The following is a 54,874-nucleotide window of genomic DNA, read 5'->3' as shown; positions in this document are numbered from 1 at the left end:
ACGCTCGCGAGGAACACCGAGAAGGTCGCCCTCACCGAGAGCCGGGCGCGGCGCTGCGCCCGGGGCCGCCAGTCGGCCCGGCGCCGGGTCCGCGCCCGGTGCGCCCCCGAGTCGCGGGCGGCGCGGAACGCGGCCACGGCACGCCGCTCGGCCACGGCGTCGACGCCGTCCGGGAAACCGTCCCGGACGGCCCCCGCGCGGAGCGCGGCGGCGAACCGCGCCCCGAACGCGGCGTCGTCGAAGCCGGGCGCGTCCGCGCCGGCCGGCCCCGGTCCAAGGACGGTGCCGCCCGGGTGCCCGCGCCGGCGGCCGGAGGGCCCGTCGCCGCTGTGCCGTTCACCCATGTCTGTTCCCGTTCCTGGTCCGGCCCGCTCGGTCCACCGGGTCCGCCGGGGGTCCGGCCCCGCCGGTTCCCGTGTATCCATACGGCCGGTGGCGGTCGCCGTTCATTCCGACTCCCCCGGCGTCCGGGGGACCTCGTCCGGCACACCCGCCGCCGCGTCCTGGGCACCGAGCTGGCGGGCGAGACGCTTCAGCCCGCGGTACGCCGCGGTGCGGACCGCGCCGGGGCGCTTGCCGAGGACGCGGGCGACGGCGGGGCCGTCCAGGCCGACGACGACCCGCAGCAGTACGGCCTCGGCCTGGTCGCGCGGGAGCGCGCGGACCAGTTCCATGGCGCGCTCGGTGGAGAGGGACTCCAGCGCCTGCTCGTACGTGCTGTGCGGTCCGGGCAGCTCCAGCACGTCCTGTTCGAGCGCCGCGGCCTGGGGCCGTACCCGCTGTCTGCGCAGGTGGTCCAGGGCCCGGTGGCGGCCGATGGTCGCGGTCCAGCCGCGGAACCCGGCGCCGTCCCCGCGGAACCGTCCGAGGTCGCGGGCTATCTCCAGCCAGGCGTCGGAGGCCACGTCCTCGGCGTCGTCGCCGACGATGCCGCGCAGATAGCCGAGCAGGCCGGGATGCACGATCCGGTAGGCCACCGCGAACGCGCTCTCGTCACCGTCCTGGGCCCGCGCGACGGCCGCGCCCAGCTCCCCGTCGCGTGCCTGCGGTCGACGGGTCTCCCCTGCCTGGCCCAAGACTGTCCTCGTTCGTGCCGAGTTCGCGGTCACCGCACGGCGCACGCCCACCGGGCTGCGCACTCCGGCCGTGTCCACGCCTTCCAAGGTCATCAGCGTCGGGCCTCACAGAAGTGTCACAGCCCGCCGGGGGGGCGGGACGGCGGGTGCGGGCAAGGGGGCACGTGAGGTGGGCGCACGGCCGGTGCCGCCTCCCGCACTGCCGCCCCGGTCGCGGAGCGGGCGAGCGAGGGGGAGGCGTCGGCGGGGGCGGCGGCCGGGTGCGGACCGGTCCGCACCCGGGGGACCCGACGGCGGCCCTCCGCCGGGCCCCGGCGGGGGAGCCGGTCCGCGCCGGGTGCCCGGCCGGGTGGCCAGGGTGGTCAGCCGGCAGCGGTCGCGTCGCGGCACAGCAGACGCAGCGAGCCCTGGCCGCCGAAGCACCGCCGGGCCTCCTCGACGGGGTCCCACAGCCGGCCGTCGGGCGTGCGGATCCAGTGGTCGCCGCCGGTCGCCCACCACTCGGCACCGGTCTGGCGGACGATGACCTCCCCGGCGTAGGCGCCGAAGCCGCGCAGCACGCTCTCGACCGCCGCGAACGGCGGTCCCTCGCGGCGTATGTCCTCGATCATCCGGTCCACCCGCCACAGGCTCTGCGCCGAGTAGTCGAGCCGTACCCGCGCGCCCTCGCGCATGGTCGCCACCGTGTCGGCCGCCCACCGTGCGGGCTTGGCCGCGGCGTGCGGCCTGGTCCCCTGCTGCTCTGTCACGTACTGGGTTGTCACATAGGAAAGAGCGGGCGCGGCCGGGCATCCGTCACGCGGATCCGGCGCGTTTCCCCAAAGGTCGCAGGACCGCCCCACCTCGCCGCACGACGATTACAGAATCCGCCCGGGCAGGAGGGTTTGAATTCCGGTCAGCCGCGTCCGCGGGCCCGGCGGGACACCACCGCGCGCAGCACCCTGCGGCCCTCGACCGTGACGTCCAGGGCGCGGCGCAGGCCGTGCGTGCCGTGCTCGGCGAGCAGTTCCAGGACGACGACCTGGCGCCGCATCTCGGCGGCGACGAGCGGGGACGCGCTCTCGGCACCGCCCTCGCGCCCGTCCTCGGGGCCCTCGGCGGCCGCCGTTGCGTCCAGGGCCGGGTCCAGGAGCCGGTGGATGCGCAGGGAGGCGACGGAGCAGGCGTCGGCCCAGGTCCGTATCGCCTCGGCGGTGCGCTCGGCGGGGGCCGCGTCCAGCATGCGGCGGGCGAGCAGCGCGGCCTCGTCCGCGTCCGGCTCGGCCGGGTCGATCGCGCCGCGCGCCTTGTCCAGGCTCCCGGCCCATGCGGAGCCGTCGGCGAGGCTGGCCCACAGCGGGCGGAGCATCTCGTCGTCACCGCCCAGGAGGGGCACACACCGATCCAAACAGGCCAAACCGCTGGCGGCCAGTCCCCGGTCGTCGGCCTGCGCGATCAGTTCCACCAGGCTCATGGAAGCCTCCCTCGCCAGGGCACCGCCTTTACGGAGCCCGCACTTCCCCTAACTGCGTGCAACGGCCCGGGAGTGTCACAGCCGGATGTTTTCAGCCAAATACCGGGGTCGGCACGGCGCCCGCGAGGGCCCGCTGGTGCTGCATCCGGGTGATCTTGAGGACGACCAGAATGGCGAGCACGGCGGCCGCGATGTCGATCGCGTCGGAGAACAGCATCTGGCGGGCGGCGTCCCGCAGTTCGGCCGGACCGTGGGCCCGCCCGTACTCCGTGGTGGCGGCCCGGTCGGCGAACAGGGAGATGATCCACATCGTCCACCAGCCGTTGACCAGCGCATGCCCGGGGCGCTCGGCCCAGGGGACGCTGGAGTCCCAGATGTCGAGGGTGATCCGGCGCGGGAACCACAGGTTCACGACCGGGCAGAACCAGCCGCCGATCGTCCAGCCGCGTGCCTTGCTGTGTCCGCCCGGGTTGAACGCCTCGGCGTTGACCCGTACCCGCCACAGCCAGCACAGGTACACGACGATCGTCGCCAGCAGGGCGATCCCCTGGGCGGCGCCGGCGGCGCTGTAGAGCGAGTCGGCGTGCTGGGCCCGGTGGACCACGTCGGCGCCGGTGGCCCCGTCGGCCAGGTCCCCGGCGACGTTCATCTCCAGCGCATCGGCCACGACGGCGAACAGGTCGGCGGCGATGACCAGGCCGAGCAGCGTGGCGGCCGCCCGGCCGAGCCCGACCGGAGAGCGCAGCACGGCGCCGGGCGCCGCGGCGAACGGCGGGGCGGGCACAGCGCACTGGGCACACAGGGTGCCCCCGGGCACGACGGCGAACTGCCGGCAGCGGGCACAGATCATGAAAGGAGTTCCCCCCGGAACGACGTGGAGGCGCGTGGTCCCCCCGAGCAGGGGCCGCGCCGACGAGCGCCGGAAGACCGGCGACGAACACCGGAAGATACGGTTCGCGGCGCTCGCACGTCCACTCGGATTCGGGTACGGCCCGGCCCGGCCGGACCGCCGACGCATCGAAGTCTCAGCCCAGCCGCCCGGTCGACGCCTCGAAACCCCGGCCCAGCCGTTGCGCCAACGCCGCGAAGCCCCGGCCCGGCCGGCCGGCGCCTCGAAGCCTCAGCCCAGCCGGCCGGCCAGCGCCTTGAAGTCGGCCCAGGACATCGCCGGGGTCCCCGGGTCCCACAGTTTCTGCACGGTGGCGCGCAGCGGCATCCGGATCCCGGCGGCGACCTGGTCCTGCGTCTGGGCGCTCGCGATGTCGCTCCAGACCGCGAACGAGCCGCCGAGTATCTGCCCGTCGTAGCCCGCCGGTACGGCGCTCGTGCCGCGCAGCACGCGCGGGTTCCACTGCTCGTAGATCCGCTGCCCGGTCGGGTAGACGAAGGTCTGGGGCTGCCCGAGGACGTAGTACAGGAACTCGTCGTTGTAGTTGAGGACCTTGCGGCCCGCGCTCAGGTAGTCCACCGGCTGCCGGGCGCCGATCTCCTTGCCGGTCCAGTAGGCGACCTGGAGGTCCTTGGCGGGCTGCACGGAGGTGTTCCGGAAGAAGCCGTCGTTCCAGGCGCGCAGGGTCCGGCCGTGGGCGCGCACGGTGGCGGCCCGGTCGTTCAGCCATCCGGTGGCGAGGTCGGCGACGGTGGCGCCGGGGCCGTACTTCTGCCGGGCGGCGTCGGCCAGCTGCGGGTAGGAGGCCTGCGGGTCCGCCACGGTCAGCGCCTGGTACTCGTCGCCGCCCAGGTGCCACTGGCTGCCGGTGAAGAGGCCGGCGTACTCGCCGAGCAGGTCGTCGACGATCTTGGCGGAGGCGTCCTTGGAGATGTCGACGGCGCCCTTGGTCGCCGCCCCGCTCGCGTTGCTCAGCTGCAGGTCCGGGTGGGCGGCGATGACCGCGCCCAGATGTCCGGGCGAGTCGATCTCGGGCACCACGGTGATGTGCCGGGCGGCCGCCAGGTCGACGATCTGCTTGACCTGCGCCTTGGTCAGGTGGTCCTTGGAGACGATCTCGGGGTGGGTGCCGGACTCGATCCGAAAGCCCTGGTCGTCGGAGAAGTGCAGCCCCAGCTCGTTGAACTTCAGGTCGCCGAGCTCGCGTATCCGGTCCTCTATCCAGGGCGCGGTGTACGGCTTGCGCGCGATGTCCAGCATGAAGCCGCGCACCGGCTTGGCGGGCTGGTCGCGCACGACGCCCTCCGGCGCCGTACCGCCGCCGTGGACCTCCTGCTTGAGGGTGCGGGTGCCGTAGAAGACCCCCGCGTCGGCCGGCCCGCTGATGTCGACCCGCCCCCCGCGGACGGTCATGGTGTACGACTCCGGGTTCCCGCCGCCGTTGCCCAGGGCCAGCCGCAGGTCCCCGGCCCGTACGTCGTCCTTCTCCCCCGCGTACGCGAGCCCCAGCTCGCCGGCTATCAGCCGGCCCTCGTCGGCCAGCTCCGGATCGCTCACCACCACCCGCTCGCCGTGCTGCGGCCGCCAGCCGGGGCCGCGCGCCGGGGTGTGGGAGTGCACCGCGGGTATGGTCTGCGGCGCCCTGGAGAGCGGATAGGAGCGGCTGGGCGGGGGACTGGTCGGCGTGGCCTCGCCGCTGGACGCCGCGGCGGAGTCCCGCTGCGACGGCTCCTGCCCCGTGCTCCCCGCGGGCTGCCCGCCGCCCCCGTCCGCCGAGGCCCAGAAGCCGACGCCCACGCCGAGCACGACGGTCCCCGCGAACGCGGCGGCCACCACCGCCTGCTTGCGCCTCACCTGCTGCGCCGAAGCCCGGCGCTTGTGCTGGCTCACCCGGACAACGTACGTCCGATCCCCGGTTCATTCGTCACCGAGACGTTCCGAAACTCTCCCGTCCGGGTGAAATTCAGGCATCCCGCGGACACACAGTGACCACTCTCGATAACGTGATGACACACCTTTCACAGCATCCGCTGCCACACCACCTGTGACGCGAGGACCCACGCTGCCTGCGCACCGTCTCCCGACCCTCCCCCAGCCGCTGGACGCCTTCAACGCCGCCTCCCCGGACGAGGCGCGCGCCCTGCTCCAGTGCTGTCTGCGTTGCCGTCGCTGGTCCCGCCGGGTGGCCGACCACCGCCCCTACCCCGATCTGGACTCCCTCCTGGCAGCGGCGGACGAGGCGGTCTACGACCTGTCGCCGGAAGACCTCTCCGAAGCCCTCGCGGGCGAGTCGCTCCCGGAACTCCCGGAGGACACGTACGCCGTCGCCCATACGGCCCTGAGCGCGGCCCACGCGGCCTACGAGGCCCGATTCGGACACGGTTTCGTCATCTATCTGGGTGATTGTCCTCGCGAGGAGTCCCTCGACCGCATCCTCGAAGGCATCCGATCACGATTGACAAACGATCCCGAGGAAGAACGGGTCATCGCGGCGGAGGAACTGCGGCGTCTGGCGCGCAACAGACTGGCGACCCGCCTGATGGGCGCGGCCCTTCCTCTACCTGCGGCTCCGCCGCGGGGGGCGAGCAGCCACAACAGCGCCGCGCCCGGCAGATGACAGGGCGCCCCGTCCCCCGGTGGCCCCAAGGCGATAGCCCATCCGATGCCAGTTTGATCACACAGGTAGGCCCCCCGTAAGCGGCAGCGCACCGCATGGATACGATGCTGAGGGCCGGTGGACCGTACCCGGCCGGGCCCGACCGACCGTGAAGCCGGCGCGGCCCTAGTCCCCGCTCCCGGAGGGTTCTTCCGTGCCGGCTGGAACGCTGTACCGCGGCCGGGAAGGAATGTGGTCCTGGGTGGCTCACCGAGTCACCGGCGTCCTCATCTTCTTCTTCCTGTTCGTTCACGTGCTGGACACTGCACTCGTGCGTGTCTCCCCCGAGGACTACGACAAGGTCGTAGCCACGTACAAGACCCCGATCGTCGCGCTGTTGGAGTACGGCCTCGTCGCCGCCATCCTCTTCCACGCGCTCAACGGTCTGCGCGTCATCGCCGTCGACTTCTGGTCGAAGGGCCCGCGCTACCAGAAGCAGATGCTCTGGACCGTCGTCGGCGTCTGGGTCGTCCTGATGATCGGCGCGATCTACCCCGTCCTCGGCCATGCCGCTCGTGTTCTGTTCGGGAGCTGAGGCCCATGTCCACGACTGAAACCACCGCCCCCGGCGTCGGCCCCGTCGAGGGTGCCCCCGTCTACAGCGCGGAGAACCCGGCCCCGCTCATCGAGGCGCCGCGCAAGCGGACCAAGAAGACCCCGCGCTCGACCCGCGGCAACTTCGAGATGGCCGCCTGGCTGTTCATGCGCCTGTCCGGCGTCGTGCTGGTCGTCCTCGTCCTGGGCCACCTGCTGATCCAGCTGGTGCTGGACGGAGGCGTCTCCAAGGTCGGCTTCGCCTTCGTGGCCGGCCGCTGGGCGTCCCCGTTCTGGCAGGTCTGGGACCTGCTGATGCTGTGGCTCGCCATGCTGCACGGCGCCAACGGCCTGCGCACGGTCATCAACGACTACGCCGAGCGCGCGAACACCCGGCTGTGGCTCAAGGGCCTGCTCTACACGGCCACGGTGTTCACCATCCTGCTCGGCTCGCTGGTGATCTTCACCTTCGACCCGAACATCCGCTAGGCACGGGGCTGCGAGAATCATGAAGATCCACAAGTACGACACCGTCATCGTCGGCGCAGGCGGCGCCGGCATGCGCGCGGCCATCGAGTCGACCAAGCGCAGCCGCACCGCGGTCCTGACCAAGCTCTACCCCACCCGCTCCCACACGGGCGCCGCGCAGGGCGGCATGGCCGCCGCGCTGGCCAACGTGGAGGAGGACAACTGGGAGTGGCACACCTTCGACACGGTCAAGGGTGGTGACTACCTGGTCGACCAGGACGCCGCCGAGATCCTGGCGAAGGAGGCCATCGACGCCGTCCTCGACCTGGAGAAGATGGGCCTGCCGTTCAACCGGACGCCCAACGGGACGATCGACCAGCGCCGGTTCGGCGGTCACTCCCGCAACCACGGCGAGGCCCCGGTCCGCCGGTCCTGCTACGCCGCGGACCGCACCGGCCACATGATCCTCCAGACGCTGTACCAGAACTGCGTCAAGGAGGGCGTGGAGTTCTTCAACGAGTTCTACGTCCTGGACCAGCTGATCACCGAGGTCGACGGCGTCAAGAAGTCGGCCGGCGTGGTGGCGTACGAGCTGGCCACCGGTGAGATCCACATCTTCCAGGCGAAGGCCGTCATCTACGCCTCCGGCGGCACCGGCAAGTTCTTCCGGGTGACGTCGAACGCGCACACGCTGACCGGTGACGGCCAGGCGGCGGTCTACCGCCGTGGCCTGCCGCTGGAGGACATGGAGTTCTTCCAGTTCCACCCGACCGGCATCTGGCGCATGGGCATCCTGCTGACGGAGGGCGCCCGCGGTGAGGGCGGCATCCTCCGCAACAAGGACGGCGAGCGCTTCATGGAGAAGTACGCGCCGGTCATGAAGGACCTCGCGTCCCGTGACGTCGTCTCCCGCTCCATCTACACGGAGATCCGCGAGGGACGCGGCTGCGGTCCCGAGGGCGACCACGTCTACCTGGACCTCACCCACCTGCCGCCGGAGCAGCTGGACGCCAAGCTCCCGGACATCACCGAGTTCGCGCGCACCTACCTCGGCATCGAGCCCTACACGGACCCGATCCCGATCCAGCCCACCGCGCACTACGCGATGGGCGGCATCCCGACGAACGTCGAGGGTGAGGTCCTGGCGGACAACACCACCGTCGTCCCGGGCCTGTACGCGGCCGGGGAGGTCGCCTGCGTGTCCGTGCACGGCGCCAACCGCCTCGGCACCAACTCGCTGCTGGACATCAACGTCTTCGGCCGCCGCGCGGGCATCGCCGCCGCCGAGTACTCCCACACGGCCGACTTCGTCGAGCTGCCGGAGAACCCCGAAGCGTTCGTCGTCGAGCAGATCGAGCAGCTGCGCAACTCCACCGGCAGCGAGCGGGTGGCCACCATCCGCCGTGAGCTGCAGGAGACCATGGACGCGAACGTCATGGTGTTCCGCACCGAGCAGACGATCAAGACCGCGGTCGAGAAGATCGCCGAGCTGCGCGAGCGCTACAAGAACGTGGCGATCCAGGACAAGGGCAAGCGCTTCAACACGGACCTCCTGGAGGCCATCGAGCTGGGCAACCTGCTGGAGCTGGCCGAGGTCATGGCGGTGTCGGCCCTGGCCCGCAAGGAGTCCCGCGGCGGTCACTACCGCGAGGACTACCCGAGCCGCGACGACGTCAACTTCATGCGCCACACCATGGCGTACCGCGAGGTCGGCGCCGACGGCTCGGAAACCGTCCGTCTCGACTACAAGCCGGTCGTCCAGACCCGCTACCAGCCGATGGAGCGTAAGTACTGATGGCAACTCCTGTTCTGGACAAGGTGGAGGCGGAGTCCGCGGCCTCTCCCTACATCACCGTCACCTTCCGGGTCCGCCGCTTCAACCCGGAGGTCTCGGCCGAGGCGACGTGGGAAGACTTCCAGCTGGAAATCGACCCGAAGGAGCGTGTCCTCGACGGTCTCCACAAGATCAAGTGGGACATCGACGGCACCCTGACCTTCCGTCGCTCCTGCGCGCACGGCATCTGCGGTTCGGACGCGATGCGGATCAACGGCAAGAACCGCCTTGCCTGCAAGACCCTCATCAAGGACATCAACCCCGAGAAGCCGATCACGGTCGAGCCCATCAAGGGCCTGACGGTCCTCAAGGACCTGGTCGTGGACATGGAGCCGTTCTTCCAGGCGTACCGGGACGTCATGCCGTTCCTGGTCACCAAGGAGACGAACGAGCCGACGCGCGAGCGTCTGCAGTCCGCCGAGGACCGCGAGCGCTTCGACGACACGACGAAGTGCATCCTCTGCGCGGCCTGCACCTCCTCGTGCCCGGTCTTCTGGAACGACGGCCAGTACTTCGGCCCGGCCGCCATCGTCAACGCGCACCGCTTCATCTTCGACTCGCGTGACGAGGCGGGCGAGCAGCGCCTGGAGATCCTCAACGACCGCGACGGCGTCTGGCGCTGCCGCACGACCTTCAACTGCACGGACGCCTGCCCGCGCGGCATCGAGGTCACGAAGGCGATCCAGGAGGTGAAGCGAGCGCTCATCACGCGCCGCTTCTGACGTCGTCCTGCGTACGCCGTCGAGGGCCCCGTTCCCCCTGGGAACGGGGCCCTCGGGCTTTGCGGGGCAGTGCTTCGGTGGGGCTCCTCGCACAGGGGACGATTCGGCCCTAATGTGACGACATGTCAGACGAAGAGTCGTACGAACTGCTCGGGTTCGACAACGCACTGCTCGCCGTCGGCGACCTCGGCGCGGCCGTCGACTTCTACGAGCGGGCCGGGTTCAGCGTGGGCTTCCGCTTCGACGAGGCCGGGATCGCGCTGCTGAAGGTCGGCGGCGAGACGCCCGGGATCCTGCTGTGCGCCGAGGAGGCACTGGGCCACCGGTCGCCGCCCTGGCACACACCGCGGCTGTGGCTGGAGGTGCCGGACGCGCGGGCCGCGGCACGGGAGCTGGCCGCCGCCGGCATCACGCCGCTGGACGAGCCGTTCTCGGGGGCCACCGGCTGGACGGTGGAGATCGCCGACCCCTGGGGGAACGTCCTCGGCCTCACGGACTACACCAAGCGGCCGGAACTCGGCCGCAGGAACTGACGGGCGGCTCCACCCTTGAGTTGAACACGTTCAAAAACAGGTCTACAGTCATTCCTGTCAGCGTTTTGAACGCGTTCAAGAAGGGGTGGGGCATGGACCGCACCGTCATCGCCTACGTCATCTACCTGGTCGTCAGCATCGCGCTGACCGTCTGGGTGGCGCGCACGCTCAGCCGCAACGGCCGGGTCTTCCTCGCCGACGTGCTGCACGGCAACGAGAAGCTCGCCGACGCCGTCAACCACCTCCTGGTGGTCGGCTTCTACCTGGTCAACCTGGGCTTCGTCGCGCTGTACCTGAGCGGCAGCGGGGACATCGACGACACCCGCGGCATCTTCGAGGCCCTGTCGACCAAGCTGGGCGTGGTGCTACTGGTGCTCGGCGTGATGCACCTGGGCAACGTCTACGTGCTCAACAAGATCCGCCGCCGCGGGATGATGGAGCGCGAGCAGCAGCCGCCGGTGCCGCCGCAGGCCTGGATCCCGCCGACGGTCGGGGCGTGAGCGCCGTGACCACCGCGGCAGCGGACCGGGGCGCCGCCGGCGTCCCGGTCCGCGGGCTCACCGTCCTGTACGACGCCGGGTGCGGCCTCTGCACCCATCTGCGCAACTGGCTCGTTCGGCAGCCGCAGCTGGTGCCGCTGGAGCTGGTACCGGCCGGGTCGGCCGAGGCCCGCAGGCGCTACCCGGGACTCGATCACGCCGCCACCCTGGACGAGGTCACCGTGATCGGCGACTCGGGCCAGGTCTACCAGGCCTCGCGCGCCTGGATCGTCGTCCTGTGGGCCCTGCGCGAACACCGCCCGCTGGCCCACCGGCTGAGCACTCCGGCGGGGGCCAGGCTGGCCCGGGGCGCGGTGCTGGCGGCCGCGAAGTGGCGGGGCGCGCAGGGGCACAGCCGGCAGTGGGGCGGTCAGACGTACCCGATGGCCGACGGATGGTCGTACCACCCGAGCACGGGCTGGAGCCACAACCCGCCGTCCTGCTCCGACGGTGCCTGCGCCACTGGTTAGGCTCCTCCCGTGCCCGCGAACCACGACGCCCCCGAGGCGGCCGACCCCAAGACCAAGTCCGAGCAGACCCGTGCCCTGATCCTGGAGACCGCGATGCGGCTGTTCCAGGAGCGCGGCTACGACAAGACGACGATGCGGGCCATCGCCAAGGAGGCCGGAGTCTCCGTCGGAAACGCCTACTACTACTTCGAGGGCAAGGAACACCTGATCCAGGGCTTCTACGACCGGATCGCCGCCGAGCACCAGGTCGCGGTGCGGGAGGTCCTGGACCGGGAGACCGATCTGGAGGCGCGCCTCGCGGGCGTCCTGACCGCCTGGCTGGACATCGCCCGGCCGTACCACGAGTTCGCGGTCCAGTTCTTCAAGAACGCCGCCGACCCCGACAGCCCGCTCAGCCCCTTCTCGCCGGAGAGCGAGCACGCCCGCGAGCAGGCCATCAGCGTCCACCGTGAGCTGCTGGCCGGCTCCAGGTCCAAGGTGGCCCCCGAACTGCGGGACATCCTGCCGGAGTTGATGTGGCTCTCGCAGATGGGCCTGGTCCTGTACTGGATCTTCGACCGCACCGAGGGGTACGAGCGCAGCTACCGGCTGGCCCGCCGGGGTGCACGGCTGACCGCCCGCGGAGTCGCCCTGGCCCGCTTCCGGGTGCTGCGCCCGCTCGTCCTGGAAGTCCATGAACTGTTCACGGACTTCCTGCCGGGAATGACGCGGGCCCTGCCGGACCCGCGCACCCGCTGATCAGATCCAGTTCAGGCGCCACAGGCGGAACACGCCCGTGCCGTCCGTGAGGTACTGGCCGCCGCCGACGTCCTCGATGCTGACCACGTACTCCTTGGCCTGCCACAGCGGGATCAGCGGTACGTCGGAGGCCACGTCCGCCTGGATCTCACGGAAGTCGGCCGCGGCCCGGCTGCGGTCGGGGTACTGCTGGCTGTCCAGGATGAGGCTGTCCACGGCCTTGTTGCTGTAGCCGGTGCTCATCGTGGAGCCGGAGCCGACGAGCGCGGCACCGAAGGTGTCCGCGTCGGGGTAGTCGGCCACCCAGCCGACCGCCCACGCGTCCATCTTTCCGGCGGCCCAGCGCTTTTGGAAGGCGGTCCACTCGTACCCCTGGACGTCCACCTTGAACAGACCGCTCGCCTCCAGCTGCTTCTTCAGCAGGGCGGCCTCCTGCGCACCCTGGCCACGGCCCTTGCCGTAGCCGAAGGTGAAGCGCACCGGCAGGGTCACCCCGGCCTCGGTGAGCAGCTCGCGTGCCTTCTTCGCGCTCTGCGTCGCGTAGGTGTCGAAGAAGGACGTGGTGTGGCCGGTGATGCCGGTCGGGATCAGCGAGTACAGCGGGTCGACCGTGCCGTGGTACACCGTGGCGGACAGTTCCTCGCGGTTGACCAGCCAGGCCATGGCGCGGCGCACGCGCACGTCGTGCAGCGGCGAGCCGGCGCGGGTGTTGAGGTAGAGGTTGCGGGTCTCGGAGCTGTCGGACTCGGCGACGCGCTGGTTCGGGTCGCTCGGGTTCAGCTCCGAGAGCACGGTCGGCGGCAGCGTCCGGGTGGCGACGTCGACCTGCTTGGCCTTCCAGGCGCCGGCGAGCTTCTCGGAGTCGTCGTAGTAGCGCAGTTCGACGGGGCGTCCAGTGCCGCTCAGGTAGCCCTTGTAGCGCGCGTACGGCGCGAGGTCGGCCCGCTCGTCCTTCGTGTACGAGCTCAGGGTGTACGGGCCGGTGCCGTCGACCCCGGAGTCCCCCCGCAGGGCGTCGGCCGGGTACTTGTCCTTGTCGACGATCGAACCGGCTCCGGTGGCGACCTTCAGCGGGAAGGTGGCGTCCGAGGACGACAGGTGGAAGGTGACGGTCGTCGCGCTGTCCGCCGTCACCGAGGCGAGGGTGGAGAACAGCGACGCCGGGCCGAGATCGGAGTTGATCTTCTTGACCCGGTCGAAGGAGTACTTCACGTCCTCGGCACTCATCCTGCGCCCGCTCGGGAAGGTGATGTCGTCGCGCAGCGTGCACTGGTACGTCTTCAGCCCGCCGCCCTGGAAGCTGCAGCTCTTCGCCGCGTCCGGGACCGGCTCGACGCCGTCCGGCTCGAAGGTGAGCAGCGACTGGAAGACGTTGCTGAACAGGGCCCAGGAACCGGCGTCGTAGGCGCCGGCCGGGTCCAGTGACGTGATGGCGTCCGTCGTCCCGACCCTGATGGTCCTGTTCTTGTTTCCCTGTGACGGCAGCAGCTGCCAGCCGCCGATCCCCACGACGGCGAGCACGAGCAGCGTCACGAGAATCCGCATGCGAACAGATCGCATGGTGGTGCCCTCCCCAGACCCGTCAAGGCCCTACCCCTGGCCAGCACAATGTCGCCACTCCCCTAAGCGGCGCGGCTCACCTAATCACACGGATTTCACTGGCGGAAGGGCTTTCTGACCAGTTGTGGAAGAACTTACCGAGGCGTTGTTTCCTCCCGGATTTCACAGCGCCTTCACAGGAGTGGGAGCGGTCCCGGTCACGCCTGCAGGGAGGCCGGCTCGATCACCGTCACGTCCGACGGCGCCCCCACACGGGTGGGCGGCCCCCAGGCTCCCGCGCCCCGGCTGACGTACAGCTGCGTGTCCCCGTAGCGGTCGAGTCCGGCCACGGTGGGGTTGGCGGCGGCCGCCACGAGGTTGCCGGGCCAGAGCCGGCCGCCGTGGGTGTGGCCGGAGAGCTGGAGGTCGACGCCGTGCCGGACGGCCTCGTGGATCTGCACCGGCTGGTGGGCGAGCAGCACGCACACGCGGGCCGGGTCCCGGCCGCCGAGCGCCCTGCCGAAGTCCGGCCCCTGCCCCTCGCTCTCGCCCTGGAGGTCGTTGACCCCGGCGAGGTCGAAGTACGGCAGCTCGGTGCGGGCGTACTCCAGCGGGTGCAGGCCGAGCGTGCGGACCTCGGCGACCCAGGCCTCGGCGCCGGAGAAGTACTCGTGGTTGCCGGTCGGGAACCGACCGCCGGCGGCTCCAATCCGCCATCGTGGAAGCCGGGCGTCGCCGCCAAAGCGAGCGGTCAATGGTGGATTCGGCCGACGTGGCACGGCTCCCTCAAGGGCGCCACCGTGGCTCCGATGTTCCCACACTGGCCTGATTGACTTAGACCGCGGTTTAAGTCCTACCGTGGCTGATATGACCGAATCGGCAGGGGGCGAGCACGCGGGCACGATGTCGATCTCCGATGTCGCCGAACGCACCGGTCTATCGACGCACACGCTGCGCTACTACGAGCGCGAAGGGCTCATGTTCGCTCCCGTCGACCGGGCGTCGTCGACGCATCGCCGGTACACCGAGGCCGACCTCAACCGGGTCACGTTTCTCACCAAGCTCCGCATGACCTCGATGCCCATCGCCAAGATCCGCGAATACGTCGAACTCGCCCGCTACGGCGACGACAGCACCGCGGAACGGCTGGAACTGCTACTCATCCACCGAATGAACGTCGAGCGCCAGCTCGAGGAGGTGACGGCGAGCCTCACCGCCATCAATCACAAGATCGGCATTTACCAGGAAAGGCTATCCGCATGAAGAAGATCACCCTGGGATCCGAGGCGCTCGAAGTCTCGCGTCTGGGCCTCGGCTGCATGGGCATGTCCGGGGGCTACACCGGCGCCGGCACCGACGAGTCCGGGTCGATCGCCACGATCCACCGCGCCATGGAGCTGGGCGTCACCCATTTCGACACGGCCGAGATCTACGGTCCCTACACGAACGAGGAACTGCTCGCCAAGGCGTTCGCCGGCCACCGCGACGAGGTGGTCATCGCCACCAAGTTCGGTCAGATCAACCACCTCGTACCCGAGGAGAACGGGCTGCCAGTCCTCGGGCTGAACGGCACCCCCGAGAATGTGCGGCGGGCGGTCGAGGGCTCGCTGCGACGCCTGAACACCGACTACATCGACCTCTACTACCAGCACCGGATAGACCCGGAGACGCCGGTCGAGGAAACGGTCGGAGCGCTTTCCGAGCTGATCGAGGAAGGCAAGATTCGCCACTACGGGCTGTCGGAGGCGGCGCCCGCCACCATCCGACGTGCGCACGCCGTGCACCCGGTGGCCGCCATCCAGACCGAGTACTCGCTGTGGACGCGCGACCCCGAGGCCGAAGTGCTCCCCACAGTGCGCGAGCTCGGCATCGGCTTCGTGCCCTACTCGCCGCTCGGCCGCGGCTTCCTCACCGGCACGATCCGCTCGCTCGACCAGCTCGACGCCGAAGACTGGCGTCGGTCCAACCCGCGCTTCGAGGGGGACAACCTGGAGGCGAACATCCGAATCGTGGAGCAGGTGGACGACGTCGCCGGGCAGCTCGGCGCGACGCCCGCTCAGGTTGCGCTCGCGTGGCTGCTCGCGCAAGGCGACGAGATCGCGCCCATTCCCGGTACGCGCCGGGTCGCCAACCTGGAGCAGAACGTGGTGGCGGACGAACTGGTGCTCTCGGCCGAGCAGCTGAAGCAGCTGTCCCAGGTGGCGGCGCCGGTCGGCGACCGGTACGCCGACATGAGCCGCATCAACCGGTAGTCCACGCCCGTTCGGAGGGAGCCCGGCTCGCGTGAGCCGGGATCCCTCACAGGGCTTGTCTTGAAGACACCGCGGCGAACGGCCTGGCGCTCGGGCTGCACCGGCAACGCATTGGTCGAAGCGGTCGTTCTGCGTGCAAGGCAGATTGATGTGCATGGATCCGCTCGGTGACGTCTCACTTGGTGTCTCAGCGGGCGAGCTTCGGGGTCGTGCCCGAATGCTCAGGCCTCCGAGAAGACCTGGGGGCGCCGGAGCGTTCGGCGGCCAGGGCGCTGATCATCAGGGTCGGCCCACGACGAACACCGCCGTACCGGCCCGGCGGGCGCGGCCGGGGCCGCGGGTGGTGTCGCGGACCAGCCGCCGCCACACGTACCGGTGCAGAGCCGCCGCGACGGCCAGGACGACCAGGGCGACGGGAACGAGGACGACGACCACCCCGACCCGGCCCCCGCTATGACGTCCGGCGCAATGCGCGAAGACCGCGCAACCCGATGACCCCGATGACCGTCCCCAATACGGAGGAGACGACCGCCAGCAGCAGGTGCACCCAGAAGTACGCGGTCGGGTGACCGTCGTCGAAGGCGAGCCCGCTGCTGTCCTTGACCAGGTTCTTGACGAAAGTGACCCAGATGACCCAGCTCCACACCCCGAAGGCGAGCAGGAACCAGGAGACCGGGCGGCTGAGTTTCACAAGGACAGACCTTTCGACGCAGAGCCGGGCCGGCACACCCGGCCGAGGCGGCCGGGGGGCCGGCCCGCTGCGGAGCAGCGAGGGGACGCCGTGCCCTGTGGGGCACGGCATGACGCCAGTATCGCGGTCGGCTGTCCCGTTCCGTGTCCGGGGTGGGGTGCGGGGCGGGACTTCATGGTCCGCGGCCGGTACGTTCTCGACCGTGCCCGCGCCCAAGAAGACCGGCCGGCGATCCCTGCTGGTCGCCTCCGCCACGCTGCTGTCCCTCTCCGTCACCGCTCCCGCGGCCCTGGCGGCCCCGAGCCCCTCGACCAGTCCGACGGCCAAGCCCCCGGCGCACATGTCGGAGGTGGGCGGCGTCCGGCTCGGACAGCCCGGGACACAGGTGAACCTCGCCGCCGGTGTGCCCGTGCTCCCCAAGGACCTCACCGCGCGGTCCTGGATCGTCTCCGACGCCGAGTCGGGCGACATCCTCGCCGCGCACAACGCGCACTGGCAACTGCCCCCGGCGAGCACCCTGAAGATGCTGTTCGCGGACACCGTGCTGCCCAGGTTCCCGAGGACGACGAAGCACAAGGTGGTGCCGAGCGACATGGCGGGCATCGGGGCGGGCTCCAGCATGGTCGGGATAAAGGAGGACGAGACCTACACCGTCCACGACCTGTGGCTCGGCGTCTTCCTGCGCTCCGGCAACGACGCCGTCCACGTGCTGTCCTCGATGAACGGCGGCGTCGAACAGACCGTGCAGGACATGCAGGCGCACGCCCAGGAGCTCCAGGCCCTGGACACGCACGTGGTCAGCCCCGACGGCTACGACGCCAAGGGCCAGGTGTCCTCCGCGTACGACCTGACGCTGTTCGCCCGTTCCGGCCTGCAGAAGAAGGACTTCCGGGAGTACTGCTCGACCGTGCGGGCGACGTTCCCGGGCGCCACCGTGAAGAAGGGCAAGGGCAAGGGCGTCTCGACCACCCGCGAGTCCTTCCAGATCCAGAACACCAACCGGCTGCTGAGCGGCGACACGGACGTACCCGTCTACCGGGGCATCGCCGGGGTCAAGAACGGCAACACCACCAATGCGGGCGCCACCTTCACCGGGGTCGCCGAACGGGGCGGCAGGGTGCTGCTGGTCACGGTGATGAACCCGGAGAAGCACGAGCACAACGAGGTCTACAAGGAGGCCTCGAAGCTGCTGGACTGGGGCTTCGGGGCATCCGGAAAGGTCAAGCCGGTGGGCGAGCTGGTCCCGCCGAAGAACGCCGCGCAGTCCACCGCCCAGCCGGAGGCCACCGCCTCCGCCGGGGCCACGCACGGCACGGGCGGTTCCGGCTCCAAGCCGGTGGCGAGCTCCACCGCCCAGGGCGGCTCCAGCGGCATGGGGACCGCCCTGGCCGTCGCGGGCGGGCTGCTGGTGCTCCTCGTGGGCGGGGCGTTCCTGGTCAACCGCCGGTGGCCGCTGCCGGACCTGATGCGTCGTCGGCCCCGTCCCTGAGACTGCCCTCGCCGTTCTGCGTCGCCGTCCAGGCGGCGCAGAACAGGACCAGTTTCGCGGTGAAGTTGATCCACAGCAGCAGGGCCACCGGGACGCCGAACGCGCCGTACATGCTCTTGCGGGCGACGCCCTGGATGTAGCCGCTCAGCAGCAGCTTGAGCAGTTCGAAGCCGGCCGCGCCGAGCAGCGCGGCCACCAGCAGGCGGTGGCGCGGCGGTTCGACGCCGGGCAGCAGGGTCAGCACGTAGAGCAGGACCAGGAAGTCGGCGAGTACGGCGACGGCGAACGCGGCGATCCGCAGCAGGATGCCGCCCCAGCCCGAGCGGTCGATGCCGAGCTGGTCGGTCATCCAGCCCACCAGCGCGGAGGCGGCGGTGGAGATGACCAGCGTGGCCAGGACGGCCCCGCCGAAACCGACCAGGATGCCCGCGTCCTTGGCCTTGGCGAGGACCGGGTTCTGTTCGCTGTCGGGCAGCTGCCACACCGCGCGCAGACAGTCGCGCATCTGGGCCACCCAGCCCACGCCGGTGAACAGCAGCAGGGCGCCGGCGATGAGCCCGACGGTGCCGGCGTTCTCGACCAGGGAGTGGATGTTCACCTGGTCGGCGAGGCCGGGGATCTGGTCGGCGATCTTGTTCTGGAGGTTCGTCTGCTGCGACGAGCTGAGCGTGGCGGCGGCGATCGCGCCGGCCAGCGTCAGCAGCGGGAACAGCGCCACGAAGCTGATGAAGGTCATCGCGGCGGCCAGCCGTGTCCACTTCACCCGGTCCAGGCGCTCGTACGACCGCCACGCGTGCGTGGTCATCAGCCAGGTGACGATCGGCCCGATCCCGGGAAGCCTCTTCAGCCAGTCCATGATGCGACTGTGCCCGCTCCTAGTGGGCGTCAACACCGCGTTTCTTCGCCAAGACGGTCATACCCGGGCGATACGGTCGGCTGTCATGAAGGATGCCACCGGTCTGCCCCAGTCCCTGCTCGTCCTCGGCGGCACGTCCGAGATCGCGCTGGCCACCGCCCGCCGTCTGATCGCCCGCCGCACCCGCACCGTCTGGCTGGCGGGCCGCCCCGGCCCCGCGCTGGACCGGGCGGCCCGGAGCCTCGGCGCCCTCGGCGCGGACGTCCGCACCGCCGCCTTCGACGCCCTCGACCCCGGCTCCCACGAGGCGGCCCTCGGCAAGGTCTTCGCCGAGGGCGACATCGACATGGTGCTGCTCGCCTTCGGCGTCCTCGGCGACCAGGCCTACGACGAGCGCGACCCGCTGCGCGCCGTCCAGGTCGCCCAGACCAACTACACCGGAGCCGTCTCGGCCGGGCTGATCGCCGCCCGCGCCCTGCAGACCCAGGGCCACGGCTCCCTCGTGGTCCTCTCCTCGACGGCCGGTGAGCGCGCCCGCCGCGCCGACTTCATCTACGGCTCCAGCAAGGCCGGCCTGGACACCTTCGCCCAGGGCCTGGGCGACGCGCTGTACGGAACGGGCGTGCACGTCATGGTCGTACGCCCCGGCTTCGTCCGCACGAGGATGACCGCCGGCCTGCCCGAGACACCGCTCGCCACGACCCCCGAGGCGGTCGCCACCGCCGTGGAACTGGGCCTGCGGCGCCGCTCGGAGACCGTGTGGGTACCGGGAGCACTGCGCCTGGTGATGACAGCGCTGCGGCACGCACCACGGGCGCTGTACCGACGGCTGCCCTTGTAACCCGGCGGCCCTGCAACTCCCCAGGGGCGCGGGGAACTGCGCAAACAGCCACAACAGCGCCGCGGACGAACGACGGCAGATCGCCGCACTGCGTCACTGCGGCACACCCCGCGGAGCTACCGGCTGGCGATCGTCCCGCGCTCGATGCCGGGGTGGCCGCCCTGCGGCGGCACCACGGAGCCCCCGAAGGTGTACTCCCGCAGCTTGCGCCACACCTCGTCGACGCCCTGCTCGTACAGCGCGAACCCGGTGCACGGCCATTCGGCCACGAAATCGGCCAGCTCCGCGAAGGCGCGGTCCATCGCCGCGTCGTCGATGCCGTGCGCGACCGTGACATGCGGGTGGTACGGGAACTGGAGGTCGCGCGCCAGGGGGCCGGAGGAGTCCCGGACCTGCTGCTGCAGCCGGCTGCAGTCCTCCGCCCCCTGCACGACGCGCACGTAGACCACCGGTGACAGGGGCCGGAAGGTGCCGGTCCCGCACAGCCTCATCGGGAACGGCCGCCCGGCCGTGGCGACCTGGAGGAGATACGCCTCGACCGCCGGCAGGTCGGCCGCCGCCACCTCGGTCGGCGGCAGCAGGGTGACATGCGTGGGGATGCCGTGAGCCGCGGCGTCGCCGAAGCCCGCGCGCCGCTCCTGGAGCAGGCTGCCGTGAGGCTCCGGGACCGCGATCGACACGCCGATCGTTACGGTCCCCACGTCGTCTCCTGTCGTCGCGAGTTGTCTTCCGGCGGCATTCGTCCCGGCCGTCGGTTATTGACTGTACGGCCCCGGATGTCCCGTGGGCAGGCGCAGCAGAGGTGATGTGCAGCGCTCCGCCCGGTCGGACGTGTGTACGGTCGTGCGCCGCAGCGCCGGTCCGTGCTTCTCAGTGCTTCTCAGTGCTTCGCCGGCAGGAAGCCCACCCGGTCGTACGCCTGCGCCAGCGTCTCCGCGGCGACGGCACGCGCCTTCTCCGCGCCCTTGGCCAGGACCGAGTCGAGCGTCTCGGGGTCGTCCAGGTACTGCTGGGTGCGCTCCCGGAACGGCGTCACGAACTCGACCATGACCTCGGCGAGGTCCGTCTTGAGCGCGCCGTACATCTTGCCCTCGTAGTCCTGCTCCAGCTCGGCGACCGACCTGCCGGTGAGCGTGGAGTAGATGGTGAGCAGGTTCGACACGCCCGGCTTGCTCGCCACGTCGTAGCGGATCACGGTGTCGGTGTCGGTGACGGCGCTCTTGACCTTCTTGGCCGTCGTCTTCGGCTCGTCGAGCAGGTTGATCAGGCCCTTCGGCGTGGACGCCGACTTGCTCATCTTGATCGACGGGTCCTGAAGGTCGTAGATCTTCGCCGTCTCCTTGAGGATGTACGGCGACGGGATCGTGAACGTCTCGCCGAACCGGCCGTTGAAACGCTCGGCGAGGTCGCGGGTCAGCTCGATGTGCTGGCGCTGGTCCTCACCGACGGGCACCTCGTTGGCCTGGTAGAGGAGGATGTCGGCGACCTGGAGGATCGGGTACGTGAACAGGCCCACCGACGCCCGCTCCGCACCCTGCTTGGCCGACTTGTCCTTGAACTGGGTCATCCGGCTCGCCTCGCCGAAGCCGGTGAGGCAGTTCATGATCCAGGCGAGCTGGGCGTGCTCGGGGACATGGCTCTGGACGAAGAGCGTGCAGCGGTCCGGGTCGAGCCCCGCGGCGAGGAGCTGGGCGGCGGCCAGGCGGGTGTTGGAGCGCAGGTCCTTCGGCTCCTGCGGGACCGTGATCGCGTGCAGGTCGACGACCATGTAGAAGGCGTCGTGGGACTCCTGCAGGGCCACCCACTGGCGGACGGCGCCGAGGTAGTTGCCGAGGTGGAACGAGCCGGCGGTGGGCTGGATGCCGGAGAGCACACGAGGTTGGTCAGCGGAAGCCATGTTTTTTATTGTCTCAGAGAGCTCGGGGGGTTCGGTGCAGGGGGAACTGCGGACCATGGGGGCCGGCCGCGCAGTTCCCCGCGCCCCTCAGGGGGCGCTTCAGCCGAGGTCGATCTCCGGGTAGAGGGGGAACGCCGCCACCAGGTCGGTCGCCCGCTGGGCGATCTCCTGGGACACCTTCTCGTCCAGGACGTGGGCCGCCTTGGACGGGGCACCGGACTTGGTCGTGCCCGCTTGCGTCGTCGTCAGGACGCGGTCGATCAGGCCCGCGACCTCGTCCATCTCGGCCGTGCCCAGACCGCGCGTGGTCAGGGCCGGGGTGCCGATGCGGATGCCGGAGGTGTACCAGGCGCCGTTCGGGTCGGCCGGGATCGCGTTGCGGTTGGTGACGATGCCGGAGTCGAGGAGGGCCGCCTCGGCCTGGCGGCCGGTGAGGCCGTAGGAGGTGGCCACGTCGATCAGGTTCAGGTGGTTGTCCGTACCGCCGGTGACCAGCGTCGCGCCCCGGCGCATCAGGCCCTCGGCCAGCGCGCGGGAGTTGTCGACGATGCGCTGGGCGTAGTCCTGGAAGGACGGGCGCCGGGCCTCGGCGAGGGCGACCGCCTTGGCGGCCATGACGTGCGGGAGCGGGCCGCCGAGGACCATCGGGCAGCCGCGGTCGACCTGGTCCTTGAGGGAGTCGTCGCACAGGACCATGCCGCCGCGCGGGCCGCGCAGGGACTTGTGGGTCGTGGTGGTGACGATCTGGGCGTGCGGTACCGGGTCGAAGTCGCCGGTCAGGACCTTGCCGGCGACCAGGCCCGCGAAGTGGGCCATGTCGACCATGAGGGTCGCCCCGACCTCGTCGGCGATCTCCCTCATGATCCGGAAGTTCACCAGGCGGGGGTACGCGGAGTAGCCCGCGACGATGATCAGCGGCTTGAACTCGCGGGCCTGGGCCCGCAGGGCCTCGTAGTCGATCAGGCCGGTGGCGGGGTCGGTGCCGTAGGAACGCTGGTCGAACATCTTGCCGGAGATGTTCGGGCGGAAGCCGTGGGTGAGGTGGCCGCCGGCGTCCAGGGACATGCCGAGCATGCGCTGGTTGCCGAAGGCCTGGCGCAGCTCGGCCCAGTCGGCCTCGGTCAGGTCGTTGACCTGGCGGGCGCCGGCCTTCTCCAGGAAGGGGACCTCGACCCGGGCGGCGAGGACGGCCCAGAAGGCGACGAGGTTGGCGTCGATGCCGGAGTGCGGCTGGACGTAGGCGTGCCGGGCACCGAAGAGCGCCTTGGCGTGCTCGGCGGCCAGCGACTCCACCGTGTCGACGTTGCGGCAGCCGGCGTAGAAGCGGCGGCCGATGGTGCCCTCGGCGTACTTGTCGCTGAACCAGTTGCCCATGGCCAGCAGCGTGGCCGGGGAGGCGTAGTTCTCGGACGCGATCAGCTTGAGCATCTCGCGCTGGTCGGCCACCTCCTGGCCGATGGCGTCGGCGACGCCCGGTTCGACGGCGCGGATCACGTCGAGGGCCGCGCGGAAGGCGGTGGACTCGGTCGACAGGGGCTGCTCGGGCATGGGGACCTCCGGACGGCGTGCGTACAGCGTTCACGTTCGGCCCAGGCGCACGGCACAGTTTCCTGCTCGGGCCGCTCCCCGATGGTCCGTCCCATCCCAGCGCGCCAGTCACGGCCCGCTGATCAGCCTACCGGGCGCGCCACGGCGGCGAGATCCCGCGTCCACCATGCGAGCGGAGATAGGAAGGGGGCCACCGTCCTATCCGGGAGAGGCCGTGACCACTGCTGAAGACCTCATCGCCGCCGCCGACGCGCACAGTGCGCACACCTACCATCCGCTGCCCGTCGTCGTGGCCACGGCGGAGGGGGCGTGGATGACGGATGTGGAGGGGCGCCGGTACCTGGATCTGCTCGCCGGTTACTCCGCGCTCAACTTCGGCCACGGCAACCGGCGGCTGGTCGAGGCGGCCCGGCGGCAGCTGGAGCGGGTGACCCTCACGTCCCGCGCCTTCCATCACGACCGGTTCGCCGCGTTCTGCACGGAGCTGGCCGAGCTGTGCGGCATGGAGATGGTGCTGCCGATGAACACCGGGGTCGAAGCCGTGGAGAGCGCGGTCAAGACGGCCCGCAAGTGGGGGTACCGGGTGAAGGGGGTGCCCGGGGAGATGGCGAAGATCGTGGTCGCGGGCGGCAACTTCCACGGGCGTACGACGACCGTGATCAGCTTCTCGACGGATCCGGAGGCCCGCGCGGACTTCGGGCCGTACACGCCGGGGTTCGAGATCGTTCCGTACGGGGACCTGACCGCGATGCGGTCGGCGCTCACCGAGAACACCGTCGCCGTGCTGCTGGAGCCGATCCAGGGCGAGTCGGGGGTGATCGTGCCGCCGGAGGGCTATCTGCCCGGGGTGCGGAAGCTGACCCGCGAACGGAACGTGCTCTTCATCGCGGACGAGATCCAGTCGGGTCTGGGCCGGACCGGGCGGACCTTCGCGTGCGAGCACGAGGGGGTCGTCCCGGACGTGTACGTGCTCGGGAAGGCGCTGGGCGGCGGGATCGTGCCCGTGTCGGCGGTGGTGTCGAGCGCGGAGGTGCTCGGTGTGTTCCGGCCGGGCGAGCACGGGTCGACGTTCGGCGGGAATCCGCTGGCCTGCGCGGTGGCGCTGGAGGTGATCGCGATGCTGCGCTCGGGCGAGTTCCAGGCGCGGTCGGCCGAGCTGGGGCTGCGGCTCCACCGCGAGCTGGGGTCCCTGCCGGGTACGGGCCGGGTGACGGCGGTGCGGGGGCGCGGGCTGTGGGCGGGCGTGGACATCGCCCCGAAGGTGGGCACCGGGCGGGAGATCTCGGAGCGGCTGATGGACCGGGGTGTCCTGGTGAAGGACACCCACGGTTTCACCGTCCGGATCGCCCCGCCGCTGGTCATCTCCGAGGAGGACCTGGACTGGGGGCTGGCCCAGCTGCGGGCGGTCCTGGGGGCCTAGAGGATCACGTGGGGCAGGAAGCGGGCGTACTCGTCGGTGATCAGGCCCGAGGACTCGCGGATGCCGAGGCCGGCCGGCTCGTCCCGGACGACCCAGGCGCCGAGGACGACGTGGTTGCCGTCGAAGGCGGGCAGCGGGGCGAGCTGCTGGTAGCAGCAGGGTTCGTCCCGTACGACCGCGGGTGCGCCGGGTTCGTGGACGCTCACCCCGGCGCCCTCGCGGCCGAGCAGGGGCTTGGCGACGTAGCCGCCCGCCCCGGCCAGCTCGCGCGGGCCGTCCAGGTAGGCGGGCAGGAGGTTCGGGTGGCCGGGGTACAGCTCCCAGAGGATCGCCAGCAGGGCCTTGTTGCTCAGGAGCATCTTCCAGGCGGGTTCGATCCACAGGGTGCTGCCGGTGCCGCCGCCGTTGTCCAGGGTGTCGAGGACGTGCCCGGCGAAGAGGTCGGTGGTGAGCCACTCCCAGGGGTAGAGCTTGAAGATGCCGCGGATGAACCGGAGCCGGTTGTCGACGAACCGGCCGGAGAGGGTGTCCCAGCCGATCTCCTCCATGGAGATCCAGTCCGTGTCGAGGCCGGCCTGCTCGGCGGTCTCCTTCAGGTAGGCGACCGTCATCAGGTCCTCGCCGAGTTCGTCGGCCGAGGAGTGGGCGAAGTGCAGGGGGCTGCCCGGCGGGAGCAGCTCCGCCTGTACCCGCCAGGCGTCGACGAGGCGTTCGTGCAGGGAGTTCCACTGGTCGGCGCCGGGGAAGCGCTCCTCCATCCAGAACCACTGCGGGGAGGCGGCCTCGACCAGCGAGGTGGGGGTGTCGGCGTTGTACTCCAGGAGCTTGGCCGGGCCGGTGCCGTCGTAGCGGAGGTCGAACCGGCCGTAGACGGAGGGCAGTTCCGCGCGGCGGTGCCAGGCCTCGGTGACGGCCTCGGCGATGCGCGGGTCGGTGATGCCGAGGTCGGCGAGGCGGTTCTTCGCCACGATGTGCCCGGCCGCGGCCAGGCACATCCGGTGCAGCTCCTCGACGGTCTCCTCCAGCCTCTCGATCTCGTCGAGGCCGAAGACGTAGTACGCGCTCTCGTCCCAGTAGGGGCGCAGCTCGCCGTCGGGGTGGCGGGTCAGTGGGTAGACGAGCCCCTGCGCCTCGACGGTCTGCTGCCAGCCGGGGCGCGGGGTGGTCGTGCGGCGCTCCATGATCGGCTCCCTGGGTTCAGCCGCCGGAGCTGCCGTGGCCGCCGCCGAAGCCGCCGCGGTGGACCCCGCTGTGGTAGCTGCCGCCGTTCGAGGAGTGGCCCGAACCGGAGCTCTTGTGCGGCTTGGTGAAGGAGCCGCTGTCGACCCAGGAGCCCTTCTTCTTGCCGCCGTAGTACCAGGCGCCGTTCACGGAGACCTTCGAGAGCTTCGTCGTCTTGCAGTTCTTGTCGGAGACGATCTTGTAGCCCTTGCCGAACCGGTAGCTGCCGCGGTCGACGCAGCGCTTGTCCGGGGCGGAGGAGCAGGCGGTCAGGGCGGTGGCCAGCAGGCCCATACCGCCGAGGAGGACGGCTCCGGAGCGAAGGCGTCGGCGTGCGGTGTCCATGGTGGTGTCTCCCCCGTTGACTGTGGCCTGCGTCGGCCGTGGCCTGTCCTGGCCGCGGCCCGCGTCGGCCGTGGCCTGTTTTCGGCGGCCAGCCTAGAGACCGGTAAAAGCGGACACCAGGGTGGGTTGCCCGTTCACCCCTCACCTAGAGTCACTTCGTGCTCTTTGGAATGGTGTGTGCTCTGGCCGCGGCGGTCTGCTTCGGCACGGCGACGGTGTTGCAGGCGATCGCTGCCCGGGAGGCCGGTACGGGCGGGGGCGGCGAGGCGGCACTGCTGCTGCGCGCGCTCAGGCAGTGGCGGTACCTGGCGGGACTCGCTTTGGACGGACTCGGCTTCCTGTTCCAGATCGCCGCCCTGCGCTCGATCCCGATCTACGCGGTCGGCGCGGCGCTCGCGGCGAGTCTGGCGGTGACGGCGGTGGTCGCGGCGCGCCTGCTGCGGGTACGGCTGAGCGGCACGGAGTGGGGTGCGGTGGGCGTGGTGTGCGCCGGGCTCGCGATGCTGGCGCTGGCCGCCGGGCCGGAGGGGGACCAGGAGGGTTCGGACGCGCTGAAGTGGGCGATGCTCGCGACGGCGCTGTGCATGCTGGTGCTCGCCCTGCTGGGCGGACGGCTGTCGGGGCGGATGCGGGCGCTGGTGCTGGGGCTCGGGGCCGGTTTCGGGTTCGGGGTGGTGGAGGTCTCGGTCCGCCTGATCGACTCGCTGCGGCCGGCCGACGTGTTCACCAACCCGGCGGCCTACGCCCTGGTGATCGGCGGAGGCGCCGCCTTCATGCTGCTGACCACCGCCCTGCAGCGGGGCTCGGTGACGACGGCGACGGCCGGCCTGGTGATCGGCGAGACGATCGGCCCGGCGGCGATCGGCGTGATCTGGCTCGGCGACCGGACACGGGAGGGGCTGGCCTGGCTGGCGGTGCTCGGGTTCGCGGTCGCGGTGGCGGGGGCACTGGCGCTGGCACGGTTCGGGGAGGCGCCGGTGGCGGAAGAAGCCTGAAGCCGGCCGCCCCGCCGACGGGCGACCACGACGGCGCAGGGCTCGTCCCGGCGCCGTCCGGCCGCCCTGCGCGAAAGCAGTTGCGCCTGACGTCTTCCCCTGGGCAGGGTGCGGTGGCTGATCTATGCCTGTCCCGCAAGGAGTTGCCGTGCCCCCTTCCGATGTCCCGGCCGCCACGGAGATCCGCGTGGCGGACAAGGAGGCCGGGCCCTACGGCATCGCGGCCGGCCCTGACGGAGCCCTGTGGCTCACTCTCGTGCACGCCGGTCGCCTTGCGCGGCTCACCCTCGACGGCGAGGTCGAGGAACTCCCCCTGGACTCCCCCGACTCTGCCCCCATGGTCATCACCCCCGGGCCGGACGGGGCATTGTGGTTCACCCGGTCCCGGGACCACCGGATCGGCCGCGTCACCACGGACGGCGAAGCCGGCTCCTTCCTCCTGCCGACACCCGGCAGCGGGCCGTACGGCATCACCGCGGGCCCGGACGGCGCGATGTGGTTCACGCAGATGAACACCGACCGGATCGGCCGCATCACCGTCGAGGGAGAGATCACCGAATTCGCTCTCCCCGTCACGGGCGGCTTTCCCTCGGCGATCACCACGGGCCCTGACGGAGCCCTGTGGTTCACCCTCAACCAGGCGCATGCGATCGGCCGCATCACCGTCGACGGCGAGACCGTCATCCATCCGCTGCCCACGCCGAACGCCGGGCCCGTGGGCATCACCAGTGACGGCACGGCCCTGTGGTTCGTCGAGATCGCCGCGGGGCAGATCGGCACGATCTCGGTGGACGGCGTGATCAGGGAGTTCCCGCTCCCCGACCGCACGGCCAAGCCCCACGCCATTGTCGCGGCCCGCACCGGGGACTGCTGGTTCACCGAATGGGGAGCCGGCCGGATCGGCCGGATCGTCGCGAGCGGCGAGTTCACCGCGTACGACCTGCCGTCACCGTCGTCCGAACCGCACGGCATCACCCTGGGGCCCGACGGTGCCCTCTGGGCGGCCCTGGAGACGGGAGGGGTCGCGCGGGTGGCCCCGTAGTCACGGACCGCCCGGCGGCCACCCTCCGGCCTCCCGGCTCCGTCGGCCCTTACCGGTTGCGCACCATCACGCCGACGCATTCGTCGAGCGCCGCGTGCAACGGCGGTACGAAGGCGGCGAGTTCGGCGTCCGACGCCTCCCCCGCCTCCAGCACGGCACCGACGACCGCCACCAGGACGGCGCAGGCCTCCAGGGCGTGCGCGTCGGCCAGCGCCTCAAGGAGACCGCCGGGGCGCACGAGAGCGAGTGCCTCCTTGCCGGTTACTGGATCGACGCCGAGGCTGCGCAGGGGTGACGCGCTCATACGGCGACCTCCCAGGGGGCGTAGTAGCGCCGCTCCTGTTCGTCACGCTCGCGTTCCCAGACGACGACGTAGGGCCGGACCAGCGGCAGACCGTCGGCAGCGATGACGTCCGCCGGGTACGGCGGCCTCGTCCGACGCGCGGGGGCGAGCCGGAACGCGGGGGCGGACGGGCAGGCGATGCGGGGCGGCGGCTCGGCGGAGCGGTGCGCTCCGCGGGAAGGCAGGAAGAGGCTCAGGATCGCGGCCAGTAGGCTGCGCACAGGTCGACTCCTGTTCAGTCGGCTCAGCCCCGGCACGGAAGCTCTCACCCTTCCCGCCGGGGCGTTTTTGTTCCTTCCGAACCTTACCCAGGTATCGGCAGTAGTGGGTAGTGGTAGGTAGTAGTTAGCAGTAGTAGTAGGTAATGCGCGGTAGGGAGTGGCGCTCTACGGTCGAATCGTGGACAAGATCAGCCCCGACTCACCGCAGTACGTCTATGAGCAGCTCGCCGCCATCCTTGAGCGGAAGATCCGTTCCGGCGAGTACCCGCCCGGCACCCGACTGCCGGGAGAACTGACGATGACGCACGACTACAAAGTCGGTCCGGGTACCGTCCGCCGCGCTCTGGACATCCTTCGGGACAGCGGATTGGTAGTGACCGTACGTGCGCGCGGGTCGTTCGTGGCCGACCCCCTTCCGCCCTCCCCTGAATCGCCCGCATCCTCCGGCTAGCGCCGCGTCAGGCAGCGTTCGCGACCGGCCGGAACCTGGTGCGCTTCAGGCGACGTTCGCCCCCGACAGCCGTCGGGACAGGCTGGAGCGCCTCCGAAAACGAGTGGCCCGAAAACGGGGGCGCGGCTAACGTCGCGGCCGTGGATATCAGGGAACTGGACCGCCGCGCCCTTGCCACCCTGGGAGCGGTGATCGCACAGATCGGCCCGGACCAGCTTCGTCTTCCAACGCCGTGTGCCGACTGGACACTGCACGGACTGCTCCGCCACCAGGTGAGCGAGAACCTCGGCTTCGCAGCCGCCGCATCCGGCGTCACCGGTGACCTCCGGGCCTGGGACCAGGGCGACCTGGGCGAGGATCCTCACCGGGCGTACCTCGACTCGGCCGACGCCATGACGAGGGCGTTCGCCGAGGACGTCCTGGACCGTTCGCTCCAGATCAGGGAGTTCGGGTTCTTTCCCGGCCGGATCGCGCTCGGTATGCACGTGCTCGACTGCGTGGTCCACGGCTGGGACGTCGCTCAGAGCATCGGCGTCGCCTACGATCCGGACGCCGACCTCGTCCGCCACTCGCTCAAGGTCGCGGCGGTGATCCCGACCGGAGCTCCGTCCGACGACCGGCCGAGGACTTCGTTCGCCCCGGCGGTCGAGATCTCCGCCGGCTCTCCCGCCCTGGAGCGGCTGCTCGGACTCGTCGGCCGTCGTCCAGCGGCAAGCTGAGCAACGGCTCACCACCGGTCGTGCACCGACTTCTACTCCGCAGAAACACCGTCCGGTGCCGCCCGGGCGGTCCGCGTCCGGCCGTGCCGTACAGCCGTCGTCAGGCGGACGCCGGGACCGGCGAGTCCGTGCGGGCGCCGGCCGGTGCCGTCACCCCGTAGGCCTCCCGCACACCCGCCGCGAGCACCACGCCCGTGAACAGGATCGCCGGGACACTCCACTGCCAGGATGCGAACCCGATCACCGGCAGGACGAACGCCGCATGGACGGCGGAGACGACGAGCGCCGCCCCCGCCCGGCTTCCGCCGGTCACCGGCCGGCGCATGGCCGCCCAGTGGCGCCCCCACAGCCCGGCGGCCACTGCCGCGACGACGGCCATCACAACGGCGCCCAGCCGGGCCAGATCGGCGTCGGTCACACTGTCGGGGTCCGGTGTGGCCGAGCCGGTCGCGTGCACGCTCAGCGCGACCGCGGTCCATACGAGAGCCGCCGCACCCAGCAGGGAAGCCAGGACCGCTGCGCGCCGTCGGGCCCAACTTGTCCCGGAATGCGTCAAGTTCGAGGTCATGCCTCATCCTAGAGGCTGCCCTGTGGGGTGGTCGGTGCGTCGGCCGGCGCGGTCGGGGCGACGTCAGCGGATGACGCGGCCGGCTCGGGCGTCTCCCGGACGGCCCTCGGCGTCCTACGGCAGCACCCTGCACAACGCCTCCAGCGCGCCCGCCCACCCGCTGTCCGGCGGCGTCCCGTACCCCACGACCAGCGCGTCCAGGGGCTCGGCGACAGCCTCTTCGTGGCGGTGGAAGGCGAGGCCGTGCAGGGCCAGGCCCTGCCAGGTGGCGGCCTGGATCACCGACTGCTCGGTGCCGGGCGGCAGCCGCAGCACGGCGTGCAGGCCGGCCGCGATGCCGGTGACCCGGACGTCGGGTGCGCGGTCGGCGACGGCCGCGGCGAGGGCGTCCCGGCGGCGCCGGTAGCGCAGCCGGGCCGAGCGGACGTGGCGGTCGTAGGCGCCGGAGGCGAGGAACTCGGCCAGCGTCAGCTGGTCCAGCACCCCGCAGGTGTCGATCTGTCCCTTGGCCGCGGCCGCCTCCTCCACCAGGGACGGCGGCAGCGCCATCCAGCCGAGCCTGAGGCCCGGGGCGAGGGACTTGCTCGCGGTGCCGAGGTACACGACCCGGTCGGGGTCGAGGCCCTGCAGGGCGCCGACGGGCTGGCGGTCGTAGCGGAACTCGCCGTCGTAGTCGTCCTCCAGGACCAGCCCGCCGGTGCGCCGCGCCCAGTCCACGACGGCGGCCCGCCGGTCGGGGTGCAGCGGCGTGCCCATCGGGAACTGGTGGGCGGGGGTGAGCAGGACCGCCCCCTCCTCGCCCAGGGGGCCCGGGTCCGTGCCCAGGTCGTCGTAGGGCAGCGCCGGGACGGCGAGGCCCGCGTCCCGCAGCAGGCCCCGGTGCACGTCGAGGCCGTACGACTCCACCGCGACCGACCGCACCCCGCGCGCCCGCAGCAGCGGGCCGAGGATGCGCAGGGCGTGCGAGAAGCCCGCGGTGATCACGATCGCGTCGGGGCCGGTGCGCACGCCCCGGGCGCGGGCGAGGTAGCCGGCGAGGGCGGTGCGCAGTTCGGGGCGGCCGCGCGGATCGCCGTAGCCGAGGGCGTGGAAGGGGGCGGTGGCCAGGGCGCGGCGGGCGGCCTTGAGCCACTCGGTGCGCGGGAAGGAGGCGAGGTCGGGGGTGCCGGGGACGAGGCTGTGGACGGGCTCGCCCGGCTCGCGGCGCCGGGCCGGCGAGGGGGTGCCACTCCCCCGCGGCCCGAGCCGGGGCACCCCCGTGGCGACCCGGGTGCCGGAGCCCTGGCGGGCGGTGAGCCAGCCCTCGGCCACCAGGTCGGCGTAGGCCTCGGCGACGGTGTTGCGGGCGATGCCGAGGTCGGCCGCGAGGGACCGGGAGGAGGGCAGCCGGGTGCCGCCGGCCAGACGGCCGCTGCGCACGGCCTCCCGCAGCGCGTCGGTCAGGCCCCGGCGCAGCCCGCCGGAGCCGGCCGGTTCCAGGTGCAGGTCGACGCCCAAAGTGGCCCATGGATTCGCCATGGAAATGGACCATACTCCTGGGCTGCCTCGCTCCTAGGGTCGAAGACATGAACAGTGCACAGAACACCTCGCCGGAACCCGTGGAGTACGCCGCCGAGCACGCCCCGCGGCTTCAGTGGGCCAAGCACGCGCCGGAGGTCTACCGGGCGATGGTCCGCCTGGACTCGGCCGCCAGGAATGGCCTGGACCCCGAGCTGTACGAGCTGGTGAAGATCCGTGCCTCCCAGCTCAACCACTGCGCGTTCTGCCTCGACATGCACACCAAGGACGCGCTCGCGGCCGGCGAGAGCGTGGAGCGGATCGTCCAGCTCAGCGCGTGGGAGGAGTCGCGGCACTTCTACACGGAGAAGGAGCTGGCGGCGATCGAGCTGACCGAGGCGATCACCGTGCTCACCGACGGCTTCGTGCCGGACGAGGTGTACGCCCGGGCCGCCAAGCAGTTCGAGGAGGCCGAGCTGGCCCAGCTGATCGCGGCCATCACCGTGATCAACGCCTGGAACCGGTTCGGCGTGACCACCCGGATGGCCCCGGGGCACTACCAGCCCGGGCAGTACAAGTGAGCCGTATCGGTCTGATCACCGTCATCGACGGCTGGAACCGCCTCATGGTCAGCCGTCGCGTCACGCCCGGGGGGTACCAGCCGTGAGCAAGGTGGATGTGTTCCGCGCGCTGCATCTGCATCGCGCTCCGGGCGACCCGCTCGTCCTGCCCGGCCCCTGGGACGCGGCCAGTGCGCGGGTGTGCGAGGAGGCCGGGTTCCCGGCGCTGGCCACGCCGAGCGCGGGCGTCGCCGCCTGTCTCGGGTACGCGGACGGCGCGACCCCGGCGGACGAGATGTTCGCGGCGGTGGCGCGGATCGCGCGGGCGGTGGACGTGCCGGTGTCGGCGGACGTCGAGAGCGGCTACGGGCTCGCGCCGAAGGAGCTGGTCGAGCGGCTGCTGGAGGCCGGCGCCGTCGGCTGCAACCTGGAGGACTCCGCGGGGGGCGCCCTCAAGGACCCGCGGGAGCAGGCCGAGTTCCTCGCCGAGGTGCGCTCGGCCGCCGCGGACCGGCTGTTCGTCAACGCCCGCGTCGACACCTTCGTGCACGGCGACGGCGACCCCGAACGGGCCATCGAGCGGGCCGCGTTGTACCGGGCGGCGGGCGCGGACTGCGTGTACCCGATCCTCGCCCCGGCGGACCTGCTGCCCCTGCTGCGGTCCGGGATCCAGGGCCCGCTGAACATGCTGGCCCGCCTGGACGGCGAGGGCCCCTCGCCCGCCGGGCTCGGCGGACTCGGGGCCACTCGGATCACGTTCGGGCCGGGGCTCCAGCGGCGGGCCGCCCAGGCCCTGCGGGAGATCGCCGACGGGCTCCGCTAGACCGGCTCGGGACAGCGCCTGCGGGCTCCGCCCGACCCGCTCAGGACAGCCACTGCTTCCACACGGAGGGGTGGCTGTTCACCCACTTCTTCGCCGCGTCCGCCGGTGAGAGCTTCTGCTGGGCGATCATCAGCGAGACCTCGTTCTGGTCCTCGGTGGTCCACCTGAACTTCTTCAGGAAGGCCGCCGCCCTGCCGCCCGACTTGGCGAAGTCGGCGTTGAGGTACTTCTGCAGCGGGGTGTGCGGGTACGCGCAGGTGATCTTGGCCAGGTCCGCGTCGCAGCCCTCCTTGTACGGCGGCAGCTGCACCTCCGTCATGGGGACCTTCTTGAACAGCCACTGCGGCGAGTACCAGTAGGTCAGGAAGGGCTTCTTCTCCTTGGCGAACTGCTTCATCTGGGTGATCTGCGCCGCCTCGGAACCGGCGAAGACGACCTGGTAGTCCAGCTTCAGGTTCTTCACCAGCGCCTTGTCGTTGGTGACGTAGGACGGGGAGCCGTCCATCAGCTGGCCCTTGCCGCCGCTCTCCGGGGTGCGGAAGAGCGAGGCGTACTTGTTCAGGTTCTTCCAGTCGGTGATGTCCGGGTGCTGCTTCACCAGGTACGTGGGCACGAACCAGCCGATGTGCCCGGTCACCCCGAGGTCGCCGCCGTGGGCGATCGTCTTCTTGTCGGTGACGTACCGCTTCTCCTGGTCGGGGTGGCCCCAGTCCTCCAGGATCGCGTCGACCCGGCCCTGGCTGAGCGCGTCCCAGGCGGGCACCTCGTCCACCTGGACGGTGTCGACGCGGTAGCCCAGCTTGTGCTCCAGGAGGTACTGGGCGACGGCCACGTTGGACTGGGCGCCCACCCAGGACTGCACGGACAGGGTGACCGTCTTCGAGCCCTGGGCGTTCGCGAACGGCGAGGCCTGCTTGGTCATGTCGGCGGCGCCGCAGCCGGTCAGCAGCGCGAGCGAGCCCAGGACCGCGGTCGCGGCCACGGCAGTCGTACGGATGCGCATGTCAGGCTCCTTCCCTCGCGCGGCGTTCGGTCGGCTGGGTCACCCGGTCCAGCATCAGGCCCAGGCAGACGATGGCCGCACCGGCGACCAGGCCGGTCGCCAGGTCGCCCTGGGCGAGGCCGAAGGCGACGTTGTAGCCGAGGGCACCGCCGCCGACCAGGCCGCCGATGATGACGACGGCGAGGACCAGGACGACGCCCTGGTTGGCGGCGAGCAGCAGCGACCGCCTGGCGAGCGGCAGCTGGACCTGCCACAGCTGCTGGCGGCCGGTGGCGCCGAGCGAGCGCGCCGACTCCAGCGCGGCCGGGTCGACCTGGCGCAGACCCTGCGCGGTGATCCGGACGACGGCCGGCAGGGCGTAGACGACGGACGCGGCGACGGCGGGGGCCCGGCCGACCCCGAACAGGGCCACCACCGGGATCAGGTACACGAACTGCGGCATGGTCTGGAAGACGTCCAGGACCGGGCGCAGCGCGCGTTCGAAGCGGTCGCTGCGGGCGGCGGCGATGCCGGTGGCGAAGCCGAGGACGAGGGTGACGGCGACCGCCGCGAGCACCTGCGAGAGCGTGTCGAGGGACGGCTCCCACACCCCGAGCACGCCGATCGCGGCCATCGCGAGGACGGCGGTCAGCGCGGTGCGCCAGGTGCCGATCACCCAGGCCAGCGCGGCGACGATGAGCAGCACCGCCCACCAGGGCAGCCACTGCAGACCGCTGCGGACCGGGTCCAGGACCCAGGTGGTGAAGTGGCCCGCCCATTCGGCGGTGCCGCCGACGACCGGGACACCCGAGTACAGGTGGTCGACCATCCAGTCCTTGGCGGTGTTCACCGGCCCCGCGATGTCCAGGGTGGCGCCGGACGGCCAGTCGAGGGCGCCGAGCAGCCGGGCGGCCAGCGCGAGCACCACGGTGACCCCGAGGGCGTAGAGCCGGCCGATCGTGCGGGGGCGGTCGCTCGCGTCGGTGCCGTCCCCGGCCGCCGCGGTGACGCGGTCCAGGACGATGGCCAGCAGCACGATCGGGATGCCGGCCGCGAGGGCCGTGCCCACGTCGACGGAGGCGAGCGCCTGGTAGACGCGGTCACCGAGGCCGCCTGCGCCGATGACCGAGGCGATCACGGCCATGGACAGCGCCATCATGATCGTCTGGTTGAGGCCGAGCAGGAGCTCCTTGCGGGCCAGCGGGATGCGGGCGGTCAGCAGCCGCTGCCGGCCGGTGGCGCCGAGCGACTCCACGGCCTCCAGGACCTCGGGGTCGGCGCCGCGCAGACCGAGTGCCGTGAGACGGGCCATCGGCGGGGCGGCGTAGACGACGGTGGCGAGGACGGCCGCGGGGACGCCGATGCCGAAGACCAGGACGACGGGGAGGAGGTACGCGAACGCCGGGAGCACCTGCATGGTGTCCAGCACCGGGCGCAGGGCGCGGTTCAGGCGGTCGGAGAGACCGGCGGCCAGGCCGAGCACGGCGCCGACGGCCACGGAGGCGAGGACGGCGACGACCATCAGCGCGAGGGTCTGCATGGTGGGCACCCACATGCCGAGCGCGCCGCAGGCCAGGAAGGCGGCCGCCGTGCCGGCGGCCAGGCGGACGCCGGCGACCCGCCAGGCGACGAGGGCACCGAAGACGGTGACGCCCGTCCAGCCCGCCGCGAGCAGCGTGAGGTACACGGCGCGTACGGAGAGGACGACCGCGTTGCTGATGTAGCCGAAGAAGTAGAGGAACAGGGGGTGGCTGTCGCGGTTGTCGATCACCCAGTTGCTGGCGTCGGCCAGGGGCTTGGAGAGGTCGACGGTGAGCGCGTGCGGCCAGGCCCCGCCGCCCCAGTGGGCGTTGATCGGGGGGACGAGGACCGCGGCGGCGAGCGCGAGCAGGAGGAGCTTGGCCACCGCGCGGTTCCTGAGGACCGGGAGTCTGCGGGGGGTGGGGACGGTGAGGGTTGCCATCAGACGTCCTCCGGGCTGGTGCGGGGACGGGGCAGCGCGGAGTCCGCGTCCGCGGCCACACCGGCCACCACGCCCAGCAGTTGCTCGTGGCCGACCACGCCGAGGCACTTGCCCTCGTCCATCACCCGGGCCGGGGCGCCCGCGCGGGCCACTGCCTCGATGGCCTCGGCCACCGGGGCATCGGGGCGGACCGCGGGGCCGTCCGCCGCGTCCTGCGGGGACATGGGGCGCATGGCCGTGCGGCAGGTGACGACCTGTTCGCGCGGGACGTCGCGGACGAACTCGCGGACGTAGTCGTCGGCCGGGGAGGAGACGATCTCCTCGGGGGTGCCGAGCTGGACCACGGCGCCGTCGCGCATCAGGGCGATGCGGTCGCCGAGCTTGAGGGCCTCGGCGAGGTCGTGGGTGATGAAGACCATCGTGCGGCCCTCCTCGCGGTGCAGGCGGGCCACCTCGTCCTGCATGTCGCGCCGGATGAGCGGGTCGAGGGCGCTGAACGGCTCGTCGAAGAGGAGGACCTCGGGGTCGACGGCGAGCGCGCGGGCGAGTCCGACGCGCTGGCGCTGGCCGCCGGAGAGCTGGCCGGGGCGGCGCTTCTCCATGCCCTCCAGGCCGACCTTCCTGACGATCTCGGCAGCCCGCTCACGCCGTTCCGCCTTGCCGACGCCCTGGATCTCCAGGCCGTAGGCCACGTTGTCCAGGACCGTGCGGTGCGGGAGCAGGCCGAAGTGCTGGAAGACCATCGCGGCGCGGTGACGGCGCAGTTCGCGCAGGCGGGCGCGGTCCATGGCGCGCACGTCCTCGCCGTCGATGGCGATGGTGCCCGCCGTCGGCTCGATCAGCCGGGTCAGACAGCGCACGAGGGTGGACTTGCCGGAGCCCGACAGGCCCATCACCACGAAGACCTCGCCCTTGCGCACGTCGAAGGAGACGTCCCGGACGGCGGCCGTGCAGCCGGTGCGGGAGCGCAGGTCGGCGGGGCTCAGCGCGCCGAGTTCCGGGTCGGCCGGGATGCGGTCGGCCTTCGGTCCGAAGACCTTCCACAGGCCGTCCACGGAGAAGACGGGGGTGCCGGTGGTGGGGGGTTTACGGGTGGGAACAGTGAGCGTCATCGCGCATCACCTCCGATCAGGTCGACGGCCTTCTCCCCGACCATGAGCACCCCGATCATCGGGTTGACGGCGGTCATGGTCGGGAAGACGGAGGCGTCGGCAATGCGGATGCCGTCGAGACCGCGGATCCTCAGATCGGGGTCCACCACGGCGAGTTGGTCGTCGGCGGCGCCCATCCTGCAGGTGCCGGCGGGGTGGTACACGGTGTGGGCGACCTTGCGGGCGTACTCGCTCAGCTCGGCGTCGCCCACGACCTCCGGGCCCGGGCAGACCTCGCGCTTGAGCCAGCCCGCGAGCGGCTCGGACCGGGCGATCTCACGGGCGATGCGGATGCCGTCGACCAGGGTCCTGGCGTCGTAGTCGTCCTCGTCGGTGAAGTAGCGGAAGTCCAGCGCGGGCTTCACGGACGGGTCGGCGCTGGTCAGGTAGAGGCGGCCGCGGCTCTTCGGCTTGGGGATGTTGGGGGTCATCGAGACGCCGAACTCCGGCCGCTGGTAGCCGAGGCGCTCCGGGTTGTCGGTGAACGGGATCTGGTAGAAGTGGAACATCAGGTCCGGGCCCGCGTGGCCGGGGTCGCGGCGCACGAACAGGCCCGCGTCGGAGTCCATCGCGGAGTTCTCCGGGATCGGCCCGTGGGTCTCCCAGACGATCACCGACTCGGGGTGGTCGAGCAGGTTCTCGCCGACGCCCGGCAGGTCGTGCGTGACGGGGATGCCGAGCGCCTCCAGGTCCCCCCGGGGCCCGATGCCCGAATGCATCAGCAGGCGGGGCGTGTCGACGGCACCGGCGCACAGGACGACCTCGTTGCGTGCGCGGATCAGCAGTTCCTCGCCGTCCTTGGTGCGCACGTGCACGCCCTCGGCGCGGGTGCCGTCCAGCTCCAGCTTGTGCGCCCAGGTCTCCAGGAAGATACGCAGGTTGGGGCGCTCGTCCATGACCGGGTGCAGGTAGGCCACCGAGGCGGAGGAACGCTTGTTGTTCTCCGGGTGGTAGGCGAGGTCGAAGAAGCCGACGCCCTCGGTGAACGGCTTCTTGTTGAAGCCCTCGACGCGGGGTACCCCGAGCGTCGACTGTGCGGCGTCCACGAAGTCGCGGGCGATGGCGTTCCGGTCGTTCTCGTCCACGGAGACGATGTTGTTCTTCAGGCGGGCGAAGTAGGCCTCCATGGGGACGGCGCCCCAGCCCTTGGCGCCCGCCGCCTCCCACTCGTCCCAGTCGGAGGGGAGCGGCTTGAAGGAGATCAGGGTGTTGTGCGAGGAGCAGCCGCCGAGGACGCGGGCGCGGCTGTGCCGTATGTGGGAGTTGCCGCGGGGCTGTTCGGTGGTCGGGTAGTCGTAGTCGAGGTCGCCGCCGAGCAGGCCCATCCAGCGGCGCAGCGTCAGCACGTCGTCGCGGTCCACGTCGCTGGGGCCGCCCTCGATGACGGCCACGGTGACGTCGGGGTCCTCGGTGAGGCGGGAGGCGATGACGGATCCCGCGGTGCCGCCGCCGACGACGACGTAGTCGTAGGTGTGCGTGTTCTCGGACAGGGGGTGGGACATCGGGTGGTACTCCAGAAAGAGGGGTCGGCCGGGGTGGGTCGGCGGCTCAGCCTGCGAACCAGCGCACCGGCTTCGGCGCGAGGTTCTGGTACACGTGCTTGGTCTCGCGGTACTCGGCGAGCCCGGCCGGCCCCAGTTCGCGGCCGGTGCCGCTCCTGCCGAAGCCGCCCCACTCCGCCTGCGGCAGGTAGGGGTGGAAGTCGTTGATCCAGACGGTGCCGTGGCGCAGCCGTCCCGCGACCCGCCGGGCGCGGCCGGCGTCGGCGGTCCAGACGGCGCCGGCAAGGCCGTACTCGGTGTCGTTGGCGAGGAACACCGCCTCCTCCTCGGTGCGGAAGGTCTCGACGGTGAGGACCGGTCCGAAGACCTCCTCGCGGACGACCTTCATCTCGCGGTGGCAGCGGTCCAGGACGGTCGGCTCGTAGAAGTAGCCGGACTCGGGCCTTTCCGGGGCGGGCTGCGGGCGCTTGCCGCCGCAGCGCAGCACCGCGCCCTCCGCGAGCGCGGAGGCGACGTACCCCTCGACCTTGGTGCGCTGCTGGTCGGAGACGAGCGGGCCGCACTCGACGCCGTCCTCGGTGCCGCGGCCGAGCCTGATCCGCTGGGCGCGGCGGGCGAGTTCGGTGACGAAGCGGTCGCGGACCGACTCCTCGACGATGAGGCGGCCGCCGGCCGAGCAGACCTGGCCGCTGTGGATGAACGCGGCGTTGAGGGCCTGGTCGACGGCGGTGTCGAAGCCCTCCTCGGTGGCGCAGGCGTCGGCGAAGACCACGTTGGGGTTCTTGCCGCCGAGTTCGAGGGCGACCTTCTTGACGGTCGGGGCGGCGGCCTGGGCGACCTTGGTGCCGCTGGCCAGGCCGCCGGTGAAGGAGACCAGGTCGACGCCGGGGTGCTCGGCGAGGCGGGCGCCGACGGTGTGGCCGGGGCCGGTGACCAGGTTGGCGACACCGGCGGGCAGGCCGGCCTCGGCCAGCAGGTCGATCAGCGCGATGGTCGTCATCGGCGTGATCTCGCTGGGCTTGAGGACGAAGGTGTTGCCGGCGGCGAGCGCCGGGGCGATCTTCCAGCTGGCCTGGAGCAGCGGGTAGTTCCAGGGCGTGATCATGGCGCAGACGCCGACCGGCTCGTGGACGACGACGCTGTGGATGTCGGGCGAGCCCGCGTCGACGACCCGGCCGGGGGCCTCGGCGGCGACCAGGTCGGCGAAGTAGCGGAAGGCGTCGGCGACACAGTCGATGTCGATGCGCCCCTCCTCGACGGTCTTGCCCGCGTCCCGGCTCTCCAGCAGGCCGAGTTCCTCGCGGTCGCGCACGAGGAGGTCGGCGACGCGGCGCAGCAGGGCGGCGCGCTCGGCGACCGGGGTGCCGGGCCAGGTGCCCTGGTCGAACGCCTGCCGGGCCGCGGTCACCGCCCGCTCCGCGTCCTTCTCGTCACCCTCGGCGACCACGGCGAAGGGCCGGGCGTCCGCGGGGTCGAGGATCTCGCGCGTCGCGCCGGAGATCGCCTCCAGCCATTCGCCGCCCGCGTGGATGGTCGCCTGGGCCGGTCGTTCCGTTGTGTCCGCCATGATCGGTATTGCCTTCCGTTCCTGTTCAGTGCCCCTGTGTCACAGCCGTGTCACAGTCAGGGACCGTCACCGCCTGCCCCGCGGGGCGGACCGCATGCGCAATCGACGACCGAAAGTGCGCCGCGTCACTGAAAATGCGGTCGAAAACGGACAAAAACGGGCTGTCGATCAATGCCGCGCCATCTCGGTCCATACGCCGGCGCAGGCCGATCCGCCGAGGTCGGGAACCGGCACCTTCCGCCCCTCCGATTCCCGTCACCACGCCGGCAACACCAAGCCCTTCCTCCCGAGGCCCGGGCGCCTCCCTCTGCACGGGCGGGTCCGTGCGGCCACCACCGCCCACGTGTGCGGTCCGCCACGGCTACGGATGCGTCACATCCTCGGGCGGGGCAGACTGGTCATGGAGTGCGAGGCACTCAAGCCCCCCTGACACACCGCTCCCCCCTCGCTGGGCAGTTGTGAGCGACGAAAGGCCGAGTCGGTGGACGGCACACGAGAGCATCGCCGGGCAACCGCCTGGTTCCAGCAGGCGCGCACGGCACCGGCCCGCGGCTCCCCGCCCGGAACCGGACGCACCGCCGGCCGCGCGGTGATGGCCGCCCTGGACGACGCGGACTCCCACGACCGGGAAGCACCGAGGCTGTACCGCTTCGTGGCGGGCGTCGACCAGCAGGCCCGTCCGCTGGACGTCCAGGAGCTGGCGGAGCTGAGCGATCCGATGGCCGCACTGTTCTTCCGCAAGGGCACCTTCCCGCTGACGGTGCAGGATCTCCTCGCGGGGCTGCCCGAGCCGGCGACGCAAGAGAACCAGTCGGTCTATCTGGTCGGCGAGGCCGGGCAGATTCCGCCCGGCTCCGCCTCCGGACTGCCGCGCGCCATGCGGTTCGCCGTCGCTCGCGCCGCCACCGGCCGCGACGTGGACCTGCTGGTGAGCACGGGGGCGAACGAGGACCCGGCCGCGACGTTTCTGCAGGTTGCCGCCTGGGATCCGGCCGCGAAGGTCTTCAACTACTACATGCGGATCAGCCCCGTGTGGGTGTGGGCAGGCAACTCGTGGTCCGCTCTCGCCCCCGGCTCCCGCGGCCACGGCTGCTTCGACAGCCACATCAACGGCAGCGCCGTGATGAAGGAGCTGAAGGCGCCCTGGAGCAACTGGGAGTCCCAGGCGGCGACGATTCGGCTGGCCCCGGACGACCCCTTCCGGAACGATCCGCTGTACCAGCAGGTCATCGGCGCGGAGAACCTCGAACTGACCGTCCGTGCGCTGATCGGCCGCTGGACGGCCGCCCGCCTGGCAGCCGTCACGCAGGACGGCACCGTGGAGCATCCCGAGCAGCTGATGCGCCATCTGTTCACCACGACCACCGTGAACCTGGCCAGTACGGCGACCCAGAGTTCGACGATCAGCCCCTCCAGCGGTGATCTGCTGCTGCCCCCGGGCTTCTGGCTGAACAGCGACGCGCTTCTGGGCGATCTCGAACTGCCCGTCACGGCCGCCGTTCCTCCCATGGCGCCGGCCGCCCACTACGTGGCGAGCCTGGCGGCTTTCGACTTCGCCCTGGAGGAGAAGAGCAGCGGTTTCTCCCAGCCGGGGGACAGCTTCTTCGCGTTCGTCGTACCGGAGGCGGCCTGCGAGGACAACGACGTGGTACGGCAGATGGTGGAACAGGGCCTGATCACACCCAGGTTCGCCGCCTGCGCGCTCATGGCCGATTTCACCAACCCGGTCTTCAGCCCCGTCAGCGGGCAGTTGATGGCCCATGTCCCCACCTCGCCGACCGCCGTGACCGAACTGCAGGACCACATCGCGCAGGCGATCCTTCAAGCCGCCACGAGTCTGCCGCCCGGCAGCCCTGAAGGCCGTTTCGCCGCCGACTGGGCTCTGGCCGAGGACGCCTGGCCCAAGGCCTTCGCCCGGCGGATCGACGACTACCTCGGTCACGTCGGCCGACGGATCCGCGAGCCCTCCGGCTTCGACGACTACGTCCGGCTGGCGGAGTCCCGCCGCCGCGACTTCAAGGCGATGCGGCTCCACGAGTTCGAGCTGACGCTGCCGACCACCAACATCCCTGCGGACGCCCCGCGGCTCAGGATGAGCGAGGCCGGCATGGTCGCGCCCGCCTCCTGACAGCCGCCGCCCTCCGCGGCCCGCCCGTCCCCGGCCACCTCTCAGCGAAGGAGTGCCCCATGAGCACGCTCGCCTCGTACGGCCCGCCGGGCCACCTGGACGATCTCGACGAGACCGGCCTGAAGGCCTGGAACATGTTCATCGGCGACCGGGTCGACAGCTCGATCGCGGGCCCCGATCCCCATGAGGTGCTCAACGACAGCCCTCGCGGCCAGTTCTACAACCTCACCAGGACCGACACGGCGGCCGACGCCCGGGAGGCCACCGTCACCTGGACGGCCTTCCCCCGTCTGGTCAGGCTCCAGTCCCTGGCCGATGCCCAGCGGTGGCAGCGGGCCGACGCCAGCCGGGACGTCCAGGACGAGTACTGCGAGTGGAGCGTCACCCGCAATGCCGCCGGGAAGATCACCAAGGTCATGTTCACCTGCGAGGGCCCCGAGTACTGGCATCTGCTCGCCCAGTCGAACCCCGACAAGGTTCTTGAGCTCTACCGGACGCACATCAGCCCGGACGTCCGGCGCAGCGACCTTTTCGGTGCCACCGGCACCTACAACCCCCGCAACCGGTGGAACGACTCCACGACGCACGGCGCCATGCATCTGATCCAGTCCAACAACACCCTGGGCGCCGAGATCGAACTCGCGGCCGCGGCCACCATCGTGCGGGTCGTCGACGGCCACGAGCTGACCACCGAGCAGGAACTCGTCCAGTGCAGCAAGTACGGCGAGCCCGAGCGCAACAGCGACCCGCACATCGGAGGAGCCGTCAACGCCCTCGCCCGGCAGAAGGCGGACGTCTCCCTCGCCGACCCGGTCGGTCTCTACTTCGACAGACTGGCCACGGACGGCTGGGCCACCCCGGACGGCTCCGACCCCAAGGACTACTGGACCGGACAGCGCGGCGACGCGACCCGCCCCGTGCGGTTCGTCTACGAGGTACCCCCGGACAAGGGCTTCACCGTCGGTGACATCAAGATCAACGGCAAACCCATCCAGTTCGGCGCGCAGATCGCCGACTACATCGCCATCAAGCTGACCGGCGTGGCCTGCCGGTTCGGACAGAGCACCACGCCACCGAAGACCGCCTGCGTGCAGGTGGCCCCCGCACCCGTCGAGCCGGCCGCGGTCGCACGGAACCTCAGCGCGGCGTCGGTCCCCGGCTACCGCGCCGCTCCACTCGCCACCTCCTGGACCCGCCGCCGCTGAGCAGCCCGCCCGGGCGGCGCACCCGGTCACCGCCGCGCGGCCGGCTCCGGGATCATCAGCTCCCGTGCGCACCCACGCAGCCAGGCGTGGGCGGGGTCGGCGTCGTGGCGGGGATGCCAGGCGATGCCGACCTTGACCGGCGGGAGCCGGAAGGGGATCTCGAAGGTGACCAGGCCGAGGGTGGCGGCCATCGAGCGGCCGTAGGAGGTGACCAGTCCGATCAGGTCGGTCTCGCGCAGCACGAACAGCGAGGCCGGGTAGGTGCCCACGCTCCCCACCACCTCGCGCTTCAGGCCCCGTTCGGCCAGCGCGTCGTCGATCGGCCCGTGGTGCCTGCCACGCCGGGAGACGATGAGGTGACCCGCCTCCCCGGCGAACCGCTCGGGCGTCAGCTCCCCGGTGAGCAGCGGATGCCCGGCGCGCACGACACCCAGCATGCGCTCCTCGTACACCATCTCCACATGCACCTCGGGCGCGGTCGTGTCGATCACCCCGATCTCCAGATCGGCGGTGCCCTGGCGCAGGAACGGGGCGTCCACGTGGCTCTCGGACAGGAAGCGGAGCCGGATGCCGGGCGCCTCCCGGGCGGCCCGGGCGAACAGGGCGGCACCTTGGGTCGCGGCGATCGCGTCGTGTCCGAGGATCGTGAAGGTCCGGGTCACCGTGCGCAGATCGGCGTCCCGGCCCGGCGCGAACAGGGCCCGGGCCCGCTCCACCACCGCGCTCACCTCGGCCCGCACGGCCAGCGCGTGCGGCGTCGGCACCATGCGGCGGCCGGCCCGGACGAGGACGGGATCGCCGAGGGCCTTGCGGATCCGGCCGAGGGTGCGGCTCATCGCCGGTTCGGACAGGTGCAGCCGGCGGGCGGCGCCCTGCACGCTCTGCTCCTCCAGCAGAACGTCCAGCGCGAGCAGCAGATTCAGGTCCAGCCCCGCGGATTGCGTCATACGCAACCATCCCTTGCAAAGGTTGCACTGGTAAGCAGGTCAAGGGCGAGCCTACGGTGAGAGGGCATCCCCCACCAACCGCCCAGCTCCCGGGAGGAGCCGTGCCCTCGCACGCCCCGAAACGCTCGACACTCCTTGCGCTGTGCGCCTGTGTCCTGGTCGCCCAGAGCATGGTCGCCGCCATCAACCTGCTGATACCCCAGCTGAGTTCGTCGTCGCTGCACCCCTCGCACAGCGAGATCCTGTGGACGGTCGACGCGTACGTCATCGTCTTCGCCGGTCTCCTCGTCCCGGCGGGCGCGCTCGGCGATCGGCACGGCCGCAAGGGTGCGCTGCTCGCCGGGCTCGGTCTGTTCGCGACGGGCGCCGCCACCAGCGCGCTGGCGACCGGCCCGGCCGTGCTGATCGCGGGCCGGGGGCTGTCCGGCGCCGGTGCGGCCCTGATCACCCCGGCCACCCTGTCGATCCTGATGCAGCTGTCCGGACCCGAGCACCGGGCCCGTTCGATGGCCGCCTGGACGCTGTCGATCGGCCTGGGCGGCGCGGCGGGCAACCTGGGTGGCGGGCTGGCCGGCCAGTTCCTGTCCTGGCGCGCCCTGTTCGCGGTGATGGTCCCGCTCGCCGCGGTGCTCGCCGCCGCCGTCGCCGTCACCACCCCACGCACCGAACGCTCCGCCTCCGGCAACCTCGACCCGCTCGGCACCGTGCTGCTCACCGCGGGCCTGGTCGCGGTCCTGTCCGGCATCATCGAGGGCCCGGCCCACGGCTGGACCTCGGCTCGCATCCTCGGCGCCTTCGCCGCGGGCACGCTCCTGATCGCCGCCTTCACCCTGCACGCGCTCCGCTCGGCCGCCCCGCTGTTCGACCCGCGCGTCTTCGCCTCCTCCCGGCTGCGCGCCGCCTCCCTCGGCACGGCCACCGGATTCTTCGGCCTGTTCTCCCTCTTCTTCGTCAACTCCCAGTACCTGCAGGAGCTGAAGGGCTTCGGCGCGGCCGTCACCGGCGTCGCGATCCTGCCGCTGCCCTTCGGGATGGCACTCTCCCAGAGGCTGGCGGGCCGCTGGGCGGACCGCCCCCGCGCGGTCATCGGCACCGGACTCGCCCTGATCGGCCTCGGCCTGCTCGGCGTCTCCACCGTCGACGCGAGCACCCCCTACGCGGTGTACGCCTGCTGGCTGCTGGTCATCTCGGCCGGCACCGGCCTGTCCATGCCGGCCCTGACCTTCGGCGTGGTCACCTCGCTCCCGCCCCACCAGGCGGGCCTCGGCTCCGGCCTCGGCACCACCGCCCGCGAGACCGGCGCGGCCCTGGGCGTCGCGGTCACCGGGACCGTCCTGTCCTCCCACGCGGACCTCGCCGGCGGCATGGGCCCGGCCCTGCGCACGACCGCCCTGGTGGTGCTGGCCGCGACGGCGCTGGTGGTCGTCGGATACGGCGGCCGGGCCCGCTCGCACTCCGTCGCGTCCGGCCCCGACCGCGTGCTGTCGCGCTCGGCGCGCTCCTGAGCCCCGGCCTCACCGCGGACGTCCGGGGCCCCCGGAAGCGGACGCCCCAGGGAAAGAGCACGGGACGCAAAGAGCACGGGACGGAGCGGGCGGTCCGCGGAAAGTGCGCGGGACGAAATGAGCGCGGGGTGGAGCGGGACGGCACGGTACCGGCGCGCCCGCTACGCGCACCCGGTGGCCGTCGGGCAGAAGGACGCCAGTGCCGTCGTGAGCGGCCTGCGGACCAGGCCGTCGGACAGGCTCTCGGGGCCGCTCGCGCGGATCGCGTACAGCGTGCCGTCGGCCGCCCGGAAACGGTGGTCCACCACCCGGCGGGCCCCCTTGTCCCGGTCGTCGTAGCGGTACGTCAGCTCGGCCCAGTCCGCTCCGGAGCGGCGGGCGAGGGCCCGGTAGCCGGGCCGGTGGGAGTAGCCGTAGCCCGGGTCGTTCTCGGCCAGGTCCAGGGACTCGGTCACGGTGGGTTCGGCCAGCCCGAAGATCTGCAGCTGCCGGCCGTCGGACGGGGAGTCGTAGAAGACCACGGCCGCCTTCTCGCCCTGCTCCTGCCGCCTGGTCCAGCCCTCGGGGACGGCGAGGGTGTAGCCGACGGGGTCGCGGACGAGGCGGTAGCCCGCCGGAGGCCGCGCCGACACCCCGGGTGCGGACGGGGAGGCGCCGGACGCGGTGGTGCCGGCCGGGGGCGAAGAGGCCGGGACCGAGGCCGAGGTGGAGGTGGAGACGGTGACACCGCCGGCTGCGGCGGTTGCCGACGGGGAACCGCCGCCGCCGTCGTCCCGGCCGAGGTACCAGACCCCCAGGCCGGCGGCCGCGCCGACCAGGGCCGTGGCGGTCACGAGGGCGATCAGCCGGCCGCCCCGGGCGCGCCGGGAATCGTAGGACGGTGCGGGAGCCGCCGCGGGCGTGCCGCCGGCGTGGGCGGGGAGGGGAGCCGCCACGGGTGGGCCGCCCGCCTGGGTGGCGGCGGCCCAGGGCGGGGGCGGAGGCGGTGGGACTGCGGCGGGGCCGGGGTCCGCGGGCGGCGGCACGGGGGTCGTCCGGGTCTCCTCGTAGGCCCAGGGCGGCGGGGTGCCCCCGGGCGACCAGGCCGCCCGGCCTCTGTCCTCGGCGGGCCCGCCCCCGCGCCCCTCCTCGCTGTTCCGGCCGCCGCTCCAGCCACTCATCACGAACCCCCCGAATCACCCTTGCCTGCACTGCTTTTGACAGTAGCGGCGAAAACGGGCGCGGGCCCCGCTCCGGACGAAACCGGAACAGGGCCCGTGCAGGCGCGCTGTGGAGAGCGGCCGGAGGCGGACTCAGATGAGGCCCAGGCCGCGGACCGCCTCGCGCTCCTCCTCGAGCTCCTTGACGGAGGCGTCGATGCGGGCGCGGGAGAACTCGTTGATGTCCAGGCCCTGGACGATCTCGTACGTGCCGTCCTTGACGGTGACCGGGAAGGAGGAGATCAGACCCTCCGGGACGCCGTAGGAGCCGTCCGACGGGATGCCCATGGAGGTCCAGTCGCCGTCCGCGGTGCCGTTGACCCACGTGTACACGTGGTCGATGGCGGCGTTGGCGGCGGAGGCGGCGGAGGAGGCGCCACGGGCCTCGATGATCGCGGCACCGCGCTTGGCGACGGTCGGGATGAAGTCGTCGGCCAGCCACTTCTCGTCGTTCACGACCTCGGCGGCGTTCTTGCCGGCGACCGTGGCGTGGAAGATGTCCGGGTACTGGGTGGCGGAGTGGTTGCCCCAGATGGTCAGGCGCTTGATGTCGGCGACCGTGGAGCCCGTCTTCTTCGCGAGCTGGGTCAGCGCGCGGTTGTGGTCGAGGCGGGTCATCGCGGTGAAGCGCTCGGCCGGGACGTCCGGCGCGGCGGCCTGGGCGATCAGGGCGTTGGTGTTGGCCGGGTTGCCGACGACGAGGACCTTGATGTCGTCCGCGGCGTGGTCGTTGATGGCCTTGCCCTGCGGCTTGAAGATGCCGCCGTTGGCGGAGAGCAGGTCGCCGCGCTCCATGCCCTTGGTGCGGGGGCGGGCACCCACCAGCAGGGCTACGTTGGCGCCGTCGAAGGCGACGTTCGGGTCGTCCGTGATGTCGATGCCCTGGAGCAGCGGGAACGCGCAGTCGTCCAGCTCCATGGCGGTGCCCTCGGCCGCCTTCAGCGCGGGCGTGATCTCCAGGAGACGCAGCTTGACCGGCACGTCCGCGCCGAGCAGCTGGCCGGAGGCGATGCGGAAGAGCAGGGCGTAACCGATCTGGCCGGCCGCGCCGGTGACGGTGACGTTCACGGGAGTGCGGGTCATGGCGTTCTCCGTATGACAGCTGGCGGTGGGGCGTCACTGCCCCGGCGGATGATCGATCTCTTGGCGTCAAGAGAATCCAGCGGTCAGGCTATCGCGCATCCGGCATGCGAGACGTCCGGGGTCATGTGGCTCAGCCCACAAGCCGGACCCTCCGGGCGGATCCCGCATCCCGGGCCCGCCACCTGAAAGGCGGCCGCCCGTCCGGGAGAGGAGGACGAGGACGGCCGCCTAGGGGGGTACCGGATCACCGGATCCCGTGGGGGTACGGTTCGCGTGCCCAGGATCCGGCGGGCCATGCACCCGAATCCCGAATTCCACCCGAATTGATTCGTGATCCCCGTTGCTTCGCGCCCCGGCTCAGGTCGCGACCCCGCTCGCTCCACAGGCCCGTCCACTCCACGGCCCCGCTCACCGAACGGCCTCACTCACTGAACGGCCCCACTCGCTCCAGGCCCCGCTCCCTTCACGGCCCGCCCGCTTCACGACCGTTCTACTTCGTGCATCCCGTACGCCCGGAGGCGAGGGTCGCGCACGCCTTGGCCTCGGCGGCGTCCTTCACGGAGACCATCGGCGTGTAGGCGATGGTGTCCCCGACCTCGGTGATGTCCCCCGTCCGGCGGACCTTGCCGACCGAGATCCGGACCTGGTCGCCCCGGGTGGCACCGGTGATCCGTCCCCAGGCCGCGCCGCAGGCCTTGCTGTAGCGGACCTCCAGGGTGGTGGTGCCGATGGTGGCGGTCTGCGCGGTGGTCACCAGGTCGCCGGTGCACCCCATGGCCTCCGCGTCCTTGCCCGCGCAGGCGGAGCCGCTGCACTTGACCCCGGGGGGCAGGCTGGTGCGGGCCGTCGGGGACGGCGACTTGGCCGCCGCCGGCTTCTTGCCGCCGCCGTGGTGGGTGAAGAAGAAGACGGCCGCGACGACGACGAGGACACCGGCGGCGCCCGCCAGGAACATCGTCAGCCAGGTCCTGCCGCCGGACTTCCCGCCCGAGGGACCGGTGCCGGACCGCTGGGCCGGCGGCTGCGCGTCGAAGGGGTTCGGCACACCCGGCACACCCGGCGCACCCGGAACACCTGGCACGCCCTGGGCACCTGGCGTACCCGGCTCGCCCGGCGCACTCGGCACAGCCGGCCCACCCGGCGCACCGGGCACACTTGGCGCCCCCGGCGACCAGCCGGAAGCGGCCGGCGTGGCGGAGGGCCGTGCCCCGGCACCGGGACGGCCGGTCGCGTTCGAGGGGCCCTCGTAGCCGGCCAGGCCCCAGGAGTTGACGCCGGGCGAGGCCTCGGGGCTCTCCGTGTTCTCCTGCTCGTCGGCCTCGGAGGCCGTCGGCCGGGAGGGGACCGCCGGCTGCGGGGAGGGCGCCGGCTGTGGCGGGATCGTCGGCGACACCCCCGCGGGGCCGGCGATGCCCGGGGTCGGGTTGGCACCGGCGCCCTTGCGGGCGGTCCTGGTTCCGCTCGCCTCTTCGGCCTCGGCCGCCCCGAACTCCCCGAGCGCGGCCCGCGCCTGGGAGATACGGATCTGCTCCATGGTCCGGTCGTGCCGCATCTCCGCCCGGCTCCAGGCGCGTTCGGCCAGCTCCCACATGGTCGTGAGATGGACCGGATTGGTGCCGGTGACCTCGGCGAGCGCGACGATCGCGCCCTTGGGTGCGAGGAGCCGGCCGCCCAGGTAACGCTCCCACGACGTCTTGCTGTAGCCGGTCCGGTCGGCCAGCGCCGCGATGCTCAGGCCGCTGCGGTCCACGAGCCGGCGCAACTGGCTCGTGAATTCCTTGATCTGCGGATCCAGCTCATCCGGCAAGCCTTTCCATCGAGGCATTGCTTCCCCCCACCTTCCCCCCGTCGTGCTCCTGGTTCTCCGCGCCTGTCCCGCACGTGGCCCCGTGCCGGACCGGTGGTCACGTACCGGCACGGCCCCGTTCTGGCTACCCACAGAGATGCGCTGACTAAGGATCCCAGTTCCCGGAGCGGGGGCGCACAGGAGCATCGGCTCCGCCCGCCGTGCCCCTGATTCCACGGGGTCTTCGTACCGTATCCCCGTTTCGTCGGGACATCGACACGATGGCGACACATGTGGCAGGGCGCGGACACCGTAGCGGAACGGTCACCTCCGTGCCACAGCGTGCAGAGGGGCGTTGAACAGGCCGTTCACAGCGGGGAGTCTGGCTCTCGGCGGCGGCTCGTCCTTGCTCGGGGGAGGGGACGAGCCGCTGTTCTGCGCGGTCCCTGCCGGGGGTTCAGCAGCCGGGGACGACCAGTCCCGTCTCGTACGCCACCACCACCGCCTGGGCCCGGCTGCCCAGTTCGAGCTTGGTCATCGTGCGGTTGAGGTGGGTCTTGACGGTGGCCTCGCTGATGTAGAGGCGGTCGGCGATCTCCAGGTTGGACAGGCCGCGGGCGGTGAGCCGCAGGACCTCGGTCTCGCGCGCGGTGAGCACCCCGAGGTCGGGCGGCGGGTCCACGGCCCCGGGAGCGGCGGACCAGGGGCGGGTGAAGGACTCGACCAGACGGCGGGTGACGCTCGGCGCGAACAGGGCGTCGCCGCCCTCGACCGCCCTGATCGCGGCGAGCAGCCGCTCGGGCCCGGAGTCCTTCAGCAGGAACCCGGCGGCCCCGGCGCGCAGCGCCCCGTACACGTACTCGTCGAGGTCGAAGGTGGTCAGCACGAGCACCCGGGGGGCCTGTCCGTCGGCCTGGGCGAGGATGCGCTCGGTGGCCTCGATGCCGCCCGTGCCGGGCATCCGGATGTCCATCAGGATCACGTCGGGCCGCACCTCGGCGGCGAGCCGCACGGCCTCCTCGCCGTCGCCCGCCTCGCCCACCACCTCGAATCCGGGCACGGCGTCCAGCAGGCCCACGAGCCCGGCGCGGATGAGGAACTGGTCGTCGACGACGAGCACTCTGGTCATCGCGTACGGTCGTCCCCCCGCCGTGTGTTCGTGGCCGAGGTGGGCAGGGTCAGCTGTACCTGGTAGCCGCCCTCGGCGCGCGGGCCGACGCTGATCGTCCCGCCGTAGAGCTTGGCCCGTTCGCGCATGCCGATCAAGCCGTGTCCGGCGCCCGTGGAGACTCTGGCCGGATTCACCCCCTCCCCGTCGTCGGTGACACGGACGGTCAGGTCGTTCGGCCCGTAGCGCAGTTCCACCCGTGCGCTCGCCGTGCCCGCGTGCTTGAGGACGTTGGTGAGGGCTTCCTGGACGACGCGGTAGGCGCACAGTTCGACACCGGGCGGCAGTGGCCGTTCGGTGCCCTCGACGGCCAGGTCCACGGGGAGGCCGCCGGAGCGCACCCGCTCCAGGAGGTCGCCGAGCCGGGCCAGGGTCGGCATGGGGGCGCCCTCGGGGGCCTCGGGGTCCTCCTCGCGCAGCACCTGGAGCATGCGCCGCAGCTCCTGAAGGGCCTCGCCGCTGGTGTCCGCGATGGTGCCGAGCGCCCCGTGGGCCTTGCCGGGGTCGGAGGCGAAGACGAAGCGGGCCAGGCCCGCCTGTACGGAGATGACCGACATGTGGTGGGCGACCACGTCGTGCAACTCCCGGGCGATCCGCCCCCGTTCCTCGGCGACCGCGCGCCGGGCCCGCTCGGCCTGCTCCGCGTGCAGCCGCCGGGTCAGTTCGGCGGAGCGGCGGGCCAGGTGCCCGAACCAGACCAGCACCGAGCCGTACAGCAGCGCCTGCCCCAGCACGGAGGCCATGGACGGGGTGTGGCTGACCACCCCGGCGTACGCCCACAGTGCGGTCATGCAGGCCGCGCAGACGAGTGCGGTGCGCAGGGCGCGGACCGAGGCGACCGTGTAGAGGGCCAGCATCGAGCCGAAGGTGCACACCACCGGCCAGTAGCCGAGGGTGATGTGGACGAGCGCGGCCGCCTGGACGGCCGCGAAGACGCCGACGGGCCACCGGCCGCGCAGCGCCACCGGCAGGTGCGCGAGGGCGACCAGGACGTACGCGCGGGTGTCGAGATCCGGCCACCCCTGCGACCGCGACTCCCGTCCCAGCAGGACGGCGACCACGGCCATGGCTACCGCGATCAGCGTGTCCACGACGAGCGGGCGAGGGGTCCTCGGATGCATCGCCGCAGGGTAACGCCCGAGGCGGAGCCGGGGAGTCAACCGGCCGCGGTACCACGCAAGTTGCAGGCGGACGACGACTACCTCAGCCGTCCGACGGAGGAGGTCGGCCCGTAGGGGGACGCGGCGGGGGGCGGACGGCCGTAGCGTCGGCGACGGGGGACAGACCGGTGGCCCGCGCCCCCGGGGGAGGCGCGGGCCACCGTCGGTGGGGCGGTGCTATTTGGGAAGCGTGAAGTGCAGCGTGTCCTTCAGGAACGGGATCTCCAGCCAGGGCTTGGGCTGGGCCGTCATCGCCAGCAGGACGATCATGAGGCCCAATATCCCGTAGGTGGCGACGTCCGTGAAGCGCGAGCGCACGGCGAGCATGCCGACGCTCGGCAGTATGAAGCGCATGACCGCGCCGGCCAGCAGCGCGGCGCCGATCAGCAGGGTGCCGTAGCGGAACACGTCGAGCGCGGTCAGCAGCAGGCCGAGCGCGACCCCGCCGAGCACGACCAGCATCGGCCACTGCCGGGCCGGCGCCGGGGCGTCGCCGGGCGCGGCCCGGCCGCCGCCCTCGGGGCGGGCGGTGTCCTTGGTGAACAGCGGGAAGCGGCGGGTGACCCGCCGCGGCCGCCCCTCGTGGTCGGGAGCGCTGATCGCATCGCGCGCGGCCGGTCCGGTGCCGGGGGTCTTCTCAGCCGGCACTGCGCTCCGCCGCCTCGACCACGTTGACCAGCAGCTGCGCGCGGGTCATCGGGCCCACGCCGCCCGGGTTCGGGGAGATCCAGCCGGCCACCTCGGTCACGTCCGGGTGGACGTCGCCGACGATCTTCCCCTCGGCGTTGCGGGAGACGCCGACGTCCAGGACGGCCGCGCCCGGCTTGACGTCCTCGGCGCGGATCAGGTGCGGGAAGCCGGCGGCCGCGACGATGATGTCGGCCCGCTTGAGGTGGGCGGCCAGATCACGGGTGCCGGTGTGGCACTGGGTCACGGTGGCGTTCTCGCTGCGCCGGGTGAGCAGCAGCGGCATCGGGCGGCCGATGGTCACGCCCCGGCCGACGACCACGACCTCGGCGCCCTTGATCTCGACGCCGTGGGCCCGCAGCAGGGAGATGATGCCGTTGGGGGTGCAGGGCAGCGGCGCCGGCTCGTTGAGGACGAGACGGCCGAGGTTCATCGGGTGCAGGCCGTCGGCGTCCTTGGCCGGGTCCATCAGCTCCAGGATGCGGTTCTCGTCGATGCCCTTGGGCAGCGGGAGCTGGACGATGTAGCCGGTGCAGGCCGGGTCCTCGTTCAGCTCCCGGACGACCGCCTCGATCTCCTCCTGGGTGGCCGTGGCCGGCAGCTCACGCTGGATGGAGGCGAGGCCGACCTGGGCGCAGTCGCGGTGCTTGCCGGCGACGTACTTCTGGCTGCCGGGGTCGTCCCCGACCAGGATCGTGCCGAGGCCGGGCGTGACGCCCTTCTCCTTCAGCGCCGCCACGCGGGCGGTCAGATCGGTCTTGATCGCGGCTGCGGTGGCCTTGCCATCGAGAATCTGGGCAGTCATGACACCATCCTCGCGGATGACCGGCTCCCGGTTCCAATCCGGGTGGCCCCGGGCCGTTCCCCGGCTTCCCGTCCGGCTGACCGTCCTTGATCGACGATGTTGCACTTGCACAACACCTTCTGTATCCGGCTGGACAAGAATCAGCCTTTCCTACGACCATGAGCGCCGCAGTATCGCGGTCCGGTTGGGGGGCAAACCGCTCAGATCCTGACGTTCCTCCGTGCCTTCCGCGTCGTCCCCGCAGCATCAACGGAGGAAATCCGCCATGAGTTTCGGCTCGCCCAACAACCCCTACGGACAGCCCCAGAATCCCCAGCAGGGCTACGGCTACCCGCAGCAGGGGCAGCCCGGTTACGGCTACCCGCAGGCGCCGGGCGTGCCGCCGCAGCAGGGCTACGGCTACCCGCAGCAGCCGGGGTACCCGGGCGGTGCCGGTCCGCGCGTCGCCACGATGGGCCGCCGCTTCGGCGCCCGCGTGATCGACGGCGTCGTCTTCGGTGTCATCTACGGCATCCTGATCGCCGGCGGTGTGGCCTCCTTCGCGGGCGACGCCCAGAAGTGCGACCCGGGCGCCGTCGACTACAACACCTGCATCAACCACGCCAGCTCGGACTTCGTGTCCAAGTTCGGCGCGATCTTCGGCGTGCTCGCGCTCTTCGGCCTGCTCTACGAGTGGCTGATGACGGGCCTGGTCGGCGCGACCCTCGGCAAGCTGGCCGTGGGCATCCGCGTGGTCAAGGCCGACACCGGCCAGAAGCCCGGTCTGGGCTCGGCGTTCATCCGCTGGATCATCCCGATGGTCGGCA

The 54,874-nt window shown here is 71.7% G+C and carries 55 protein-coding genes, 2 pseudogenes and 1 riboswitch (2 of these 58 only partly in view); of the genes and pseudogenes, 24 read left to right on the top strand and 33 right to left on the bottom strand.

Annotated elements, in window-relative coordinates:
• The 6 genes from ACFZCP_RS00755 to ACFZCP_RS00730 all read right to left on the bottom strand — a co-directional run.
• A protein-coding gene (locus ACFZCP_RS00755) for a hypothetical protein (protein ID WP_391422829.1) crosses the window boundary here: on the bottom strand, window positions 1–344 show its 5' end (the start). It extends 475 nt beyond the left edge of the window; the window shows 344 of its 819 coding nt (coding positions 1–344); it begins with the start codon at window positions 342–344; its stop codon lies off the left edge, out of view.
• A gap of 102 nt (window positions 345–446) precedes the next feature.
• Window positions 447–1,076 (bottom strand): sigma-70 family RNA polymerase sigma factor, encoded by a 630-nt coding sequence (locus tag ACFZCP_RS00750; protein WP_391422827.1) that lies wholly within the window; start codon window positions 1,074–1,076, stop codon window positions 447–449.
• A 362-nt stretch (window positions 1,077–1,438) separates the two neighbouring features.
• Complete coding sequence (locus tag ACFZCP_RS00745) at window positions 1,439–1,825, bottom strand: hypothetical protein (RefSeq protein WP_391422826.1); 387 nt, start codon at window positions 1,823–1,825, stop codon at window positions 1,439–1,441.
• Between the two features lie 146 nt (window positions 1,826–1,971).
• A complete protein-coding gene (locus ACFZCP_RS00740) occupies window positions 1,972–2,529 on the bottom strand; it encodes a hypothetical protein (protein ID WP_391422824.1) in 558 nt (185 codons plus the stop codon).
• 91 nt (window positions 2,530–2,620) lie between these two features.
• Window positions 2,621–3,379 carry a DUF4328 domain-containing protein gene (locus ACFZCP_RS00735; protein ID WP_391422822.1) on the bottom strand — a complete coding sequence of 253 codons (759 nt, stop codon included), beginning with the start codon at window positions 3,377–3,379 and terminating at the stop codon, window positions 2,621–2,623.
• A 270-nt stretch (window positions 3,380–3,649) separates the two neighbouring features.
• The gene (locus ACFZCP_RS00730) at window positions 3,650–5,308 is read right to left on the bottom strand and encodes a family 20 glycosylhydrolase (RefSeq protein WP_391422821.1); all 1,659 of its coding nucleotides are present in this window, start codon (window positions 5,306–5,308) and stop codon (window positions 3,650–3,652) included.
• A gap of 154 nt (window positions 5,309–5,462) precedes the next feature.
• Between ACFZCP_RS00730 and ACFZCP_RS00725 the strand changes: the two genes are divergently transcribed.
• The 9 genes from ACFZCP_RS00725 to ACFZCP_RS00685 all read left to right on the top strand — a co-directional run bounded on the left by ACFZCP_RS00725 (window position 5,463) and on the right by ACFZCP_RS00685 (window position 11,912).
• Complete coding sequence (locus tag ACFZCP_RS00725) at window positions 5,463–6,035, top strand: 2-oxo-4-hydroxy-4-carboxy-5-ureidoimidazoline decarboxylase (RefSeq protein ID WP_391422820.1); 573 nt, start codon at window positions 5,463–5,465, stop codon at window positions 6,033–6,035.
• Between the two features lie 193 nt (window positions 6,036–6,228).
• Entirely contained in the window at window positions 6,229–6,609 is a 381-nt protein-coding gene (gene sdhC, locus ACFZCP_RS00720; protein ID WP_361120915.1) for a succinate dehydrogenase, cytochrome b556 subunit, read from the top strand.
• A gap of 5 nt (window positions 6,610–6,614) precedes the next feature.
• Window positions 6,615–7,097: a succinate dehydrogenase hydrophobic membrane anchor subunit gene (locus tag ACFZCP_RS00715; protein WP_362693817.1), complete on the top strand. Its 483-nt coding sequence runs from the start codon at window positions 6,615–6,617 to the stop codon at window positions 7,095–7,097.
• Between the two features lie 19 nt (window positions 7,098–7,116).
• On the top strand, window positions 7,117–8,871 hold the full coding sequence (sdhA, locus tag ACFZCP_RS00710; protein ID WP_391422817.1) for a succinate dehydrogenase flavoprotein subunit: 1,755 nt from the start codon (window positions 7,117–7,119) through the stop codon (window positions 8,869–8,871).
• Window positions 8,871–9,632 (top strand): succinate dehydrogenase iron-sulfur subunit, encoded by a 762-nt coding sequence (locus ACFZCP_RS00705; RefSeq protein WP_362693824.1) that lies wholly within the window; start codon window positions 8,871–8,873, stop codon window positions 9,630–9,632. The genes sdhA and ACFZCP_RS00705 overlap by 1 nt, the downstream gene beginning before the upstream one ends.
• Window positions 9,633–9,754: 122 nt before the next feature.
• A complete protein-coding gene (locus ACFZCP_RS00700) occupies window positions 9,755–10,165 on the top strand; it encodes a VOC family protein (RefSeq protein ID WP_362693827.1) in 411 nt (136 codons plus the stop codon).
• Between the two features lie 92 nt (window positions 10,166–10,257).
• Entirely contained in the window at window positions 10,258–10,665 is a 408-nt protein-coding gene (locus ACFZCP_RS00695) for a hypothetical protein (protein WP_362693830.1), read from the top strand.
• Window positions 10,662–11,174: a DCC1-like thiol-disulfide oxidoreductase family protein gene (locus ACFZCP_RS00690; RefSeq protein WP_391422814.1), complete on the top strand. Its 513-nt coding sequence runs from the start codon at window positions 10,662–10,664 to the stop codon at window positions 11,172–11,174. The genes ACFZCP_RS00695 and ACFZCP_RS00690 overlap by 4 nt, the downstream gene beginning before the upstream one ends.
• A gap of 9 nt (window positions 11,175–11,183) precedes the next feature.
• Window positions 11,184–11,912 carry a TetR family transcriptional regulator gene (locus ACFZCP_RS00685; RefSeq protein ID WP_362693836.1) on the top strand — a complete coding sequence of 243 codons (729 nt, stop codon included), beginning with the start codon at window positions 11,184–11,186 and terminating at the stop codon, window positions 11,910–11,912.
• Here the strand turns inward: ACFZCP_RS00685 and ACFZCP_RS00680 are convergent, their stop codons facing one another.
• Both ACFZCP_RS00680 and ACFZCP_RS00675 read right to left on the bottom strand, forming a co-directional pair.
• Window positions 11,913–13,457, bottom strand: a complete 1,545-nt coding sequence (locus ACFZCP_RS00680) for an ABC transporter substrate-binding protein (protein ID WP_391422812.1) — start codon at window positions 13,455–13,457, stop codon at window positions 11,913–11,915.
• Window positions 13,458–13,669: 212 nt separating this feature from the next.
• Window positions 13,670–14,143: pseudogene (locus tag ACFZCP_RS00675) on the bottom strand (metallophosphoesterase); the annotation flags it as partial.
• A gap of 175 nt (window positions 14,144–14,318) precedes the next feature.
• Between ACFZCP_RS00675 and ACFZCP_RS00670 the strand changes: the two are divergent.
• Window positions 14,319–14,714 carry a MerR family transcriptional regulator gene (locus ACFZCP_RS00670; RefSeq protein ID WP_391422810.1) on the top strand — a complete coding sequence of 132 codons (396 nt, stop codon included), beginning with the start codon at window positions 14,319–14,321 and terminating at the stop codon, window positions 14,712–14,714.
• Entirely contained in the window at window positions 14,711–15,703 is a 993-nt protein-coding gene (locus ACFZCP_RS00665) for an aldo/keto reductase (RefSeq protein ID WP_391422808.1), read from the top strand. Before ACFZCP_RS00670 ends, ACFZCP_RS00665 begins: the two co-directional genes overlap by 4 nt.
• Before the next feature lie 241 nt (window positions 15,704–15,944).
• Here ACFZCP_RS00665 and ACFZCP_RS00660 read toward each other — a convergent pair.
• Together ACFZCP_RS00660 and ACFZCP_RS00655 are read right to left on the bottom strand one after the other, a co-directional pair.
• Window positions 15,945–16,138 (bottom strand): annotated as a pseudogene (locus ACFZCP_RS00660) (metallophosphoesterase); the annotation flags it as partial.
• A 16-nt stretch (window positions 16,139–16,154) separates the two neighbouring features.
• Window positions 16,155–16,394 (bottom strand): SCO4848 family membrane protein, encoded by a 240-nt coding sequence (locus ACFZCP_RS00655; RefSeq protein WP_361120885.1) that lies wholly within the window; start codon window positions 16,392–16,394, stop codon window positions 16,155–16,157.
• A 202-nt stretch (window positions 16,395–16,596) separates the two neighbouring features.
• Here ACFZCP_RS00655 and ACFZCP_RS00650 point away from each other — a divergent pair, with 202 nt between their 5' ends.
• The gene (locus tag ACFZCP_RS00650) at window positions 16,597–17,883 is read left to right on the top strand and encodes a D-alanyl-D-alanine carboxypeptidase family protein (protein WP_391422805.1); all 1,287 of its coding nucleotides are present in this window, start codon (window positions 16,597–16,599) and stop codon (window positions 17,881–17,883) included.
• Here ACFZCP_RS00650 and ACFZCP_RS00645 read toward each other — a convergent pair.
• Window positions 17,831–18,739 carry a YhjD/YihY/BrkB family envelope integrity protein gene (locus ACFZCP_RS00645; protein ID WP_391422803.1) on the bottom strand — a complete coding sequence of 303 codons (909 nt, stop codon included), beginning with the start codon at window positions 18,737–18,739 and terminating at the stop codon, window positions 17,831–17,833. The two genes, ACFZCP_RS00650 and ACFZCP_RS00645, sit on opposite strands and share 53 nt — an antisense overlap.
• An 85-nt stretch (window positions 18,740–18,824) precedes the next feature.
• On the opposite strand from ACFZCP_RS00645, the gene ACFZCP_RS00640 reads away from it, so the two are divergent.
• Window positions 18,825–19,580 (top strand): decaprenylphospho-beta-D-erythro-pentofuranosid-2-ulose 2-reductase, encoded by a 756-nt coding sequence (locus tag ACFZCP_RS00640; RefSeq protein ID WP_391422801.1) that lies wholly within the window; start codon window positions 18,825–18,827, stop codon window positions 19,578–19,580.
• A 116-nt stretch (window positions 19,581–19,696) separates the two neighbouring features.
• On the opposite strand, the gene ACFZCP_RS00635 is transcribed toward ACFZCP_RS00640, so the two are convergent.
• From ACFZCP_RS00635 to ACFZCP_RS00625, 3 genes are all read right to left on the bottom strand, one after another.
• Window positions 19,697–20,281, bottom strand: a complete 585-nt coding sequence (locus tag ACFZCP_RS00635) for a 2'-5' RNA ligase family protein (RefSeq protein WP_362693857.1) — start codon at window positions 20,279–20,281, stop codon at window positions 19,697–19,699.
• A 179-nt stretch (window positions 20,282–20,460) separates the two neighbouring features.
• Window positions 20,461–21,477, bottom strand: coding sequence for a tryptophan--tRNA ligase (trpS, locus tag ACFZCP_RS00630; RefSeq protein ID WP_391422799.1), 1,017 nt, complete (start codon window positions 21,475–21,477; stop codon window positions 20,461–20,463).
• Between the two features lie 99 nt (window positions 21,478–21,576).
• On the bottom strand, window positions 21,577–23,025 hold the full coding sequence (locus ACFZCP_RS00625; protein ID WP_391422797.1) for a glycine hydroxymethyltransferase: 1,449 nt from the start codon (window positions 23,023–23,025) through the stop codon (window positions 21,577–21,579).
• A 32-nt stretch (window positions 23,026–23,057) separates the two neighbouring features.
• A riboswitch (ZMP/ZTP riboswitch) is annotated at window positions 23,058–23,147 on the bottom strand.
• A 44-nt stretch (window positions 23,148–23,191) separates the two neighbouring features.
• Between ACFZCP_RS00625 and rocD the strand changes: the two genes are divergently transcribed.
• Window positions 23,192–24,445 carry an ornithine--oxo-acid transaminase gene (gene rocD, locus ACFZCP_RS00620; protein WP_391422795.1) on the top strand — a complete coding sequence of 418 codons (1,254 nt, stop codon included), beginning with the start codon at window positions 23,192–23,194 and terminating at the stop codon, window positions 24,443–24,445.
• On the opposite strand, the gene ACFZCP_RS00615 is transcribed toward rocD, so the two are convergent.
• On the bottom strand, window positions 24,442–25,626 hold the full coding sequence (locus tag ACFZCP_RS00615; RefSeq protein WP_391422793.1) for a glutathionylspermidine synthase family protein: 1,185 nt from the start codon (window positions 25,624–25,626) through the stop codon (window positions 24,442–24,444). The genes rocD and ACFZCP_RS00615 overlap by 4 nt on opposite strands.
• A 16-nt stretch (window positions 25,627–25,642) precedes the next feature.
• Window positions 25,643–26,011: a hypothetical protein gene (locus ACFZCP_RS00610; RefSeq protein ID WP_362693871.1), complete on the bottom strand. Its 369-nt coding sequence runs from the start codon at window positions 26,009–26,011 to the stop codon at window positions 25,643–25,645.
• A gap of 170 nt (window positions 26,012–26,181) precedes the next feature.
• Between ACFZCP_RS00610 and ACFZCP_RS00605 the strand changes: the two genes are divergently transcribed.
• A complete protein-coding gene (locus ACFZCP_RS00605; RefSeq protein WP_391423666.1) occupies window positions 26,182–27,006 on the top strand; it encodes a DMT family transporter in 825 nt (274 codons plus the stop codon).
• Between the two features lie 148 nt (window positions 27,007–27,154).
• The gene (locus ACFZCP_RS00600; protein WP_391422790.1) at window positions 27,155–28,048 is read left to right on the top strand and encodes a virginiamycin B lyase; all 894 of its coding nucleotides are present in this window, start codon (window positions 27,155–27,157) and stop codon (window positions 28,046–28,048) included.
• 49 nt (window positions 28,049–28,097) lie between these two features.
• Here the strand turns inward: ACFZCP_RS00600 and ACFZCP_RS00595 are convergent, their stop codons facing one another.
• Complete coding sequence (locus ACFZCP_RS00595) at window positions 28,098–28,352, bottom strand: hypothetical protein (RefSeq protein WP_391422789.1); 255 nt, start codon at window positions 28,350–28,352, stop codon at window positions 28,098–28,100.
• The gene (locus ACFZCP_RS00590; protein WP_391422787.1) at window positions 28,349–28,612 is read right to left on the bottom strand and encodes a hypothetical protein; all 264 of its coding nucleotides are present in this window, start codon (window positions 28,610–28,612) and stop codon (window positions 28,349–28,351) included. The genes ACFZCP_RS00595 and ACFZCP_RS00590 overlap by 4 nt, the downstream gene beginning before the upstream one ends.
• 178 nt (window positions 28,613–28,790) lie before the next feature.
• Between ACFZCP_RS00590 and ACFZCP_RS00585 the strand changes: the two genes are divergently transcribed.
• On the top strand, window positions 28,791–29,063 hold the full coding sequence (locus tag ACFZCP_RS00585) for a GntR family transcriptional regulator (RefSeq protein ID WP_362693882.1): 273 nt from the start codon (window positions 28,791–28,793) through the stop codon (window positions 29,061–29,063).
• Between the two features lie 140 nt (window positions 29,064–29,203).
• On the top strand, window positions 29,204–29,782 hold the full coding sequence (locus ACFZCP_RS00580) for a TIGR03086 family metal-binding protein (protein ID WP_391422784.1): 579 nt from the start codon (window positions 29,204–29,206) through the stop codon (window positions 29,780–29,782).
• 100 nt (window positions 29,783–29,882) lie between these two features.
• On the opposite strand, the gene ACFZCP_RS00575 is transcribed toward ACFZCP_RS00580, so the two are convergent.
• Both ACFZCP_RS00575 and ACFZCP_RS00570 read right to left on the bottom strand, forming a co-directional pair.
• On the bottom strand, window positions 29,883–30,350 hold the full coding sequence (locus tag ACFZCP_RS00575; RefSeq protein ID WP_391422782.1) for a hypothetical protein: 468 nt from the start codon (window positions 30,348–30,350) through the stop codon (window positions 29,883–29,885).
• Between the two features lie 114 nt (window positions 30,351–30,464).
• Window positions 30,465–31,868 (bottom strand): PLP-dependent aminotransferase family protein, encoded by a 1,404-nt coding sequence (locus tag ACFZCP_RS00570; RefSeq protein WP_362693891.1) that lies wholly within the window; start codon window positions 31,866–31,868, stop codon window positions 30,465–30,467.
• A gap of 47 nt (window positions 31,869–31,915) precedes the next feature.
• Between ACFZCP_RS00570 and ACFZCP_RS00565 the strand changes: the two genes are divergently transcribed.
• Both ACFZCP_RS00565 and ACFZCP_RS00560 read left to right on the top strand, forming a co-directional pair.
• A complete protein-coding gene (locus ACFZCP_RS00565; protein ID WP_391422780.1) occupies window positions 31,916–32,428 on the top strand; it encodes a carboxymuconolactone decarboxylase family protein in 513 nt (170 codons plus the stop codon).
• 82 nt (window positions 32,429–32,510) lie between these two features.
• Window positions 32,511–33,230 (top strand): isocitrate lyase/phosphoenolpyruvate mutase family protein, encoded by a 720-nt coding sequence (locus ACFZCP_RS00560; protein WP_391422778.1) that lies wholly within the window; start codon window positions 32,511–32,513, stop codon window positions 33,228–33,230.
• Between the two features lie 40 nt (window positions 33,231–33,270).
• Here the strand turns inward: ACFZCP_RS00560 and ACFZCP_RS00555 are convergent, their stop codons facing one another.
• The 5 genes from ACFZCP_RS00555 to ACFZCP_RS00535 are packed head-to-tail and all read right to left on the bottom strand — an operon-like array spanning window position 33,271 to window position 40,395.
• Window positions 33,271–34,233: a glycine betaine ABC transporter substrate-binding protein gene (locus ACFZCP_RS00555; protein WP_391422776.1), complete on the bottom strand. Its 963-nt coding sequence runs from the start codon at window positions 34,231–34,233 to the stop codon at window positions 33,271–33,273.
• Window position 34,234: 1 nt separating this feature from the next.
• Window positions 34,235–36,175, bottom strand: coding sequence for an ABC transporter permease subunit (locus ACFZCP_RS00550; RefSeq protein ID WP_391422774.1), 1,941 nt, complete (start codon window positions 36,173–36,175; stop codon window positions 34,235–34,237).
• Window positions 36,175–37,287, bottom strand: a complete 1,113-nt coding sequence (locus ACFZCP_RS00545; protein WP_391422772.1) for a betaine/proline/choline family ABC transporter ATP-binding protein — start codon at window positions 37,285–37,287, stop codon at window positions 36,175–36,177. The genes ACFZCP_RS00550 and ACFZCP_RS00545 overlap by 1 nt, the downstream gene beginning before the upstream one ends.
• Window positions 37,284–38,828, bottom strand: a complete 1,545-nt coding sequence (locus tag ACFZCP_RS00540) for a GMC oxidoreductase (RefSeq protein WP_391422770.1) — start codon at window positions 38,826–38,828, stop codon at window positions 37,284–37,286. Before ACFZCP_RS00540 ends, ACFZCP_RS00545 begins: the two co-directional genes overlap by 4 nt.
• Window positions 38,829–38,874: 46 nt before the next feature.
• Window positions 38,875–40,395 carry an aldehyde dehydrogenase family protein gene (locus ACFZCP_RS00535; protein WP_391422768.1) on the bottom strand — a complete coding sequence of 507 codons (1,521 nt, stop codon included), beginning with the start codon at window positions 40,393–40,395 and terminating at the stop codon, window positions 38,875–38,877.
• A gap of 481 nt (window positions 40,396–40,876) precedes the next feature.
• Here ACFZCP_RS00535 and ACFZCP_RS00530 point away from each other — a divergent pair, with 481 nt between their 5' ends.
• Both ACFZCP_RS00530 and ACFZCP_RS00525 read left to right on the top strand, forming a co-directional pair.
• Complete coding sequence (locus ACFZCP_RS00530; RefSeq protein ID WP_391422766.1) at window positions 40,877–42,523, top strand: hypothetical protein; 1,647 nt, start codon at window positions 40,877–40,879, stop codon at window positions 42,521–42,523.
• A 59-nt stretch (window positions 42,524–42,582) separates the two neighbouring features.
• Window positions 42,583–43,728 carry a hypothetical protein gene (locus ACFZCP_RS00525; protein WP_391422764.1) on the top strand — a complete coding sequence of 382 codons (1,146 nt, stop codon included), beginning with the start codon at window positions 42,583–42,585 and terminating at the stop codon, window positions 43,726–43,728.
• A 26-nt stretch (window positions 43,729–43,754) separates the two neighbouring features.
• Here the strand turns inward: ACFZCP_RS00525 and ACFZCP_RS00520 are convergent, their stop codons facing one another.
• The gene (locus ACFZCP_RS00520) at window positions 43,755–44,675 is read right to left on the bottom strand and encodes a LysR substrate-binding domain-containing protein (protein WP_391422762.1); all 921 of its coding nucleotides are present in this window, start codon (window positions 44,673–44,675) and stop codon (window positions 43,755–43,757) included.
• Between the two features lie 101 nt (window positions 44,676–44,776).
• On the opposite strand from ACFZCP_RS00520, the gene ACFZCP_RS00515 reads away from it, so the two are divergent.
• Window positions 44,777–46,180, top strand: coding sequence for an MFS transporter (locus ACFZCP_RS00515; protein WP_391422760.1), 1,404 nt, complete (start codon window positions 44,777–44,779; stop codon window positions 46,178–46,180).
• A 161-nt stretch (window positions 46,181–46,341) separates the two neighbouring features.
• Here the strand turns inward: ACFZCP_RS00515 and ACFZCP_RS00510 are convergent, their stop codons facing one another.
• From ACFZCP_RS00510 to ACFZCP_RS00480, 7 genes are all read right to left on the bottom strand, one after another.
• Entirely contained in the window at window positions 46,342–47,340 is a 999-nt protein-coding gene (locus tag ACFZCP_RS00510; protein ID WP_391422758.1) for a hypothetical protein, read from the bottom strand.
• Between the two features lie 132 nt (window positions 47,341–47,472).
• The gene (locus ACFZCP_RS00505; RefSeq protein WP_391422756.1) at window positions 47,473–48,462 is read right to left on the bottom strand and encodes a malate dehydrogenase; all 990 of its coding nucleotides are present in this window, start codon (window positions 48,460–48,462) and stop codon (window positions 47,473–47,475) included.
• 490 nt (window positions 48,463–48,952) lie between these two features.
• Window positions 48,953–50,269, bottom strand: coding sequence for a helix-turn-helix domain-containing protein (locus tag ACFZCP_RS00500; protein WP_391422754.1), 1,317 nt, complete (start codon window positions 50,267–50,269; stop codon window positions 48,953–48,955).
• A 436-nt stretch (window positions 50,270–50,705) separates the two neighbouring features.
• The gene (locus ACFZCP_RS00495; protein ID WP_391422752.1) at window positions 50,706–51,377 is read right to left on the bottom strand and encodes a response regulator; all 672 of its coding nucleotides are present in this window, start codon (window positions 51,375–51,377) and stop codon (window positions 50,706–50,708) included.
• Complete coding sequence (locus ACFZCP_RS00490) at window positions 51,374–52,537, bottom strand: histidine kinase (RefSeq protein WP_391422750.1); 1,164 nt, start codon at window positions 52,535–52,537, stop codon at window positions 51,374–51,376. The genes ACFZCP_RS00495 and ACFZCP_RS00490 overlap by 4 nt, the downstream gene beginning before the upstream one ends.
• A 216-nt stretch (window positions 52,538–52,753) precedes the next feature.
• Window positions 52,754–53,224 (bottom strand): DUF3017 domain-containing protein, encoded by a 471-nt coding sequence (locus ACFZCP_RS00485; RefSeq protein WP_362693934.1) that lies wholly within the window; start codon window positions 53,222–53,224, stop codon window positions 52,754–52,756.
• Window positions 53,214–54,068, bottom strand: a complete 855-nt coding sequence (locus ACFZCP_RS00480) for a bifunctional methylenetetrahydrofolate dehydrogenase/methenyltetrahydrofolate cyclohydrolase (RefSeq protein WP_391422748.1) — start codon at window positions 54,066–54,068, stop codon at window positions 53,214–53,216. Before ACFZCP_RS00480 ends, ACFZCP_RS00485 begins: the two co-directional genes overlap by 11 nt.
• A 265-nt stretch (window positions 54,069–54,333) precedes the next feature.
• Between ACFZCP_RS00480 and ACFZCP_RS00475 the strand changes: the two genes are divergently transcribed.
• On the top strand, window positions 54,334–54,874 hold the 5' portion of the coding sequence (locus ACFZCP_RS00475) for an RDD family protein (protein WP_362693939.1). The gene runs 116 nt beyond the window's last position; the window shows 541 of its 657 coding nt (coding positions 1–541); it begins with the start codon at window positions 54,334–54,336; the stop codon falls past the right edge of the window.

It is taken from the genome of Streptomyces sp. NPDC007971, from assembly GCF_042958635.1.
Lineage (GTDB): Bacteria > Actinomycetota > Actinomycetes > Streptomycetales > Streptomycetaceae > Streptomyces.
This window is presented reverse-complemented; position numbering and strand designations above follow the sequence as displayed.

What these genes read in the sequence shown, in the direction of transcription:
- ACFZCP_RS00615 (WP_391422793.1), bottom strand. Translation starts at nt 25,626, where the DNA reads ATGGAGCGCCGCACGACCACCCCGCGCCCCGGCTGGCAGCAGACCGTC.
- ACFZCP_RS00535 (WP_391422768.1), bottom strand. Translation starts at nt 40,395, where the DNA reads ATGGCGGACACAACGGAACGACCGGCCCAGGCGACCATCCACGCGGGC.
- ACFZCP_RS00695 (WP_362693830.1), top strand. Translation starts at nt 10,258, where the DNA reads ATGGACCGCACCGTCATCGCCTACGTCATCTACCTGGTCGTCAGCATC.
- ACFZCP_RS00490 (WP_391422750.1), bottom strand. Translation starts at nt 52,537, where the DNA reads ATGCATCCGAGGACCCCTCGCCCGCTCGTCGTGGACACGCTGATCGCG.
- ACFZCP_RS00575 (WP_391422782.1), bottom strand. Translation starts at nt 30,350, where the DNA reads ATGACCTCGAACTTGACGCATTCCGGGACAAGTTGGGCCCGACGGCGC.
- ACFZCP_RS00705 (WP_362693824.1), top strand. Translation starts at nt 8,871, where the DNA reads ATGGCAACTCCTGTTCTGGACAAGGTGGAGGCGGAGTCCGCGGCCTCT.
- ACFZCP_RS00645 (WP_391422803.1), bottom strand. Translation starts at nt 18,739, where the DNA reads ATGGACTGGCTGAAGAGGCTTCCCGGGATCGGGCCGATCGTCACCTGG.
- ACFZCP_RS00545 (WP_391422772.1), bottom strand. Translation starts at nt 37,287, where the DNA reads ATGACGCTCACTGTTCCCACCCGTAAACCCCCCACCACCGGCACCCCC.
- ACFZCP_RS00715 (WP_362693817.1), top strand. Translation starts at nt 6,615, where the DNA reads ATGTCCACGACTGAAACCACCGCCCCCGGCGTCGGCCCCGTCGAGGGT.
- ACFZCP_RS00625 (WP_391422797.1), bottom strand. Translation starts at nt 23,025, where the DNA reads ATGCCCGAGCAGCCCCTGTCGACCGAGTCCACCGCCTTCCGCGCGGCC.
- sdhA (WP_391422817.1), top strand. Translation starts at nt 7,117, where the DNA reads ATGAAGATCCACAAGTACGACACCGTCATCGTCGGCGCAGGCGGCGCC.
- ACFZCP_RS00480 (WP_391422748.1), bottom strand. Translation starts at nt 54,068, where the DNA reads ATGACTGCCCAGATTCTCGATGGCAAGGCCACCGCAGCCGCGATCAAG.
- ACFZCP_RS00505 (WP_391422756.1), bottom strand. Translation starts at nt 48,462, where the DNA reads ATGACCCGCACTCCCGTGAACGTCACCGTCACCGGCGCGGCCGGCCAG.
- ACFZCP_RS00700 (WP_362693827.1), top strand. Translation starts at nt 9,755, where the DNA reads ATGTCAGACGAAGAGTCGTACGAACTGCTCGGGTTCGACAACGCACTG.
- trpS (WP_391422799.1), bottom strand. Translation starts at nt 21,477, where the DNA reads ATGGCTTCCGCTGACCAACCTCGTGTGCTCTCCGGCATCCAGCCCACC.
- ACFZCP_RS00525 (WP_391422764.1), top strand. Translation starts at nt 42,583, where the DNA reads ATGAGCACGCTCGCCTCGTACGGCCCGCCGGGCCACCTGGACGATCTC.
- rocD (WP_391422795.1), top strand. Translation starts at nt 23,192, where the DNA reads ATGCGAGCGGAGATAGGAAGGGGGCCACCGTCCTATCCGGGAGAGGCC.
- ACFZCP_RS00555 (WP_391422776.1), bottom strand. Translation starts at nt 34,233, where the DNA reads ATGCGCATCCGTACGACTGCCGTGGCCGCGACCGCGGTCCTGGGCTCG.
- ACFZCP_RS00565 (WP_391422780.1), top strand. Translation starts at nt 31,916, where the DNA reads ATGAACAGTGCACAGAACACCTCGCCGGAACCCGTGGAGTACGCCGCC.
- ACFZCP_RS00735 (WP_391422822.1), bottom strand. Translation starts at nt 3,379, where the DNA reads ATGATCTGTGCCCGCTGCCGGCAGTTCGCCGTCGTGCCCGGGGGCACC.
- ACFZCP_RS00595 (WP_391422789.1), bottom strand. Translation starts at nt 28,352, where the DNA reads ATGAGCGCGTCACCCCTGCGCAGCCTCGGCGTCGATCCAGTAACCGGC.
- ACFZCP_RS00680 (WP_391422812.1), bottom strand. Translation starts at nt 13,457, where the DNA reads ATGCGGATTCTCGTGACGCTGCTCGTGCTCGCCGTCGTGGGGATCGGC.
- ACFZCP_RS00550 (WP_391422774.1), bottom strand. Translation starts at nt 36,175, where the DNA reads ATGGCAACCCTCACCGTCCCCACCCCCCGCAGACTCCCGGTCCTCAGG.
- ACFZCP_RS00665 (WP_391422808.1), top strand. Translation starts at nt 14,711, where the DNA reads ATGAAGAAGATCACCCTGGGATCCGAGGCGCTCGAAGTCTCGCGTCTG.
- ACFZCP_RS00510 (WP_391422758.1), bottom strand. Translation starts at nt 47,340, where the DNA reads ATGAGTGGCTGGAGCGGCGGCCGGAACAGCGAGGAGGGGCGCGGGGGC.
- ACFZCP_RS00610 (WP_362693871.1), bottom strand. Translation starts at nt 26,011, where the DNA reads ATGGACACCGCACGCCGACGCCTTCGCTCCGGAGCCGTCCTCCTCGGC.
- ACFZCP_RS00605 (WP_391423666.1), top strand. Translation starts at nt 26,182, where the DNA reads ATGGTGTGTGCTCTGGCCGCGGCGGTCTGCTTCGGCACGGCGACGGTG.
- ACFZCP_RS00495 (WP_391422752.1), bottom strand. Translation starts at nt 51,377, where the DNA reads ATGACCAGAGTGCTCGTCGTCGACGACCAGTTCCTCATCCGCGCCGGG.
- ACFZCP_RS00570 (WP_362693891.1), bottom strand. Translation starts at nt 31,868, where the DNA reads ATGGCGAATCCATGGGCCACTTTGGGCGTCGACCTGCACCTGGAACCG.
- ACFZCP_RS00740 (WP_391422824.1), bottom strand. Translation starts at nt 2,529, where the DNA reads ATGAGCCTGGTGGAACTGATCGCGCAGGCCGACGACCGGGGACTGGCC.
- ACFZCP_RS00670 (WP_391422810.1), top strand. Translation starts at nt 14,319, where the DNA reads ATGACCGAATCGGCAGGGGGCGAGCACGCGGGCACGATGTCGATCTCC.
- ACFZCP_RS00520 (WP_391422762.1), bottom strand. Translation starts at nt 44,675, where the DNA reads ATGACGCAATCCGCGGGGCTGGACCTGAATCTGCTGCTCGCGCTGGAC.
- ACFZCP_RS00640 (WP_391422801.1), top strand. Translation starts at nt 18,825, where the DNA reads ATGAAGGATGCCACCGGTCTGCCCCAGTCCCTGCTCGTCCTCGGCGGC.
- ACFZCP_RS00540 (WP_391422770.1), bottom strand. Translation starts at nt 38,828, where the DNA reads ATGTCCCACCCCCTGTCCGAGAACACGCACACCTACGACTACGTCGTC.